General features: G+C 62.6%; 49 protein-coding genes and 2 pseudogenes (2 of these 51 running past the window's edge). 38 read left to right on the forward strand and 13 right to left on the reverse strand.

The window, feature by feature from the left end; genetic code table 11:
• The 10 genes from topA to AC6H4Z_RS07610 form a co-directional block, all read left to right on the forward strand.
• Positions 1-1,409, forward strand: partial view of a type I DNA topoisomerase gene (gene topA / locus AC6H4Z_RS07565; protein ID WP_497546142.1) — the 3' portion only. Its footprint begins 1,108 nt before the window's first position; 1,409 of the gene's 2,517 nt are visible here — the last part of the coding sequence; its start codon lies beyond the left edge, outside the window; it ends in the stop codon at positions 1,407-1,409.
• Positions 1,410-1,446: 37 nt separating this feature from the next.
• Positions 1,447-2,619, forward strand: coding sequence for an LIC_10091 family protein (locus AC6H4Z_RS07570; protein WP_497546143.1), 1,173 nt, complete (start codon positions 1,447-1,449; stop codon positions 2,617-2,619).
• An 18-nt stretch (positions 2,620-2,637) separates the two neighbouring features.
• Positions 2,638-3,990: a methylenetetrahydrofolate--tRNA-(uracil(54)-C(5))-methyltransferase (FADH(2)-oxidizing) TrmFO gene (trmFO, locus tag AC6H4Z_RS07575; RefSeq protein WP_497546144.1), complete on the forward strand. Its 1,353-nt coding sequence runs from the start codon at positions 2,638-2,640 to the stop codon at positions 3,988-3,990.
• Positions 3,983-4,930 (forward strand): tyrosine recombinase XerC, encoded by a 948-nt coding sequence (locus tag AC6H4Z_RS07580; protein WP_497546145.1) that lies wholly within the window; start codon positions 3,983-3,985, stop codon positions 4,928-4,930. Before trmFO ends, AC6H4Z_RS07580 begins: the two co-directional genes overlap by 8 nt.
• Before the next feature lie 52 nt (positions 4,931-4,982).
• The gene (locus AC6H4Z_RS07585) at positions 4,983-5,366 is read left to right on the forward strand and encodes a hypothetical protein (protein WP_497546146.1); all 384 of its coding nucleotides are present in this window, start codon (positions 4,983-4,985) and stop codon (positions 5,364-5,366) included.
• Positions 5,367-5,410: 44 nt separating this feature from the next.
• The gene (hslV, locus tag AC6H4Z_RS07590) at positions 5,411-5,959 is read left to right on the forward strand and encodes an ATP-dependent protease subunit HslV (RefSeq protein WP_497546147.1); all 549 of its coding nucleotides are present in this window, start codon (positions 5,411-5,413) and stop codon (positions 5,957-5,959) included.
• 69 nt (positions 5,960-6,028) lie between these two features.
• Complete coding sequence (gene hslU / locus AC6H4Z_RS07595; protein ID WP_497546148.1) at positions 6,029-7,504, forward strand: ATP-dependent protease ATPase subunit HslU; 1,476 nt, start codon at positions 6,029-6,031, stop codon at positions 7,502-7,504.
• Positions 7,505-7,538: 34 nt separating this feature from the next.
• Positions 7,539-8,447: an ornithine carbamoyltransferase gene (gene argF / locus AC6H4Z_RS07600; RefSeq protein ID WP_497546149.1), complete on the forward strand. Its 909-nt coding sequence runs from the start codon at positions 7,539-7,541 to the stop codon at positions 8,445-8,447.
• On the forward strand, positions 8,444-8,917 hold the full coding sequence (bcp, locus tag AC6H4Z_RS07605) for a thioredoxin-dependent thiol peroxidase (protein ID WP_497546150.1): 474 nt from the start codon (positions 8,444-8,446) through the stop codon (positions 8,915-8,917). The genes argF and bcp overlap by 4 nt, the downstream gene beginning before the upstream one ends.
• Positions 8,918-8,978: 61 nt before the next feature.
• Positions 8,979-9,536: a pyridoxamine 5'-phosphate oxidase family protein gene (locus AC6H4Z_RS07610; RefSeq protein ID WP_497546151.1), complete on the forward strand. Its 558-nt coding sequence runs from the start codon at positions 8,979-8,981 to the stop codon at positions 9,534-9,536.
• Between the two features lie 64 nt (positions 9,537-9,600).
• Here the strand turns inward: AC6H4Z_RS07610 and AC6H4Z_RS07615 are convergent, their stop codons facing one another.
• Both AC6H4Z_RS07615 and AC6H4Z_RS07620 read right to left on the reverse strand, forming a co-directional pair.
• Complete coding sequence (locus AC6H4Z_RS07615; protein WP_497546152.1) at positions 9,601-12,186, reverse strand: zinc-dependent metalloprotease; 2,586 nt, start codon at positions 12,184-12,186, stop codon at positions 9,601-9,603.
• Between the two features lie 73 nt (positions 12,187-12,259).
• A complete protein-coding gene (locus tag AC6H4Z_RS07620; protein ID WP_497546153.1) occupies positions 12,260-15,001 on the reverse strand; it encodes a DUF5916 domain-containing protein in 2,742 nt (913 codons plus the stop codon).
• 146 nt (positions 15,002-15,147) lie between these two features.
• On the opposite strand from AC6H4Z_RS07620, the gene gcvT reads away from it, so the two are divergent.
• From gcvT to AC6H4Z_RS07645, 5 genes are all read left to right on the forward strand, one after another.
• The gene (gcvT, locus tag AC6H4Z_RS07625; protein WP_497546154.1) at positions 15,148-16,251 is read left to right on the forward strand and encodes a glycine cleavage system aminomethyltransferase GcvT; all 1,104 of its coding nucleotides are present in this window, start codon (positions 15,148-15,150) and stop codon (positions 16,249-16,251) included.
• Positions 16,252-16,288: 37 nt separating this feature from the next.
• Entirely contained in the window at positions 16,289-16,783 is a 495-nt protein-coding gene (locus AC6H4Z_RS07630; protein ID WP_497546155.1) for a MogA/MoaB family molybdenum cofactor biosynthesis protein, read from the forward strand.
• Positions 16,780-18,336 carry a sigma 54-interacting transcriptional regulator gene (locus AC6H4Z_RS07635; RefSeq protein WP_497546156.1) on the forward strand — a complete coding sequence of 519 codons (1,557 nt, stop codon included), beginning with the start codon at positions 16,780-16,782 and terminating at the stop codon, positions 18,334-18,336. The genes AC6H4Z_RS07630 and AC6H4Z_RS07635 overlap by 4 nt, the downstream gene beginning before the upstream one ends.
• A gap of 139 nt (positions 18,337-18,475) precedes the next feature.
• Complete coding sequence (locus AC6H4Z_RS07640; RefSeq protein ID WP_497546157.1) at positions 18,476-19,288, forward strand: hypothetical protein; 813 nt, start codon at positions 18,476-18,478, stop codon at positions 19,286-19,288.
• 776 nt (positions 19,289-20,064) lie between these two features.
• The gene (locus AC6H4Z_RS07645) at positions 20,065-21,102 is read left to right on the forward strand and encodes an HD-GYP domain-containing protein (protein ID WP_497546158.1); all 1,038 of its coding nucleotides are present in this window, start codon (positions 20,065-20,067) and stop codon (positions 21,100-21,102) included.
• On the opposite strand, the gene AC6H4Z_RS07650 is transcribed toward AC6H4Z_RS07645, so the two are convergent.
• Together AC6H4Z_RS07650 and AC6H4Z_RS07655 are read right to left on the reverse strand one after the other, a co-directional pair.
• Complete coding sequence (locus AC6H4Z_RS07650) at positions 21,099-22,997, reverse strand: ATP-binding protein (RefSeq protein WP_497547091.1); 1,899 nt, start codon at positions 22,995-22,997, stop codon at positions 21,099-21,101. The two genes, AC6H4Z_RS07645 and AC6H4Z_RS07650, sit on opposite strands and share 4 nt — an antisense overlap.
• 12 nt (positions 22,998-23,009) lie before the next feature.
• Positions 23,010-24,236: pseudogene (locus AC6H4Z_RS07655) on the reverse strand (AAA family ATPase); the annotation flags it as partial.
• A gap of 268 nt (positions 24,237-24,504) precedes the next feature.
• Between AC6H4Z_RS07655 and AC6H4Z_RS07660 the strand changes: the two are divergent.
• From AC6H4Z_RS07660 to AC6H4Z_RS07670, 3 genes are all read left to right on the forward strand, one after another.
• A complete protein-coding gene (locus tag AC6H4Z_RS07660; protein WP_497546159.1) occupies positions 24,505-24,783 on the forward strand; it encodes a hypothetical protein in 279 nt (92 codons plus the stop codon).
• 74 nt (positions 24,784-24,857) lie between these two features.
• Positions 24,858-25,223, forward strand: a complete 366-nt coding sequence (locus AC6H4Z_RS07665; RefSeq protein WP_497546160.1) for a PadR family transcriptional regulator — start codon at positions 24,858-24,860, stop codon at positions 25,221-25,223.
• Complete coding sequence (locus AC6H4Z_RS07670) at positions 25,220-27,859, forward strand: ABC transporter permease (RefSeq protein WP_497546161.1); 2,640 nt, start codon at positions 25,220-25,222, stop codon at positions 27,857-27,859. Before AC6H4Z_RS07665 ends, AC6H4Z_RS07670 begins: the two co-directional genes overlap by 4 nt.
• A gap of 12 nt (positions 27,860-27,871) precedes the next feature.
• On the opposite strand, the gene AC6H4Z_RS07675 is transcribed toward AC6H4Z_RS07670, so the two are convergent.
• On the reverse strand, positions 27,872-28,426 hold the full coding sequence (locus tag AC6H4Z_RS07675) for a PadR family transcriptional regulator (protein ID WP_497546162.1): 555 nt from the start codon (positions 28,424-28,426) through the stop codon (positions 27,872-27,874).
• 72 nt (positions 28,427-28,498) lie between these two features.
• Here AC6H4Z_RS07675 and AC6H4Z_RS07680 point away from each other — a divergent pair, with 72 nt between their 5' ends.
• Positions 28,499-28,918: a VOC family protein gene (locus tag AC6H4Z_RS07680; protein ID WP_497546163.1), complete on the forward strand. Its 420-nt coding sequence runs from the start codon at positions 28,499-28,501 to the stop codon at positions 28,916-28,918.
• Positions 28,919-28,970: 52 nt separating this feature from the next.
• Here AC6H4Z_RS07680 and AC6H4Z_RS07685 read toward each other — a convergent pair whose 3' ends face one another.
• Both AC6H4Z_RS07685 and AC6H4Z_RS07690 read right to left on the reverse strand, forming a co-directional pair.
• Positions 28,971-29,975: an AAA family ATPase gene (locus AC6H4Z_RS07685; protein WP_497546164.1), complete on the reverse strand. Its 1,005-nt coding sequence runs from the start codon at positions 29,973-29,975 to the stop codon at positions 28,971-28,973.
• Positions 29,976-30,195: 220 nt separating this feature from the next.
• Positions 30,196-30,705: a BsuPI-related putative proteinase inhibitor gene (locus AC6H4Z_RS07690; RefSeq protein ID WP_497546165.1), complete on the reverse strand. Its 510-nt coding sequence runs from the start codon at positions 30,703-30,705 to the stop codon at positions 30,196-30,198.
• A 233-nt stretch (positions 30,706-30,938) separates the two neighbouring features.
• Here AC6H4Z_RS07690 and AC6H4Z_RS07695 point away from each other — a divergent pair, with 233 nt between their 5' ends.
• The 6 genes and pseudogenes from AC6H4Z_RS07695 to AC6H4Z_RS07720 all read left to right on the forward strand — a co-directional run bounded on the left by AC6H4Z_RS07695 (position 30,939) and on the right by AC6H4Z_RS07720 (position 34,223).
• On the forward strand, positions 30,939-31,202 hold the full coding sequence (locus tag AC6H4Z_RS07695; protein WP_497546166.1) for an AtpZ/AtpI family protein: 264 nt from the start codon (positions 30,939-30,941) through the stop codon (positions 31,200-31,202).
• Entirely contained in the window at positions 31,199-31,546 is a 348-nt protein-coding gene (locus tag AC6H4Z_RS07700; RefSeq protein WP_497546167.1) for a hypothetical protein, read from the forward strand. The genes AC6H4Z_RS07695 and AC6H4Z_RS07700 overlap by 4 nt, the downstream gene beginning before the upstream one ends.
• Before the next feature lie 296 nt (positions 31,547-31,842).
• Positions 31,843-32,478, forward strand: a pseudogene (atpB, locus tag AC6H4Z_RS07705) (F0F1 ATP synthase subunit A); the annotation flags it as partial.
• Between the two features lie 239 nt (positions 32,479-32,717).
• The gene (gene atpE, locus AC6H4Z_RS07710; protein ID WP_497546168.1) at positions 32,718-32,996 is read left to right on the forward strand and encodes an ATP synthase F0 subunit C; all 279 of its coding nucleotides are present in this window, start codon (positions 32,718-32,720) and stop codon (positions 32,994-32,996) included.
• 93 nt (positions 32,997-33,089) lie between these two features.
• Positions 33,090-33,680 (forward strand): F0F1 ATP synthase subunit B, encoded by a 591-nt coding sequence (gene atpF / locus AC6H4Z_RS07715; protein ID WP_497546169.1) that lies wholly within the window; start codon positions 33,090-33,092, stop codon positions 33,678-33,680.
• Positions 33,681-34,223 carry a F0F1 ATP synthase subunit delta gene (locus AC6H4Z_RS07720; protein ID WP_497546170.1) on the forward strand — a complete coding sequence of 181 codons (543 nt, stop codon included), beginning with the start codon at positions 33,681-33,683 and terminating at the stop codon, positions 34,221-34,223.
• Here AC6H4Z_RS07720 and AC6H4Z_RS07725 read toward each other — a convergent pair.
• Positions 34,170-34,571 carry a hypothetical protein gene (locus tag AC6H4Z_RS07725; protein WP_497546171.1) on the reverse strand — a complete coding sequence of 134 codons (402 nt, stop codon included), beginning with the start codon at positions 34,569-34,571 and terminating at the stop codon, positions 34,170-34,172. The two genes, AC6H4Z_RS07720 and AC6H4Z_RS07725, sit on opposite strands and share 54 nt — an antisense overlap.
• Positions 34,572-34,731: 160 nt before the next feature.
• Here AC6H4Z_RS07725 and AC6H4Z_RS07730 point away from each other — a divergent pair, with 160 nt between their 5' ends.
• A complete protein-coding gene (locus AC6H4Z_RS07730) occupies positions 34,732-37,434 on the forward strand; it encodes a S9 family peptidase (protein ID WP_497546172.1) in 2,703 nt (900 codons plus the stop codon).
• Between the two features lie 74 nt (positions 37,435-37,508).
• Positions 37,509-38,042 carry a hypothetical protein gene (locus AC6H4Z_RS07735; protein WP_497546173.1) on the forward strand — a complete coding sequence of 178 codons (534 nt, stop codon included), beginning with the start codon at positions 37,509-37,511 and terminating at the stop codon, positions 38,040-38,042.
• 8 nt (positions 38,043-38,050) lie between these two features.
• Here AC6H4Z_RS07735 and AC6H4Z_RS07740 read toward each other — a convergent pair whose 3' ends face one another.
• Positions 38,051-39,097 carry a hypothetical protein gene (locus tag AC6H4Z_RS07740; protein WP_497546174.1) on the reverse strand — a complete coding sequence of 349 codons (1,047 nt, stop codon included), beginning with the start codon at positions 39,095-39,097 and terminating at the stop codon, positions 38,051-38,053.
• A gap of 136 nt (positions 39,098-39,233) precedes the next feature.
• Between AC6H4Z_RS07740 and AC6H4Z_RS07745 the strand changes: the two genes are divergently transcribed.
• The 5 genes from AC6H4Z_RS07745 to AC6H4Z_RS07765 all read left to right on the forward strand — a co-directional run bounded on the left by AC6H4Z_RS07745 (position 39,234) and on the right by AC6H4Z_RS07765 (position 46,235).
• Positions 39,234-42,320: a M1 family metallopeptidase gene (locus AC6H4Z_RS07745; protein WP_497546175.1), complete on the forward strand. Its 3,087-nt coding sequence runs from the start codon at positions 39,234-39,236 to the stop codon at positions 42,318-42,320.
• 100 nt (positions 42,321-42,420) lie between these two features.
• Positions 42,421-42,792, forward strand: coding sequence for a cupin domain-containing protein (locus AC6H4Z_RS07750; protein ID WP_497546176.1), 372 nt, complete (start codon positions 42,421-42,423; stop codon positions 42,790-42,792).
• Positions 42,789-43,778: a sugar phosphate nucleotidyltransferase gene (locus AC6H4Z_RS07755; protein ID WP_497546177.1), complete on the forward strand. Its 990-nt coding sequence runs from the start codon at positions 42,789-42,791 to the stop codon at positions 43,776-43,778. Before AC6H4Z_RS07750 ends, AC6H4Z_RS07755 begins: the two co-directional genes overlap by 4 nt.
• Positions 43,779-43,809: 31 nt before the next feature.
• Positions 43,810-44,544, forward strand: coding sequence for an ABC transporter ATP-binding protein (locus AC6H4Z_RS07760; protein WP_497546178.1), 735 nt, complete (start codon positions 43,810-43,812; stop codon positions 44,542-44,544).
• Entirely contained in the window at positions 44,541-46,235 is a 1,695-nt protein-coding gene (locus AC6H4Z_RS07765) for a putative ABC exporter domain-containing protein (RefSeq protein ID WP_497546179.1), read from the forward strand. Before AC6H4Z_RS07760 ends, AC6H4Z_RS07765 begins: the two co-directional genes overlap by 4 nt.
• Positions 46,236-46,308: 73 nt before the next feature.
• Here the strand turns inward: AC6H4Z_RS07765 and AC6H4Z_RS07770 are convergent, their stop codons facing one another.
• On the reverse strand, positions 46,309-47,532 hold the full coding sequence (locus AC6H4Z_RS07770; protein WP_497546180.1) for a M20/M25/M40 family metallo-hydrolase: 1,224 nt from the start codon (positions 47,530-47,532) through the stop codon (positions 46,309-46,311).
• A gap of 57 nt (positions 47,533-47,589) precedes the next feature.
• On the opposite strand from AC6H4Z_RS07770, the gene AC6H4Z_RS07775 reads away from it, so the two are divergent.
• Complete coding sequence (locus tag AC6H4Z_RS07775; RefSeq protein WP_497546181.1) at positions 47,590-48,798, forward strand: MFS transporter; 1,209 nt, start codon at positions 47,590-47,592, stop codon at positions 48,796-48,798.
• 105 nt (positions 48,799-48,903) lie between these two features.
• Here the strand turns inward: AC6H4Z_RS07775 and AC6H4Z_RS07780 are convergent, their stop codons facing one another.
• Genes AC6H4Z_RS07780 through AC6H4Z_RS07790 form a run of 3 tightly spaced genes read right to left on the reverse strand, consistent with a single transcriptional unit; the run spans position 48,904 to position 53,661 of the window.
• Positions 48,904-49,113 (reverse strand): YbdD/YjiX family protein, encoded by a 210-nt coding sequence (locus AC6H4Z_RS07780; RefSeq protein ID WP_497546182.1) that lies wholly within the window; start codon positions 49,111-49,113, stop codon positions 48,904-48,906.
• Positions 49,110-51,575 carry a S9 family peptidase gene (locus AC6H4Z_RS07785; protein ID WP_497546183.1) on the reverse strand — a complete coding sequence of 822 codons (2,466 nt, stop codon included), beginning with the start codon at positions 51,573-51,575 and terminating at the stop codon, positions 49,110-49,112. The genes AC6H4Z_RS07780 and AC6H4Z_RS07785 overlap by 4 nt, the downstream gene beginning before the upstream one ends.
• Positions 51,576-51,594: 19 nt before the next feature.
• A complete protein-coding gene (locus AC6H4Z_RS07790; protein WP_497546184.1) occupies positions 51,595-53,661 on the reverse strand; it encodes a carbon starvation CstA family protein in 2,067 nt (688 codons plus the stop codon).
• 146 nt (positions 53,662-53,807) lie between these two features.
• Between AC6H4Z_RS07790 and AC6H4Z_RS07795 the strand changes: the two genes are divergently transcribed.
• From AC6H4Z_RS07795 to AC6H4Z_RS07815, 5 genes are all read left to right on the forward strand, one after another.
• Positions 53,808-54,452 carry a hypothetical protein gene (locus AC6H4Z_RS07795; RefSeq protein ID WP_497546185.1) on the forward strand — a complete coding sequence of 215 codons (645 nt, stop codon included), beginning with the start codon at positions 53,808-53,810 and terminating at the stop codon, positions 54,450-54,452.
• Between the two features lie 117 nt (positions 54,453-54,569).
• Positions 54,570-55,583, forward strand: a complete 1,014-nt coding sequence (locus tag AC6H4Z_RS07800; RefSeq protein ID WP_497546186.1) for an isocitrate/isopropylmalate dehydrogenase family protein — start codon at positions 54,570-54,572, stop codon at positions 55,581-55,583.
• Positions 55,580-56,407, forward strand: a complete 828-nt coding sequence (locus tag AC6H4Z_RS07805; protein WP_497546187.1) for a metallophosphoesterase family protein — start codon at positions 55,580-55,582, stop codon at positions 56,405-56,407. Before AC6H4Z_RS07800 ends, AC6H4Z_RS07805 begins: the two co-directional genes overlap by 4 nt.
• Positions 56,392-57,114, forward strand: a complete 723-nt coding sequence (locus AC6H4Z_RS07810; protein ID WP_497546188.1) for a SprT-like domain-containing protein — start codon at positions 56,392-56,394, stop codon at positions 57,112-57,114. The genes AC6H4Z_RS07805 and AC6H4Z_RS07810 overlap by 16 nt, the downstream gene beginning before the upstream one ends.
• A gap of 36 nt (positions 57,115-57,150) precedes the next feature.
• Positions 57,151-57,671, forward strand: partial view of an acyl-CoA dehydrogenase family protein gene (locus AC6H4Z_RS07815; protein ID WP_497546189.1) — the 5' end (the start) only. It continues 652 nt past the right edge of the window; 521 of the gene's 1,173 nt are visible here — the first part of the coding sequence; the start codon lies at positions 57,151-57,153; its stop codon lies off the right edge, out of view.

Raw genomic sequence — 57,671 nt, forward strand, 5'->3', positions numbered from 1 at the left:
CCACCCGCGTCGCTGAGAGCGCTGCAGCGCAAGCCCGCGACTATCTGCGTGTGCTGTTCGGTGAGGAGTTCGTCGCCAAAGCGCCGCAGCTCTACGGCGCCAGCGAGAAGAAATCAAAGAACGCTCAGGAAGCCCACGAAGCGATTCGTCCGACCGATCCGACGCGTCGTCCCGACGAGATGCGGAAGTATCTGAGCGCCGATCAGCTCAAGCTGTACACGCTCGTCTGGCAGCGCTTCATGGCGTCGCAGATGACGCCGGCCGTGTTCGACACCACCACCGTCGACTTCGACATTCCGTCGACGATGCAGCCGGACATCGGCCGTCGCAGCTATCTGTTCCGCGCCACCGGCTCGATCATCAAGTTCCAGGGCTTCCTCGTACTCTATCGCGAGTCCCGCGAAGAGGGCGAAAGCAAGGCGCTCGAGGACGAGCAGGCGCTGCCTGTCGTCGAAGTCGGCGAAAAGGTGCCGTGCAAGAGTGTCACGCCGAGTCAGCACTTCACCGAACCGCCGCCGCGCTTTTCGGAAGCGAGCCTCGTGAAGGAACTGGAACGGCTCGGCATCGGCCGACCGTCAACGTACGCGTCGATCATCTCGGTGCTGGCGGATCGTCGCTACGTCGAGCTGAATCAGCGCCGCTTCTTCCCGACTGAGCTTGGCGAGAGCGTCGAGAAGGTGATGGTCAAGCAGTTCCCCGACATCTTCAATGTCGACTTCACGTCGGCCATGGAAGGGGAGCTCGATAAGGTCGAGGAAGGCGATCTCGGTTGGCAGAAAGTTCTCAAGAACTTCTATTCGCCGTTCGCCAAGAGCCTCAGCAAGGTCGACGCGCCGTCGCTCATCGCCGAAGCGTACGATCTCTCCGCGGTTCCGGAGCTTCGTTGCCCCGATTGCGGTGGCAAGCTCGAAGCACGCGGGGGATTCTTCGGGCCGTTCCTCGCCTGCGAGAATCATCCAAAGACGTGCAAGTACACGCGACCGATCAAGGGCGAGAAGGCCAAGCCCGTGATGACGGAGCACATGTGCCACGTCTGCGGCGCGCCAATGGTCATTCGTCAGGGTCGCAGCGGCCAGTTCCTCGGCTGCAGTACGTTCCCGAAGTGCCGCGGCACTCGCTCTATGCCGACGGGCGTATTCTGCCCGAAGGATGGCGGTGAGCTCGTCGAGCGTCGCTCCAAGAAGCGTGGCACTGCGTTCTATGCGTGCTCGAACGAGGAGTGCGACTTCGTAGCGTGGAACAAGCCCGTGGCCGAGAAGTGTCCGGAGTGCGGTTATCTCGGCGCCGAGATGAAGTTCACCAAGGCGCGCGGAGATTTCCGTAAGTGCCTCAAGTGTGGCAACGAGTGGGATGTTCCCAAGCCGGATGATGCGGCTGAAGAAGTGGATGCCGAGGCGCTAGCCGGATAGCGCCGCGGCGTCGCGTTCCCGTAAAACGGAGAAGCACGTGACTGCTCGTTTGCGCCGGTTGGGTCTCACACGCGTGCTCGCGCTCGTCGCGAGCTACGCGCTCTCCTCGGGAAGCCTTCACGCCCAGGCTGCCAGCACCATCCCACAGCGCCTCTCCGACAAGGAGCTGTGGCAGCTCAACGCCGATTTCTCCGAGCCCGCCGGATACTTCCGGTCGGATAACCTGCTCTCGAACGAGACGGGCTTTCAGTTCGTCATTCCTGATCTCGTTCGGCTGATCAAGCCGGGCAGCGTGTATCTCGGCGTCGGGCCCGAGCAGAATTTCACGTACATCGCTGCGCTGAAGCCGAAGATGGCTATCATCTTCGACATCCGCCGCGGCAACATGATCGAGCACCTGATGTACAAGGCGCTCTTCGAGCTGTCGGCCGACCGCGCTGACTATCTGTCGCGACTCTTCTCGCGCCGCCGGCCGGCCGGACTCGATTCGTCGTCGACGGCGCAAAAGCTGTTCGACGAATTCGTTCAGGCCACGCGCGACTCAGCGCTGTACAAACAAAACCTCGCGGCGATTCGCGACCATTTGACGAAGGATCGTGGCTTCGTCATGGCGGATAGCGACGAGAAGTATCTCGAATACGTCTACTCGGCGTTCTTCACCGGTGGACCACAGATCAACTACAACTATCCGAACGCCGGCGGTGGTTTCGGACGCGGCAACATGCCGACGTATGCATCGCTGCAACTCGCGACCGATTCCGCTGGACGGAACTGGGCGTATCTCGCCACCGAAGCGAACTACCGTTGGCTCAAGGATTTCGAGACGAAGAATCTACTTGTCCCGATCGTCGGCGATTTTGCTGGTCCCAAAGCGATTCGCACTGTAGGGCAGTATCTCAAGGATCACCACGCCGTCGTGGGGGCGTTCTATACGTCGAACGTCGAGCAGTATCTCTTTCAGGGCGTCGATGAGTGGAAGCGGTATTACACCAACGTCGGAACGCTTCCGCTCGATTCTGCCAGCTCATTCATCCGATCCATCGGCGGTGGTTTTCGCGGCGGTGGCGGTGCTCCGCTGCGCGTCGCCGGCCAACAGATGCTCCTCGGCGGACGTTTGCCGTCGGTGACGTCATCGATGCTGGATCTGCTGAAGGCGTTCAACGAGGGAAGAATTCTCGGGTACGCCGACGTGATCAACATGTCGCGGTAATTACCTTTCGCGGCATCTATGTCTTCAGCGCCAATCCATATCGTCGGCGGCGGACTCGCCGGAAGTGAAGCCGCGTGGCAGCTTGCCGAACGCGGCCACGACGTCGTCATCCACGAGATGCGCGGCGTGCGCGGAACGCCAGCGCACAAGACTGACCGTCTCGCCGAACTGGTCTGCTCGAACACGTTCAAGAGCACCGAAACGACGAACGCCCACGGCCTGCTCAAAGCCGAAATGCGCGTGCTCGGCTCGGTCGTGCTCAACGCCGCAGACGACGCGCGCGTTCCCGGCGGCAGTGCGCTCACGGTTGACCGCGATGTGTTTTCGTCTGGCGTGCATGATCGCGTCACGTCGCACCCGCGAGTCACCGTGGTGCGCGAAGAAGTCGCGTCGCTGCCGAGTCCCGGATTGATCGCGACCGGGCCGCTGACATCTGATGCACTCGCCGAGGCGATCCGCGCGCGACTGGGTGTCGCGTCGCTCGCCTTCTACGACGCCATCGCGCCCATCGTCGCGCATGATTCGATCGACGAGTCGATTGTATTTCGCGCATCGCGCTATGGTAAGGAAACGATGGCCGAGGCGGGAGAGGAGGGCGCGTATCTCAACTGCCCGTTCACGCGCGATCAGTACGAGGCGTTCATCGACGCACTCACGGCGGCCGATCAGCACCACGGTCACGAGTTCGACGAGGTGCCGTACTTCGAGGGCTGCATGCCGGCCGAAGAAATGGCGCGCCGAGGTCGCGAAACGTTGCGCTTTGGTCCGATGAAGCCGGTTGGACTTCAGGATCCACGCACCGGACGCGACGCACATGCGATCGTGCAGCTGCGGATGGAAGATCGTGCCGGTCAGATGTGGAACATCGTTGGTTTCCAGACGCGACTACGCATTCCGGAGCAACAGAAAGTCTTCCGAATGATTCCGGGATTAGAAAACGCTGAATTCCTCCGCTACGGTTCGATTCACCGCAACTCGTACGTCAATTCGCCAGCGTCGCTCTCGCCGCATCTTTCGCTGCGCGACGACCCCATGACACTGTTTGCCGGACAGCTTACGGGCGTCGAGGGCTACACTGAAAGCACGGCGACGGGTCTGCTCGCGGGAATCAATCTGTCCCGCATGCTCGCTGGCGAGGCGCCCGTTATTCCGCCGCCAACGACGATGCTTGGCGCCCTGTATCGGTACCTGCGAGAGGCCGATCCAAAGCACTTTCAGCCGATGAACGCCAACTTCGGTCTGGTTGACGATCTGCCGACGCGCGTGAAGGACAAACGCGTCAAGCGCGAAAAGCTTGCGGAACGTGCGCTACGCGATATGGCCGAATTTGCGTCGACGGTACTGCACCGCGGGCCAGCGCAGCATGTCTGACGGCGGTGACACGCCCGGCGCCCTGCCGGATGCGATCACCGATTATTTGCACCACCTCGCCAAAGAGCGCGATGTCTCACCGAATACCGTTCGCGCATACGAACGAGATCTGCGCGAGTTCGTCGCATACCTGAGCCGGTACTATGCGGGTGCCGCGTGGAGCTGGCAGGGCGTCGACCGTCTGGCAATGCGTGGTTTCCTCGGCGCGCTCTCCAAGCGCGGGCTCGGCAAGCGCTCCATGGCGCGCACGCTGTCGGCGATCAGAAGCTTCTATCGATACTTGCACCGCAACGAGCTCGTCGACACCAATCCTGCGCGCGCCGTCGGTGCGCCGAAGCTCGACAAGTATCTACCGGGCTATCTCGATCGCACGCAGATCGACCTGCTCTTTCAAATGGCCGAGCTTCGAGCGTCCGAAGGCAATTTCGTCGACGTGCGCAATCTGGCGATTCTCGAGCTTTTCTACTCCACTGGAATGCGTCTGTCGGAGCTGCAGGGGTTGAGTCGCGGCGAGCTCGACATGATCAGCCAGCAGGCGAAGGTGCGCGGAAAGGGAAGGAAGGAGCGCATCGTTCCGATTGGCGATCACGCCATGCTCGCGCTCCGCAACTACGAGGCTAAACGCGACGATCTGATTCGAGGGATTGGCCAGGGCGCAGACCGAAACGCTGTGTTCATCGCGCGCACTGGGAAGCGCATTGGCGTGCGTGCGGTGCAAAAAGCCGTTACCGCTTTCCTCGAGATGATCGATGAAGACGCCGGGCTGAGCGTTCACTCGTTGCGTCATACCTTCGCGACACATCTGTTGGACGCTGGTGCCGACCTTCGTGCGGTCCAGGAGCTACTCGGCCATGCGTCGATCTCGACGACGCAGATCTACACCCATACCAGCGTCGAGCGACTCAAACAGGTGTACCAAAAAGCCCATCCGCGCGCGTAAGGGTCCAGAAACTGCTTCATGAGGCCGATGATGACCGATCTCGGCCTCGCGAATGCGGATTGAAATACTCCCACTCATTGTCGGACTCCTGATGGCCCTCGTCGGCTTCGGGCTCCTTTTCGACGCCTGGACGCCCGACGATCTACTGGTGAAGCGCGAGCGACGCCGTCGGCCGCGCGTGGAGCGCAACCGGGGCGGGGAAGCGTGCATCGGCCTCGGTGTCCTGGGAATGGCGGCGGCGTTCATTGGTCGCGACACGTGGCGGTATTCGGTCATCGCCGTGGTCGCCGGGACGGTGTTGCTGTTGTACGGAGTCATCCGCAACTGGCGTTTCCTGGGCGAACTGATCTCGAATCGTGGATCGCTTCGCCGTCGCCCCGAAACGCCGGGCGGCCCCACGCCGCCGGACGTCACCAAGGCTGAGCGACGCGCCTAGGTCAAGCCGTTGGGTCGGTTTGCGGCCTGCGCTATGTTCCGGTCATGTCGACAGTACTTCCCCGCATGCGGGCGACGACCATTCTCGCTGTGCGGCGTAACGGAAAGGTCGCGATCGGCGGCGATGGCCAGGTGACCGTTGGTGAGACGGTCATGAAGTCTCACGCGCAGAAAGTTCGGGTCCTTCGCGGCGGTAAGGTTGTCGCCGGCTTTGCCGGTGCCGCCGCCGACGCCATGACTCTGTTCGAAAAGTTCGAGGAAAAGCTCGAGCGATATCCCGGAAACATTGCGCGTGCGGCAGTCGAACTCGCAAAGGAATGGCGCAGCGATCGCGTGCTTCGCCGCCTCGAAGCGCTACTCATCGTGGCCGACAAGGATCACGGCTTCATCGTGTCGGGCACTGGCGAGTTGATCGAGCCGGACGATGGCGTGCTCGCGATCGGATCGGGCGGGTCGTATGCACTCGCTGCTGCGCGTGCTCTGAGCGACAACACGCAGCTCGATGCGCCGGAGATCGTGAAGCGCGCGATGCACATCGCCGGCGAGATCTGCATCTACACGAATACGAACATCACCGTTCTCGAAACAACCTGAGCGTCGCGCGCCGCGCGAGATACGTCCCGATGACGCGGGGCGCAATCGCTCGTCGTGTGCCGTGCATCTATGCCTTCGACTCGCACTCAGCAAGCGCTCGCCAAGCTCGCCGATCTGACGCCACGCCAGATCGCGGCGGAGCTGGATCGGTACATCGTTGGGCAGGCCGACGCGAAGAAGGCCGTCGCGATCGCGCTTCGCAATCGGTGGCGCCGCCAGCGCGCGCCGGAATCGATTCGCGAAGAGATCTCGCCGAACAACATCATTCTCATCGGCCCCACGGGCGTCGGTAAGACGGAGATCGCGCGCCGCCTGGCCAAGCTCGCCGGCGCGCCATTCATCAAGGTCGAGGCGTCGAAGTTCACCGAAGTCGGCTACGTCGGTCGCGACGTCGAGTCCATGGTGCGCGATCTCGTCGAGAGCGCCATCGACATGGTTCGCAGTGAGCGCGAGACGGAAGTCGAGGAGCTCGCACACGAGCGCGTGGACGAGCGGTTGCTCGACCTGCTGCTTCCGCCGCCTCCGCCGACACCGGCGCCCACAACGCCGACCGACGCCGCTGCGCACGATCCTAAGCGCGAAGAAGACGCGCTGGGTGTGTTTCTCGTGTCCGGCACCGGAGCGGTGACGAAGGAAGCCAACGATCCTGCACAGGATCGATACAAGCGCACCCGCGACAAGCTCAAACAACTGCTGCTCGACGGAAAGCTCGAAGAGCGCGAAGTCGAAGTCGAAGTGACGCCGCAAGCGTCGCCAATGTTCGACGTGCTCGCGTCACAGGGCGGCAACGAAGGCATGGACAACATCTCCGACATGCTCAAGGAGATGATGCCCAAGCGAAAGAAGAAGCGCACGGTGAAAGTGGCCGAGGCGCGCCGAATTCTGTTCGAGCAGGAGCTCGAGAAGTTGATCGACCTCGAAGACGTCACTGCCGACGCGCTCGATCGCGTCGAGAAGCTCGGCATCATCTTCCTCGACGAAATCGACAAGATCGCCGGCGAGCGCTCGCAGATGGGAGGCCCGGACGTGTCGCGCGAAGGCGTGCAGCGCGACCTACTGCCGATCGTCGAAGGCTCGAACGTCCAGACGAAGTACGGCATGGTGAAGACCGACCACGTTCTCTTCATCGCTGCCGGCGCGTTTCACGTATCCAAGCCGAGCGATTTGATTCCGGAGCTGCAGGGCCGCTTTCCGATTCGTGTTGAGCTCAAGCCGCTCACCGAACAGGATTTCGTCCGCATTATGACGGAGCCGGAGAACGCGCTTACCAAGCAGTACGTCGCGCTCGTCGAGGCGGAGGGAGCTAAGCTCGAATTCGCCCCCGATGGAATCGCCGAGATTGCGCGAATCGCTGCGCTGGTGAATCAGCGGATGGAGAACATCGGCGCGCGTCGATTGCATACCGTCATGACCACGCTGCTCGAGGACGTTCTGTTCGACCTTCCGGATCGCGGGACGGCCACGATCTCGGTGAATGCAGAAGTCGTCTTGGATCGATTGAAGGCCATTGTGGAAGACGAAGATCTGAGGAAATACATTCTCTAGCGTCTAGCGGGCCGCAACTAGCACCTACTCAACCATGACCTCCGACTTTCTAGCCATACCGGATTTCACGCGCCCGGAGCTCGAAGGCCTTTTTCTGTTGGCCGAACGGATGCGCGGCGGGAAGTACGACAAGAAGCCGCTCGCCGGAAAAACGCTCGCCATGATCTTCATGAAGTCGAGCACGCGAACACGCGTCTCGTTCGAGGCTGGCACCTACCAGCTCGGCGGGCACGCCATGTTCCTCTCGGCGCGCGACGTTCAGCTTGGCCGCGGCGAGCCGATCGCCGATACGGCGAAGGTGTTGTCGCGCTATGTGAACGGCATTCTGATTCGCACCTTCGCGCACCAGGACGTCGAAGAGCTCGCGAAGTACGCCGACGTGCCGGTGATCAACGGTCTGACGGATTTGTTGCATCCCTGTCAGATCCTCGCCGACCTTCTCACCGTTCGCCAACACCTCGGCGACATCAACGGAAAGAAGTACGCGTGGATTGGCGACGGCAACAACATGGCGAACTCGTGGATCAACGCCGCGTATCGCTTCGGCTTCGATCTCGATATCGCGTGTCCGGAAGGCTACGAGCCGGCCGACCATCTGCTCGCGCGTGCGCAGAAAGTCGCGAAGGTTCGCATCGTTCGTGATCCGATGGAGGCGGCGAAGGGCGCGCACGTCGTGAACACTGACGTGTGGGCGTCGATGGGGCAGGAGCAGGAGCAGAAGGAACGCGAGCGCGCGTTCCACGGTTTCTCCGTGACGCCTGAGCTGATGAAGCAGGCGGACAAGAACGCGATCTTCCTCCACTGTCTTCCGGCGCACCGTGGCGAGGAAGTGTCGGCCGAGGTGATCGACGGTCCGCAGAGTCGCGTGTGGGATGAGGCGGAGAATCGCCTTCACATTCAGAAGGCGATCATGGCCGTGCTCATGGGTGGAGAGACTCTATGATTCCGAAGGCTGGCACCCTCGCGCCGGACTTCACGGCGCCCACCGACACTGGTGAGTCGCTCACTCTGTCATCGCTTCGTGGGCGCCCAGTCGTGTTGTTCTTCTATCCGAAGGACGACACATCGGGTTGCACCACCGAAGCGTGCTCCTTCCGCGATCACCTGCCGCGTTTCGACGGCCTCGACGCAGTCGTGCTCGGCATCAGCCCCGACTCGGTAAAGTCGCACCAGAAGTTCAAGGAGAAGTTCAATCTGCCGTATCCCCTCGTTGCCGACGAAGACAAGAAGATCGTCAACGCATACGGCGTGTGGGGCGAGAAGTCGATGTACGGCAAGAAGTACATGGGCGTGGCGCGCACCACGTTCGTAATCGATCGCGACGGCAAGATTGCGCGCGTGTTCGAGAAGGTGAAGCCGGCGGATCATGCCGTTGAGGTCGCAGAAGCGGTCGCGGCACTGAAACTGCCGTGAATGGGCGGGCCGGCCGCGCGATTGCGCGCGCCCGCCCTCACCCCTTCACGCCAACTCCGCCATGGAAGTCTCGCTCGAAAAAAAGCTCGACGACCTGTACAAACTCATCGACGGCATCGAGACCGCGATGGTGACGACGCGACGGGCCGACGGCCATCTCATCTCGCGTCCCATGCAGACGCAGCGGCGAACGACCGGAACCGATCTCTGGTTCATGACGAACGCCGAAAGCGAGAAGTACGAAGAGCTCGTGCACGACGACCACGTCAATCTCTCGTACTACAAGGACCGCACGCGCGAGTGGGTGAGCGTCAGCGGACGCGCGATCCTGTCACGTGATCGCGATCTCATCGACGACCTCTACCATCCGAGCTGGCGCGCTTGGCTCGGTGATGTCGGCGATGGAAAGCGCGACGGTGGTCCGCACGACCCGCGCATCGCGTTGATTCTCGTCGAGGCGGATAGCGTCGCGTATTCAAAGACGGACAAGCCAATGCCGCTCGTCCTCTTCCACGTCGTGAAGTCGATGATCACCGGCGACAAGCCAGACGTCGCCGATCTTCGGCACCTCGGCCGCGACGAACTGGAAGCCCCGCGCGAGCGCCCAGACTTGCGCTGAGGTCGAGGTCCCTGATCTCTGGTCTCTGGGTTACCCCTGAGACCAGAGACCTCAGACCAGTGACCTATCTCTTCGGGTCCAGGATCTCGCCGATCCGGTGATCGGCTGCCTGCAGGTGCATCTTCGTCTCGCGATCGGCGGCCTTATCCGTGCCGCGACGAATCTCTGCACGAAGCGAGACCAGCTCGCCTCGAACCTGAGAGCGGGCATCCTCCGAGAGCGGCTCGATGCGAATGCCGAGTGCTGCGAGCTGCGCAATCTGTGCAGCAGCGGCCGGCGACGGATTCAACTTTCCGTTGACGACCGTCAGATAGTTGTTCTGCAGCAGCCGGCGATACGCGTCGATCTTTGGCGTGCCGGTATATAGCTCAGACCACACACCGTGCTGCAGCTCCTCGAGCATCTGTGCGAGCGAGTAGGCCGTCTTCGGATCGCTGGCCAGCGCCGGACCTTCGATCAATCGGTTGAGACGCTGATCCTGCATCACCTGCACGAGAATGCGATTCTGCGCGCCGCCGACGCGCGTCAGCATTCCACCCGCCTCGATGCGCGCGCCGATCTCAGGGCGAATCAGATACGTCGGCGTCTTGAACACGCTGTCGTTCAAGAAGTGCATTGCGCCCTGTTGCCGCGCCTTCGAGAGCGGCACGTACACCGGGCCGGCTTGCCCACCTGCCTTGTACTGCACCGTGCCGCCGCCGATCATCGTCGCCGGATGGCCTGCTTCCGTCGCCCACTGACCAACGGTGCGGTCGTACAGCGCCTGGAGCAGGTCGTTGTCCTCACCTTCGCGCGTCCCGGCTTGCACGACGTAACCCATCACGCGCGCGATGTTCTTGAATCCGAGCCCGGTCGCCTTCACAGGATCGGCATCGCCCACTGCCTCTGACTGCGTTCCGTATCCGCCGAATGGATTGTTGCCAGAATACCGATACCACGGAATGGTGTCCTGCATCCGAATCCAATGCTCGAGCGTCGATCGCTCTTCCTCCGGCGTCTTCGTGCCGGGAATCTCACGATAGCCATATGAGATCGTGTATTTGTCCCACGGCCCAACGCGCGGCAGAATGTCTTCGAGCGCGAGCTTGTCCTCCGGCTGCGCTACGTAGTTCATGCGCGAGTAATCCATGATGCTCGGCGCATGGCCCATGCGATGCGCCCACGACGCGCTGCGCAGCGAGTCGACGGGATACATCGAGCTTCCAATCTGATCGTGCGGTAGGCCGAGCGTGTGGCCAATCTCGTGCGCGACCCCAAACTCGATGAGGCGCCCCATCAGCGAATCGGGGAAGGGAATCTTCCGCGCGCGGACGTCGAACTGCGACGCCTGCGTGAAGTACCAGTACTGCATCAGCTCGATGAGATTGTGAAAAATCATCGACGAGCCGTTCAGTATCTCGCCCGTTCGCGGATCGTGCACGTGCGGTCCGACAGAGTTCTCCACGGTCGATGGCAGCCAACGCACCATCGTATGGCGGACGTCTTCCGGCGACCAATCTGGATCTTCCATCGGTACATCACCGGGGATGATCGCATCCTTGAAGCCTGCGGCCTCGAACGCCGGCTGCCAATCGAGAATCGCCTTGCGGATCCACGGCTTCCACTGATCCGGCGTGTCCGGATCGACGTAGTACACGATCGGCTTTTTCGGGAAGCAGAGATTGCCCTGTCTGCGCTCGGAGCACTCGAGGCGCCAGCGTGTGACGAACTGCTTCGTCAGCGCTACTTGCTCGCGCGTTCCGAAATCCACGGTGCTCACGGTGATGAAGCCAATGCGCTCATCCGCTCGACGCGGCCGCATGGGCTGCTCCGGGAGACGGACGATACTCCAGTGCGCCACGACGCTCTGCGCGGGCCGCGCGCCGCCGAGTCCGGGGAGTGTCGGACCAGTTGGCGTGGGGTTGCCGGTCTGCGTCGCTTCAATTTCGATGTTATCAGGAAACGCAATCGCGCGTTCGATATACGATCGCGTCGGATCGATCGCGCCGCGAATAGCCGCGAACTCCGGCATGTTTGTCGTGAACAGCCTTGTCACGTCGACGACGGCCGCGCTGTCGGGCCCGTAGGCTTCGACGTTCAGAACGGCGATGACGGAACCATAATTCGAATTCTGTACTGACCGAAACACCGATGTGCCGCTGTCGGCGGTGATGGCATATGAGACCGAACGAAGGATGACGCGGTTGCCGCTGCGCTCCCAGCGCAGCGTCCGTTCGCCAAACCGATCGCCCGCGTATTCACCGAAACCGTCCGCGGGGCCGGGCGTTTGATTCCCCGCCGCCGCGCGCGCGAGCCGGCCCACGACGAGTTCGTCCTTATTGAGTTCCTTTGATGGAATCTCGAACAACAGTCGTTCGCCGACGCGGTGTACGATCAGCATTCCGCGCCGAGTCTTTGCCTCGCCTGTGACGACGCGAGCGTACGGTCGCGGACCGCCCGGAGGCGGAAACAACGGACCGCCGCGCCCCTGAGTCGAATCTGGCGCTGTGGGCAGCGCTCCTCCAGGCGGAACGGTCGGTGCGCCGCCGCGACCGGAGGCATTCGCCGTTGTTGGCGCTGGGCTGGTTGGCTGTGGCGCCGAGGATGGTTGGCGTGGCGAACAAGCGGCCGCGGCCAGCACGGCCGCGCCGAAAACAATGCGACGTGTCATGTCGGAAGAAGCAGGGAAGAGGTCTCTTGGAAACTGCGGGCCGATCCTGCTCCCCGCAATCGCTACAGATGTCCTATCGCGGCAGCCACCAACTTGCCTTCACGAGAAAAACGTTGTCCGGACGCATCGCGAGTAGCGCCGTGCGATCTCGCTGGAATTCCAGATCGCCGAATTCCTGTGAGCCGGAACGCGATTGGGTCCATGCCACGTAGAGCACCGATCCTGGTCGGTATTCCCAACGGAATACTGCATTGCCGCGCAGCGACTGCTGGCTGAAATCCGGATTGTCGATCGAGAACGGCTGCGCCGCACCGTTTCCGTCCGGATCGATCGTGTACGACAGCGCGTGTCCCGACGCATCCTTGGTCGTGGACAGCGTCCCGCGATCGCGACCGTAGACGACCAGCCGCGAGCTGCGTGGCGCGGAGAACTCTTCGAAATTGGAGTACCGCCCGGCCGCGAAGAATGGCTGGACGTACAACTCGAGCGTCATTTTTGGCGTGAACGTCACGCTCACGCGCGTGTCCAGGCCGAGGGTACGCTGGTCCAGATCGGACATGACGTATCGCGACCCGTAGAACGACGTCGCGGTCGGATCAGAAAGGGCTTCGACATACTGCGGCGTGCCGTGCGACCGGCTCCACGACGGCCCGAACGACAACGTCAGGTTCGGTGCCGGCCGATAGTCGGCGCTGAGTGAGATGGACGGACTCGCTCCACCGCGAGTGTCCCAGTAGTACGAGAGGTTCGCGTTGCCGACCCACGCATGTCGCGAGTCAGTCGAGACGTTCGTCGAAGCGAAGTGACTGGCGGGCGTGCCAGCTACAGGGCCTCCACGCAACAAGCGATCGTCGATCGCTGCCGCGCGATAGATGTGGAACAAGGACAGATTCCAGAACGTGGGCGTCGTTTCCGCGAAGTACTGATGCAACTGAGTCCACGTTCGGTCACCCTCGTAGTTGTACTGCACCTGGCCGCCAGCGAGCGCGCTCAGCGATCGATACCACGACGTCGGCTTCGTCCACGTCCGCGCGATGTTTGCCAGACCAAACGTGTAGTCAGCGCGCTGCTGGAATGCGTAGTCGTTGGTCTCGTAGCCCGGCGTGCGTGTGCTGAACTGCACTTCGCCGAACACGTCGCCCGCGTCTTTCGCGAGTCTGGCGTACGCACCCATGCCTCGCAGCGATGTTGCCGTCGAGTCGTACCTGCTCGACAAGAATCCGTCGGAGCCGCCGGCGCGATCTGGGCGCTGGAAGTATCGCGCACTCGACTGCTGCCGCAGCAAAATCTCTCGCGCGTCGCCCGACACGTTCGTCAGCGCAACGTTGGCGCGAAACGAATACATGCGGTCGCCGAAGGTGTACAGCACGTCGCTTCCAACCATCTCGGCGTGCTTGGCTAGGCGCGGCGCAAACGTCGAATCGATGTTGCGCGCTACGCCGCTGAACATGCCGCCGACGACGAGGTTGCCCGCGTCGTAATCACGCTTCACTCGGCTGACGAGATAGTTCGCCAACGGCTCGACCTCCTGCGTCAGCCGCTGTCCCGCCGTGGTTTGCACCCGCGCGTTTGCCTGACCGGTGACGGCGTCGAGGAGGCCAACCGTGAATCCTCCGGCCGTGCGTCCGGTGATTTTTCCGGCGCCGAGTATTGTCGTCGCGTCTGGAACGTCGGCCCAGGCGTAGTTGTCGGTCGCGAGACCGGCGCCCGTTGGCGACCGTCCGATGCGTCGAGAGTAGAATCCACTCATTCCCTCGACGTTGCTGCAGAAGTTGCAGTTGACTCCGCCGAAGTCGAACACCTGCGATCCCTCGACGAAGAACGGCCGCTTCTCCGGGAAGAACGTTTCAAACGCCGAGAGGTTGAGCACCGCTGGATCCACTTCGACCTGCCCGAAGTCCGGATTGATCGTCGCGTCGAGCGTGAGGTTGGTCGTCAGCCGATCTTTGAGATCGAGCCCGACGCGCATCGTCGGCCGCCCTTGTGTGTTGAACGGATCGTTTGGCGCTGTAGCGATCGACGAGGATTTACTCACCGCATAGGGCAGCAGTTCGAGCTTCGACCGCGATGCGCCAATGCGCAGTCCTTCGAGATGGCCAAAGCGCGCCGGTCCGCCGCCTGATTCGGTTTTGCCCCACCACGACCACTGATCCTGCTCGTCGCGCCGCTTGATGAAGCGGCGTACCTGCAATCCCCACGTTTGCACCGAATCGCGGGAAAAGCGCAGCTGACTGTACGGAATCCGAATTTCCGCAGTCCAGCCATCTTCGTCCACGTGCGTTGCCGCTTCCCAGATCGGGTCCCACGACTGGTCGCAGCAGGACGTCCCGATGCCGATGTAGTCGCCCTTCGATCCCGACGGGTTCACGTCGAAGAACGCGCGACTCAAATGGTCGTGATATCCATCGATGACCACTTCGAAGTAGTCCGAATCGAACGAAGCGTCGCGCCGCACGAGCCGGGTGATGACGCCGCGGCCGCCTTCGGTGTCGTACATTTTCGCGCCGATGTACAGCGCCTCGTCATCGAACAGGAATCGAACCTCTGTCCGCTGCGATGCCGGCTTTCCCTCTTCCGGGTCGATCTGGCGAAATTCCGTAATCGGCGGCGCTGCCTGCCACGCCGGCTCGTCGAGTCGCGCGTCGAGCACGACTGCGCCGACTCGGCGAACGGCCTTCGCACTCGGGACAGCCACCGAGTGACCGGCCGCGATCACGGTGGCTGAGGTTGCCGGCGTCGCGGGGACTTGCGACGCGAGTGCCGCCGGTGTGAAGAGGGCGAGCAGGATGAGTGGGCGCATAAACGACGTAGGCATAGGTGGTTCGACACTAACGGCGTGCACATGGTTGGAGTGTCGAACTCCGCGAATTCGAACAGCAACTTTACGCGGGCTTACATGGCGTTGACTCGGGCTCGTCAGGCCGCTAGCACGTACGGCCCAGAGCCAAGCATATTCCTTCGATGACTACTGACACGCTTCTCAAGCGCACCCCCCTCTACGAAAAACACGCTGCGCTCGGCGCCAAGATCGTCCCGTTCGCCGGGTACGAGATGCCGGTCCAGTACGCCCAGGGCATCACGGTCGAGCACAAAGCCGTTCGCGAGCATTGCGGCCTGTTCGACGTGTCGCACATGGGCGAGTTCATGATTCGTGGCGCCCGTGCCGTCGATTTCGTGAACTTCGTAACGACGAACGACGTGGCGGCGCTGGCGATTGGCCAGGTCCACTATTCGACGATTCTCAACGATCGCGGCACGATCGAAGACGACTGCCTTGTCTATCGCTTTCCCGACCATGTCATGATGGTCGTGAATGCGTCGAACATCGCGAAGGATTTTGCCCACATCGCGCGTCACGCGGACCGTTTCGGCGTGACGATCGAAGACGTCAGCGACGATATGGGATTGCTCGCGCTTCAGGGCCCCGAAGCGGCGAAGATTCTCCAGCCGCTGACCAAGACCGATCTCTCGGCGATCAAGTATTACCACTTCGCCGAAGGTGAGGTTGCCGGGATGCCGATGATCATTTCGCGCACGGGATATACGGGCGAGGACGGGTTCGAGCTCTATCACGACGTGAAGTACTCGACCAAGCTCTGGGACGCGTTGATGGCTGCCGGAAGTGTAGCGCCCGCCGGCCTCGGCGCGCGCGATACGCTGCGCCTGGAAATGGGAATGGCGCTCTACGGCAACGACATCGACGATACTGTCACGCCGCTCGAGGCCAACCTTGCGTGGCTGGTGAAGCTCAAGAAGGGAGAATTCGTCGGCAGTCCCGTACTCAATGAGCAAAAGGCGAACGGCGTGTCGAAGAAGCTCGTCGGCTTCACGCTCGGCGATCGCAACATTGCGCGTCACGGCTATCCGGTCTACGTCGCCGGCGAACAGAGCGGCGTGGTGTGCAGCGGTACCATGAGTCCGACGCTCGGCACTCCGATCGGCACGTGCTATGTGCCAACCGCATTGGCCAAAGAGGGAAGCACGTTCGACGTCGAGATTCGTGGCAAGCGAGTTCCAGCCACCGTCGCCAAGACACCGTTTTACAAAGACGCTTCTCATCTGTGAGCCGCGGAGCACCACGGCACGCCAAGCGGGTTGCTGAATGCGAATCGCGATTCTGACTGTCTCCGACGCCGGCGTGCGTGGCGAGCGCGCCGACACGTCGGGCGACGCGATCGAAGCGTGGGCCCGCGGCCGAGGGTACGAGATCGCGGCGCGTGAAATCGTGGCGGATGACACGGCGCAGATCGTCGCACGCCTCACGGTGTGGTCGGATACCGACGCCGTGGAGCTCGCGCTGACCACGGGTGGCACCGGTCTCGGTCCGCGCGACATTACGCCCGAGGCCACGCGAGCAATCTTGCATCGCGAAGCGCCGGGCATCGCTGAGCGAATTCGGCTACTGTCGCTCGGCACCTTTCCACGCGCGGCCCTTTCACGCGGGCTGGCTGGCACGCGCAATCGGACGTTGATCGTGAATCTTCCCGGCTCGCCTGGTGGCGTCAAAGACGGATTGGCCGCGCTCGATCCCATCATAGATCACGCGGTCGCCGTTCTGCGCGCGGATCATCTCGACCACGACGCCGCGCCGCAATGAAGATTCTCTTAACGCTCCAGGACGTCGAACCTGCTGTTCGCCTCAACGCACTCCTCGAGCAGGAGGGTGTGGACACTGCGCTCGTGTCGCCGCTCGACGACATTCGCGCAGCGCTCAAACGCGAGAAGCCGGACATCATCGTCTTCACCGGTGATCTTGCCGATCCGTCGACCGTCGCCGTGGTGAAGGAACAGCTCTGGGACGGGGCCGCGGTGGTTGGCCTGTCTGACCATCCCGACGCGGCGAACGTGGAGCGCTTACGCGGACTCGGCTACGTCGACGTTTTCCCCAAGCCCGTCAATCTCGACGAAGTCCTCGGCGGGCTTCATCGCCTGTTGGAGCGACGCCGTCTGCAGCAGATCACTGGATTGATCGGCGAAAGCGACGCGATGCGCGAAGTGATGGTGAGCGTCGAGCAGATGGCGCCCGTGTCGAGCACCGTGTTGATCGAGGGCGAGAGCGGAACGGGGAAGGAACTCGTCGCGCGCGCCATTTCCATGCTCAGCCCGCGCAAGAACAAGCCGTTCATTGGCGTGAACGTCGGCGCATTGCCCGAATCGCTGCTCGAGAGCGAACTGTTTGGCCACGAGAAGGGCGCGTTCACCGGTGCGGCCGAGCGGCGTCTTGGCCGTTTCGAGTTGGCCGATACGGGCACGCTCTTTCTCGACGAGATCGGCGAAATTCCGCCGCACACGCAGGTCAAGTTGCTCCGCGTGTTGGAGGAACGCGAGTTCATGCGCGTTGGCGGTGCGCAGCCGATTTCGGTGAACGTGCGCGTCGTGGCCGCGACGAATCAGCCGCTTCGTGAACTCGTCGACGAAGGGCGCTTCCGCGCCGATCTGTTCTATCGGTTGAACGTGCTGCGCATCTATTTGCCGCCGTTGCGAGAGCGACCGGACGACATTCCGCGGCTCGTGCGCCGGTTCATTCAAGAATACTCAAAGCAGCATGATCGGCGTTTCCACGGGATCTCGTCGGAAGCGATGCAATTCCTGATCGACTATCCGTGGCCGGGGAACGTCCGTGAGCTTCGGAACCTCATCGAGAGCATGGTCGTGCTTTCGCCAGGGCACGAGATACAGCCCGACGATCTGCCGCGGCAGATTCGCGATCAGGGAGGAGCGCGATTGCTGCCGGTCCACGTCGGCCCGATCGTGCGCGGCCAGGAGCACGCGACCGGTCGAGAGCTCGAGTTCATCGTGCGCAGCTTGCTCGAGCTCAAGCTTCAGGTCGAGGAGCTGCGGCGGAGGATGGATGACGACCGTCCGCCGGTTCGCGACGGGTGGATAGGTGACGTGCAGCCAGCGACCATCGCGGGCTCAGGGTCGGTCCAGGCGATCGAGCCGCGCGATCAGGCGCCACCGCCGAACGTCGTCACGATCCAGCCGGGGACAAAGATGGCCGACATCGAGCGGTCGGCTATCGAGGCGGCGCTCAAGGAGACGCGCGGGAACCGAAGAAAGGCCGCAGAGATGCTTGGTATCGGCGAGCGGACGCTGTATCGGAAGATCAAAGAGTACAGAATGCCCGAACATTTGTACCAGGACGGCTAAGACGTCGGTCAGGTTTGCCAAACCGGGCTGAACTGGACATATTGGCCGAGCGTTCTACTCCAGTCGACGCCGACTGTGACGGTTCCCACGCGGCATCGTCATCCTCCCGGACAAATTGCCTTTCCTCGCTGGAGTCGCTGTGCCGTTGCCAGCCAACAATCCGGGACCATCCGCGGAGCAATCGCTCATCGCGGGTAGCGTCCTTCCGATTCAACGCGCCGAAGAACTCCTGGCCACGCTGCCTGGGGTGATTTCGGCGCGCATTGTAGCGAGCGTCAGTGGGGCTGTTGAGGAGATTCACATCCTCACGACCACGGATGTAACCCCCAAGCAGACCGTTCGGAACGTCGAAAGCGCGTTGATCGCGCACCTCGGCATGCACGTGAGCCACAAGAAGATCTCGGTGGCGACGTCGGACGACGGTCAGCGTGGCCCGCGCAACGCCGGCGCGTCGTATACGTTGCCGACCCCCGGTTCGCAGCCGGTGGTGAGCAGCAGCCGGGGCCAGGCCCATGGTAACGGGCAGGGGCAGGGACCTGAGAGTGCAGCGCCCGTACTGGCGAAGGCCGTGCGTCGCCGCCTGTATTTCGAGGATGTCGAGGTTCGTCGCTCGCGGACGCGGGGCATTGCGTGCAGCGTGACGCTGCGGAAGGGCGATCAGACTTTTATTGGTGAAGCCGAGGGGCTCGAGAACGAGCGTCTGCGGATCGAGCTGGCCGCCCGTGCGGCGCTGGCGGCGATCCGTCAGGCCGAGGGTGAGGATCGAGTCGTCGGTTTCGAGGGGTGCAAGATCATCGAGGCGTTCGAGCGCGAATTCGTGTTCGCGGGTGTGATCGTTCGAGCGGGTCGGGAGACGTCGGTGATTACCGGGAGCGCCGAAATCCGCGAAAGCGCGGAGACCTCAAGCGTTCTCGCGGTTCTGGATGCGACGAATCGCTGGCTGGATCGTTAGTAGTACGGCGACTGTGATGTAGGTCGCAACAAAACGATACAGTTCTGGCAGCCGAAAACCATCTAAACGGCTGCTTGTCGATACTGACTCATGTGGAAAGTGTGTTCGCCAGGCGCCGGGCGAGGTTTTGTCCGGTGGCAAGTCCCTTCGATGCCCGCGAGGACGCGGTGGCGTGAGGGCTGGTGGGCGGAACGATGTCAGGGCACTCCCACTTACGAACACTATTTAGAAAACTAAAATAACGGCCCCCTCCCTCGCCGAAGCGAAGACGAGCGGAGGACAATTCGGTCCAGTGTAGTTGAGCGGAGCTCACTTTGGAGCACACGGAGACGTGTGACTGATGTACCAAGGGGGTGACGCACATGGAATTCCTGATCGCGCTATTCGCGCTACTGACAGGTAGTGTCAGCTGGAATTAGTGAGCTGGAGGGGGTCGCCTTCCTATGCGTTGGAAGATTCGTACGTACGTCGGGGCTACTGCCGTAGCCGCTCTCATTTGGGCATTAGCTATGTATCGCGGGGCGTCCAGCGTGGCGCCTTCGATGCTGAGCGACGTGCTACTGCTTGGCGGCCTCGCCGTTACCGCAGAGTTTCTGCGGTACATGTTGCCGAGGTCTGCTGACGGAACCGTCGCCTTCATCCCGTATTTCGCGGCGGCGATCATCGTTCCGTATTGGGAGAGTGTCCTCACCGTTGTTGTCGTCAAGATCGCGGCCGAACTGTGGATTCGCCGTTCGACCATAAAGGCCGTGCTGAATATCTCGGCGCACGCCCACATGGAATTGGTCGCGATTTCCGTTTATACGCTTCTCGGCGGAGTAGGGTTACGGTCCATCGGGAATTTGCTCGACCTCGCGCACGTCACGCGCGTCGCAGGTGTTCCGGCGCTGATCGCTTTTTGCCTCGCGCTGATTTGGAACAACCTCTTGGTTCACACGGCAATCGCACTCGACAGCGGTCGATCTGTTCGGAGCGTCCTGCAGGAGAATCAGCGCGCTACGGCCGGGTTGACACTACTCGCAACGCCCCTGGTCTTCGTCTTTGCGTGGGTCTACGCCGCCTTTGGTGCCATCGCTGCCGCGGCTCTCTGGGTGCCAATTCTCGGTCTCCGGCAGTTTCAGCAAGCGAACGTCGAACTTGCCCAGACAAACGAAGAACTGTTGGAGTTGATGGTCAAGTCTATTGAGGCGCGCGACCCTTATACATCAGGACACTCTCGTCGCGTTCAGCAATTCTCAACCGTCATTGCCAAGGCGATCGGCCGCTCCGGTCGAGACATCGAGCAAATCGGCCGGGCAGCGCTCCTGCACGATGTTGGGAAAATCTATGAGAAGTACGCGGGCGTTCTCTCGAAGCAGGATAAGCTGACGGCCGAAGAGTGGGCGATCATTCAGGAACATCCTGAGGATGGTGCCAACCTGGTCGCAACGATGACTCGTTTGCGAGACCTGGTTCCTGCCGTACGCCATCACCATGAAAATTGGGATGGTACAGGGTATCCAGATCGCATCGCTGGCGATGCCATCCCCTTGGCCGCGCGGATCATCAGGTTTGCAGACACCATCGATGCGATGACTACGGATCGTCCCTATCGACGCCCCCTTACGGAGGCACAGGTCCGCGCGGAGGTCTTGCGATGTCGAGGGACGCAGTTCGATCCAGAAATCGCGGATAGGTTGCTAGCAAGCCCCCTCTGGCACACCCTTTTCGCCCCTGCGAGCAACGATCGAAGCATCGCTCCACTCGCGGTTGTGACTACAACACCACCCGCCTCGCATCGTCAAAGTCTCTCGAGGGCATTGCGCGGGGCCTAATTCGGCGCCGCCGTCGCGAATTGGCCGTGGCCAGGCGATTCTAGAGTTTTGTTTGGCCGAGTCCACCCAACGACGCTGATTGCGTGAGCCAGGCATCTGGCGTACGGCGCGAGACTACGACGAATCTCGTCGTTGTGCCGTTGCATCAATGCTCGAGCACGCGCTGCCTCTCCGTTGTCGTGGAGAAGGAGCATCGCGAAAGCAGTCTCAAGATCAGCCGCGTCACCGAGCTCGCCGCCTCGCTTCTGAAATTGCAAAAGCGATTCGACGGCTCGTTCGACGTCAGCGGGTTTTCCCCGCTCAAGATGCTGGATTCTTGTTCCTAGCGCGGCGCGAAATCTTGCCAGCCTTGACGCGGGATTGGTTGGCGTCTTGCTCGCCGTCGTAGCTAGCAGGCGCTTCGCCTCGGCGAGCTCGTCTCTCGCCAAAGCGTCTTCGGCCAGAGACGTCGCTGCGAGCAAGTCGAAAGGCCAGTCAGGGTTTTCAGCTGCGAGGTCCTCGAGTCGCTTCCAATGAGTTGCGGCTTCATCATCAAGGTTTAGGCACCGAAGCCAATCGACCAGCGCGATCCCAATGCGAATCTCAAGTCGCGAGAGTCTCGCGACGCGAGCGCTGGCGGATGCGCGTCTCATGATCACCAACGCTAGTTCGGCGTCTCCGGCGACCCAGAGTGAATTCGCACTTTTCCGCTGAATGTCTGCGGCGTTTGCGGGAGCCGCTGCATCGGCTATGTCAACAAGGCGTAAGGCGACACGTCGAGCCTCCGCGAGACTTCCGAATCTCGAGTGATATATCAATTGAAAAGTTAGGATAGTCGATTCATCCGCAGACTCGCGCTCTACTCTTAAATCACCGAACGCGAGCCAGACGCGTTCGGCAAGCGGCCAGTCGTCGCTTTGCTCCGCCACAAGGAGGAGAGCAAGCGCCGTCTTTATTCGATGGGCAAGCGGCATGTGAGGAGCGAGCCCGCGTCTTAGACGCGCCTCAGCATTGTCGATCTGTTCCCACTCACCGATCCTTGCATACATCTCGCTGAGTTCTACCTCATCGGCGTCCTCCATGGCGCCGGAACTCCTGGCGAGTTCCGCCGCTCGGATCACGAGGTCATGATCACTCGCCGCCTCGGCAATTCGAATGGCCGCTCTGGACAAGTCGCCTCGTTCAGCGCCAGCTACCATCTGCGCAGCCCGGATTAGCACCTCTGCCGCCTCACGCGGTCGCCCGATCTTGCGTGAGTGCTCCGCGCACTCTCGAAGAATCCGCGAGGCCCGGTCATTGTCACCGGCCAAAGTCCAGTGTTCCGCGCAATCCCACAGCGTTGTTACCGTTCCTCCGTTCGCCTCAGTCTCGAGCGCCAACGCCGCGCGGCGATGAAGGAACTGAAGCGCAATCGGGGAGATGAGGCGATTCGCGGATTCGGCCACCAGCCAGTGCGCCGCCTCGATTGTCCCACTTGCCCGTCGAATCACATGCGCCGCCTCGAGCTCGGAGACGGCATCGTGCAGTTGTATATGCGGCAACTCAAGCGCCGCAACAATACGGTCCGGCGTTGCGTTTCTCCCAAGGCAAACGCAGATCCCGAGGACCGCCTTCGCGTTCTTCGTCAGGCCTCCGAGCTGTTGGTCGAGTACAGCTGCGATTGTTGGCGGGACGACGAATCTCTCTCTTGTCGCCTGGAAATGTGAGAGCAAGCATCGCAGGAAGAACGGATTTCCTCGCGCCGATTCCAGAAACCATTCCCGAAGGACAGAGTCTACGGGTCCGGTTTCGCTTTCCAGCGCCTTGTCCACGATGGCTGCGACCGAAGACCCCGAAAGAGGCGCGACCGAAACGCTAGTTGCTTTGCCGGGGCAGTTTGCAAAGGATTGAATGGTCGTGCGATCGCGGCTCGTCACGACGAAGAGGACTTTGCGGTGCCTGCGAGCTGACACGATTGACGCAATTGTCGATCGAGAGAGATCGTCACCCCAGTGCATGTCATCGACAAGCACGACGAGCAACCCCTCATTCGCTATAGCGTCGATCAGGTCGGAGATAGCTCGCGTGACGGGCCAAGAGGATTCTTCGCCGATAGCGGTGGCTCGGGCCGTTTCATCGTTCGTGGGCTCCCGTTGCGTCAATCGGGTCAACGCTGCCATCGACTCGGGGGCGCAACCTAGTGCCCCCGGAAGGCGAAGCAGCTCCGGAACAAGATCAACGAAGATCCCGAGGGGGCGATGCGCGTCGTGAGGCTGCGTGGAAACGCGCCGGACAAGGGCGCCTGACAGGCCGGCGTATTTGCAGAATTCCTCGCCGAGTCGAGTCTTTCCAATACCCGCGTCTCCGAAGAGAACAACGCAACGGGCGTCGCCGGCCCTCGCGGCGTCAAGCTGCTCGCGAAGAAGCCGGATTTCTGGATCGCGACCGAGAAACGGAAGATCTGTTGGCGCGACGTACTTGTCGCCCATCCGCTCGCTGATTCTTCGTCGTACTAACAACGCTGGCAGTCGCAGTTCATGCGATTGCTTTCCCACATCGCTAGCATAGCGGTCAAGCAGCTCAATTGCCTGAGCCTTTGCGCCGCGCATTGCGAGCGTCTCAGCGAGAGACAGCGTGGCCTCTTCATTGACCGAGTCCAGTGCGAGGCACGCTCGGGCAGCTACCTCAATTCGCTCCCACTCTCCGGCTTTGCGACTATCCGTCATTTGCCGCACGAGCGTTCCGCACAGGCTCAGCGTTGCTCGCGCCCGATAGACTTCGAACCATTCACCAAAACTCTCGGAATCGTGTGGGGTGTATCCAGGGAGAAACCCCTGACCCATAGTTTGAAGTCGCTCAAGGGACAGGGGAGCACCGTCGGCGATGTCGTCGAGATCGAACGCGGCGAAATCGCTCGACAGGCTAACGGCGCGAGGGGTCGATTCGACGCTGACGCCGAGTCGCCGCATTTGATAAACAAGCTCCCGCAGCGAATGCCGCCCGTTCTTCTCCGTCTGATCCGGAAAGATCAGATCCTGGAGCGTCGACCGTAGCACAGGGCGCCCCCTCTCCGCCGCCAAATACAGCAACAGCGCAAACTTCCGAGGCGCCGTCGGCAGAATCCGCGTCTCACCGATCTGGATCTCCGCCGTGCCCAACGTGCGAACGACGATCATATGCCTGACTCCGAACTGCCCTGGGTGGGGGCAACAACGTCGCGGCACCGCGTCATGCCAGCGTCAAGCAGATGATGATGCCAATCCTCTGAAGCGGCTAGGGCCTATATGAGCCTTTGCTAAACTCGCACGCCCGCCGACCCCAAAGCCGAGCCGCCCCTTCACCTTACGCCACCCGAGCTCCGGCCGGCCCGGGCCAGCGCACTCGGAACCTTCACCCCATCCCGCCCGTATATTCCTCCCGAACCCTCGCCCCTCGGGACACCGCATGGCCGAAGACATGTTGGTCGACATCCTCGTATTCCTCGGCCTCATGGCCGCCCTCGGGACGTTCGCCAAACTCTCCCTCACGCTCCTCAACCGCCGACGCCAACCCTCCGAGCTCGGCTCCGGGCCTACCGTCGAGCAGCTCTCCGCCCAGATCGCCGCCCTCCAGAACTCCGTCGACGCCGCCGCCATCGAGATCGAACGACTCGGCGAGGGCCAGCGCTTCACCACAAAACTCCTCTCCGAACGCCCCGCAACGCCCCAGAATCCGCCGCGCTGAACTTTTTTCGCCCTAGTCCGAACCTTTTTCGCGATCCCGACGTCTTACCTTCAGATCATCTGAAGGAGACGTCCATGCCGGCCACCGCGCCAACCTCCGATCGCGCCGAGCTGCTCCAGGGAACCCTGGAAATGCTCGTCCTCAAAACTCTCGCCCTCGAGCCGCTCCACGGCTGGGGCATCGCCCATCGCATCCAGTCGATGTCGAAGGACGTCTTCCTCGTCACCCAGGGCTCGCTCTATCCAGCGCTCGTTCGCATGAAACGACGCGGATGGGTCAAGACGAGCTGGCAGGTCACCGAGAACAATCGGCGCGCCCGCTACTACGAGCTCACCACCGCCGGCCAGCGACAGCTCGACGCCGAGCATTCCACATGGCAGCGCGCATCGAGCGCCATCAACATCATCATGAGCGCCACGCTCGTACCGAGCGGCGCATGAGCATTTTCTCAGATTTCTTGGAGCGCGTTCGCGGCGTGTTGTTCCGCCGGTCCGAGGAACGCGAGTTGGCCGAGGAGCTTCGCTTTCACGTCGAGATGGAGACGGAGCACATGAAACGAGAAGGCGTGAGCGACGACGATGCCCGACGGCACAGCCTCATCGCACTCGGCGGCGTCGAGCGCGTGAAGGAAGATGTACGCGACGCGCGCGGCACGCGGTTCTTTGACGACAGCAGGGCAGACATCTCGTTCGCCGCGCGCACGTTGCGCCGCAATCCAGGCTTTGCGTTGGTCGCAATCGCCACGCTGGCGATCGGCATCGGCGGTACGACGGCGGTTTTCAGCGTTGTGAACGCCGTGCTGCTGCAGCCGTTGCCCTATTCGCAGCCAGGGCAGCTCGTCCGTCTATATCAGAACTACACCGCGGGTGCCGACGAGCGCGGATTCGTCACGCCGGTGCACTATCTCGACTATCGCGCGCAAATGTCTTCGTTCGAAGCGACGGCCGCGCTGCAAACCTATGACGAGGTGGGCGCGGACATCGGCTCGGGCGACGGCGTACGGCGAATTCGCCTGCTCCCTGTGACGCCGGAATACTTCGACGTCGTGCGCGTGCGCCCACAACTCGGCCGAGGCCTGCAGGCGCAGGACGAGAACGTGGCAGTCGTCGTGCTCAGCCAATCCCTGTGGCGCGACCAGCTTCGCGGAGATCCGTCGGCGATCGGGAAAACACTGACGATGAATGGCCGCGCGTACGTGATTGCCGGCGTGATGCCCGATGGGTTTCGCGATCCCGTCGTGGGCGCGGTCGATGCCTGGGTTCCTGTCGATCTCTCGCCTGGCCGCGACGCGAGCAACGCCAACAATCATTACTTCACGGTGGTCGCGCGGCTTCGCGGCGCCACATCGATCGCACGCAGCCAAGCCGAGCTCGATGCGCTCAGTCTCACGTTGGCGAAGCAATATCCGGCCGCGAAGCAGTTGCGCGCGCACCTGTACCCGTTGAAGGAAGACATCGTTGGATCCTCGAGTCGTGCGCTCACGATCCTTCTCGGCGCGGTCGGATTGGTGCTGTTGCTCGTCTGCGTCAATATTGCCAACCTGATGCTCGTGCGCGGTTCGGAGCGCGCGCGAGAGTTCGCCGTGCGTGCGGCGATCGGTGCCGGCCGCGAGCGGCTCGTTCGACAAATGCTCATCGAGAGTCTGACGCTCGCGTTGGCCGGCGACGTCGCAGGGCTCGCGCTCGCTCGTGTCGCGATGTCGGGTATCGTCCGACTGGCCGGCGGGGCAGTGCCTCGCCTCGAATCGCTCTCGCTCGACCCACGGCTGCTCGGGTTCTCCATTGTCATCGCGACGGCGTGCGCCCTGATCTTCGGACTGGCGCCGGCCCTGCGGATCGCCAAGACCCAGCCTGGCGATGTGCTGCGGGGCCAGAGCCGTTCATCGACCGGCGGTGCGGCACAGATGCGATTGCGCGAATGGCTGGTCGTGTCGCAGGTCGCGCTCGCATTCGTGCTCCTCGTCGGGGCGGGCCTGCTGCTCTCGAGCTTCCAGCGTATTCGCGATGTCCCCTTGGGCGTCGCGCCCGCAAACGCATTGACCTTCGAGGTTCATCTCCCGGCGGCGCGATACGACTCCACGAAACGGTTCGCGTTTTACGACGACCTCGACGCCGACCTGATGAAGATTCCAGGCGTACGCGCGGCCGGAGGGATCTCTCGATTGCCGGCGACGGGAGCGTACCACGTGTGGGGCACGCAGGCGTTGACGGGCTCGCTCGCGCGAACTCCGCGCGGCGACATTGGTGCGCAACAACGCGTCATTTCGGGAGACTACTTCCGCGCCGCCGGGATTCCGTTGGTCGAAGGTCGTTTATTCGACGCGCACGACGTGTCAGGCACACCTGGTCGCGCGGTCGTCAGCCAAAATCTGGCGCGTCGGCTTTTTCCCGGCGCGAGTGCGATTGGACAACGCATCGAAGCCGGCGGACGCCAGAGCGAGATCGTCGGAGTCGTCGGCGATGTGGCGCTCGATAACGAGGGCGGCGAGGCCGCGTACGTCTACTACTCGCACCGCCAGTGGGCGGGGGACCGTCTGTGGTCGTTGACGCAGGTTCTGTCGCTGTCGGCCTCGCGCGATCAGGTGGACAAACCGATTGCACGCGCGATCGCGTCGATCGATCCGCAACTCGTGATGTTCAAGCCGGCGATGCTGGAAGACGTCATCGGTCGAGGCGCCGCGCAACGCGTCTTGATGCTTCGCATTTTGGTGCTGTTCGCCGGAGTCGCAATTCTGCTCGCCGCGCTGGGCCTGTTTGGAGTTCTCTCATTCGGTGTTCGCCTGCGCGCTCGCGAGTTCGGAATTCGAATGGCGCTCGGCGCGGATAGCGGCGTGGTTCGCCGTATGGTGTTGCGAAAGGGCTTTGCCGTCACGGCGGTTGGACTCGTGTTCGGCATCGCGGGTGCGGCGCTCTCGTCGAAATTGATCGCGTCGGTCCTCTTTCATGTCAGTCCGCTCGATCCGCGCGTGATGGTCGGGTCTGTCGTATTGATGGGCGTCATCGCCGGTTTGGCGGCGTACCTGCCTGCTCGGCGCGCAACGCAGTCCGATCCGTTGAGCGTTCTTGGATCGGAATAATCATCCGAGATTTCAGCCCGGACGTTGTCGTCGCTGAACATCGTCGAGCCACGCCAGCTCGGTTTCGAACTGGCGAATGCCGAGTCGCACGATCATCGCGGCGTCGGAGCTCGGCGACGTTTCGGCGATGACGGCGTCGAGTGCGGCGCGATCTTCGTCGAGTTGTTCGAGTAGAAAGCGGCGGCGGCGTTCGATCTGCGCAATGAAATCGCGGGGGCGCGCCTGCCACGACAGCACCATCCACGTGAGGAAGGGCGACGGCGGGCGTTGGGTTGCCCACTCGGCGCGGCCGAGCGCGTCGGAGAGTGCGCGTCGCCCCGAAGGGGTGGGTGCGAGCGTGCGCCGTTCGGGGCCGAGCGTCGCGTCCACGTCGCCGACCGGTTCGACGTGACCGGCGTTCTCGAGCTTATTTAGAGAATAATAAACTTGCGGCCGAGAGATAGCGGCCCACTTGTGTACCTGACGCCGCGTGAGCTCCGTCCACAGCTCATGGCCGTGCGTCGGCCGCTCGGCGAGCAGGCTGAGCACGACGAGGTCGGGCAGCGATAGAGTCGAGCCGCGGGCCATACGCGAAGATTCCCTCTTGACGACGCTTGAAGTCTAATTTAGACTAGCTGCGTCGTCAACCACGAGAATACCATGAGCTCCACATCGCCGTCGTTTGGTGTCCGCACCCTTGCTCCCGTTCTGATTGTCGACGCAGTGGAGCCAGGCATTGCGTTCTGGGCCGACAACCTCGGCTTCGAGAAGGAGAATCAAGTTCCGGGACCGGATGGAAAGTTGATCTTTGCCAGCGTGAAGAAGGATGGCGTCGAAATCATGTATCAGACACGTGCGAGCGTCATGGCCGACAGCCCTTCGACAGCGTCGGACCTGAACGGGCACAGCGTGGCTCTGTTCATCACAGTTCCGTCAATCGCTGATCTCGACGCAATCGAAGCGCGGATCAAGGGCGCGCCGGTGGTGAAGCCGAGGCACGAGACGTTCTACGGCGCGACGGAGTTCTACGTGAAGGAACCTGGTGGGAACGTCGTTGGATTCGCGGCGTTCAAGAGCTAGACAGAAAAAGGCCCCGAGCAGTGGACGCTCGGGGCCTTTGCTCTTTCGTGTCTTACGGGCGATCTGGAACGGTGACGAGCTTTTGCGGCGACATTCCTTCTGCTTCCGCTTGGAAGTTCACAACCACGCGGTGACTGAGCACCGGCACGGCCATGGCGTTCACGTCTTCGAGATCTGGAACGGAGCGTCCGTCCATCGCCGCACGAGCCTTGGCGCCGAGGATGAGGTACTGTGACGCGCGCGGACCTGCGCCCCAGCTGACGTATTTCTTCACGAGCGACGTGGCCTCGTCGGTTCCCGGACGCGTCGACCGCGCGAGCTTGACGGCATAGCTCACGACGGTTGGCGGCGCGGGAATCCGGCGCACGAGATGCTGCAGCGCCGAAAGCTGCTCGGCGTTGAGCACCGGCTTAATGTCCACTTCGAGATCGCTCGTCGTCGCGGCGACGATACGCTCCTCTTCCTCGCGCGTGGGATAGCCGATCGTCAACTGCATCATGAAGCGATCGAGCTGTGCTTCCGGCAGCGGATACGTGCCTTCCTGCTCAATCGGATTCTGCGTGGCGAGCACGAAGAACGGCTCGGGGAGCCGGTGCGTCTGTCCGGCGGCCGTGACCGCGTGTTCCTGCATGGCCTGCAACAGCGCCGCCTGCGTTTTCGGTGGGGCGCGGTTGATTTCGTCGGCGAGTACGACGTTGCCGAAGATTGGGCCTTTCGCAAACTTGAAAAACCGTTTGCCGGTGGCGTGATCTTCCTCGAGCAGCTCGGTGCCGGTGATGTCGCTCGGCATGAGGTCCGGCGTGAACTGCACGCGGGAGAACTCGAGGTCGAGCGCTTGGGCGACGGTCTGCACGAGCAGCGTCTTGGCGAGGCCCGGTACGCCGACGAGGAGGACGTGGCCACCGGCGAGCAGGGCGGCGACGAGGTCGTCGACGATTTTGTGTTGGCCGATGATGCGGCGGCCAATCTGCTCGGTCAGCGCGGTGCGCGCGCGGGCCAGCTGCTCGAGCAGCTCCACATCGCGTGAGTCGTCGATCGGCTTCTGTCGCGTTGCCACTCGCGGTGCTCCCTATGGTGGTGAGTTCAGGAAGCTAACGCCGCCTGGCGGGCGGGGGAAAGGCAGCCGGGTTGAGCCGACCGGCGGCCCGCGACGAGGCCGTGCTCGGCTGTCGCACTCCTAGGGGCGGACCCCGAGCTGCGGACGGGGAACCAGGGGCGCAAAAAAGCGCGGCGCCGATGCCGGCTGCCGCGCTTCGAGAAGTATTAGCGAGTTGTAATTACGGAATTACAAACTCTACACGTTGCTCGACGGGGAAGTTCGAGCTGTTCAGCGTGGCGATGGCGGTGTACCGGCCCGACTGCGTCGGCGCCTTCCACGATTCATCGACCTGCATGGTGTCGCCGGTGCCGAGTTGTTTGTTCTGTACGCCTTGCGTGAACATGTGGCCGTTCGACCAGTGCCACACTTCGCGTCCAACGGAGTCGACGACGACGAAGTCGTAGGACTTTCCGCTGGGGAAGCTGAGCTCGACGTGTTTGGCGCCAACGTTCGTGACGTTGAGTGCGAAGCGGATTTCTTTCTTGGCGACCTCGACCTGAAGCTTCGAATTGATTTTCGGTTCGAGCTTTGAGGCGGCGTCGCGGCGCTTCGGGTGTTCCGCGCTTTTGCTGGTTAGGTGAACCGGCAGCGCGCTGGCCAGGGACTTGGGTTCCGAGCGCGATCGCGGTCCGCACGCAAATGCGAGCGCACCAGCACAGAGCAGTGAAATGATCAAGCGTGTGTTCATGAATCCCGGCGGCACGATCCGGTGGCGACGAATTTGTAAGCGCGCGGCCGCTCACAAATCATTGCGAATGGCAACTTATCAACCGACAGACGAATAGTCAACGTGAGCAGTCACGGCCGAAGTTTCGGCACATCAGTGACTTAAATGAAGTGCCAGCTTCTTCGGCGTACCTTCGGTTTCGGGCTGCCGATTTGCTTGCGAAAAATTTCACAAGCTCCTAGATTCCGCCCCGAATGAACGAGGGACGTGGGACCCGTGGTCCAGGGCGCGGTAACCCAGTTTCCGGTGTCGAATTCGCCGGAATCGGGATCCAGTTCGCCGCCACCATCCTGGTTTTCACGTTTGCCGGGGTTTGGGTGGATCGGCGGTTTGGAACGTCCCCCTGGTTTGTCCTACTCGGAGTCCTCGTTGGAGCTGGCGGCGGTTTCTACTCGATGTATCGGTTAGTGACGCGCCACACGGCGCGAAAGACGAACGACTCGGAGCCACGGACGTGACGAAGGGGTTCGGACTGTTCGCCCTGGCGACGATTGGGATAATCGGAGTAGTTGGCGGTTTGCTGGCGCTGGTGTTTCACGGCCCGGGCGACGTCGCGGCGATCGGAATCAGCGGCGTGCTCGCGCTGGTGGTTCAGCTCCTGGGCTTCGTTCTCGGACGGGCCGCTGGAGCAAATAACCTGATGGCGCGCATGGGCATCGGTGCGCTCTTGCGGCTGTTGACGCTCGTCGTCTACGCGATTCTGGCCGCGAAAGTCCTCATGCTTCCACTCGTGGCCGCGCTGGTAAGCCTGGCCGCGTTTTTCTTTTTGTCGACGTTGATCGAACCACTGTTGATCAAATGATGAAACTGCGTTTTGGAGTATCGGCACTGGCCCTGTTCGCGGCGATGGCGCTCGCGCCCTCGGTACGGGCGCAGGAGCCCACGGAACCGGCGGCGCAGATCCACAAGCAGCTCGGCCCTGCGGACATCATCATGCCGCACATCACGGACTCGAAGAGTCTCGACTATCCGTGCTTCAAGAGCCTGCAAGAGTGGAGCTGCGAGATCGAGTTGCCGAGCTGGCCGGTTACGATTGGCGGCAAGACTTACGATCTCGGCCTGACGAAGCATGTCTTTTTCCTCATGCTGTCGGGCGTCCTGTGCATGGTCCTGCTTATCGGCGTCGCTCGATCGCACGCGCGTTCGTCGACCCAGGTCGGCCGCCCCAAGGGCTTCGCGGCCGGCTTCGAAGCGATCGTCCTCTACCTGCGCAACGAGATCTATCTCCCTGTGCTCGGCGGACATGGCGGCTCGCGGTACGTGCCGTTCTGCCTCACGCTCTTTTTCTTCATTCTGTTCTGTAATCTGTTCGGCCTGCTACCGTGGGGCTCGACGCCGACCGGAAACGTCGCTGTGACCGCCACGCTCGCGATCATCACGTTCTTTGTCGTGGAGATTGCCGGGATGAAAGCGCTCGGAGCGGGTTACATCGGAACGATCATCTACTGGCCGCACGACATGCCGCTGGCGCTCAAGCTGCCGCTGACGCTGATCATGACGCCGGTCGAGCTCGTCGGAAAGTTCACCAAGCCGTTCGCGCTCACGATCCGTCTGTTCGCGAACATGATCTCCGGCCACGTCATCATCCTGGCGCTCATCGGCCTGATCTTCATGTTCGGATTCTTCATCGCCTTCGCGTCGATCCCGATGGCGCTGTTCATCATGGGCATCGAGATTCTCGTCGCGTTCATTCAGGCGTTCATCTTCTCTCTGCTCGCCGCGGTGTTCATCGGGCAGATTCGCTCGGCGCACCACTAACGGAGAGGTCGCTGGTCCTGGTCAGTGGTCTCAGAACTACAAACGTAGGTTGCAGTGCCGGTGTGTCATCGCTCCACACACATCGGAGTCGTAGCCAGGCGAACGCCTGGTGACATCCGTTGAGCCCCGGGGCTCGGTGACGGACAGCGCCCTTGCCGCACGATCGGCGCGGAGTATTTGAAGTTCAACGATTTTGATTGTTTGGAGAAATCTCAATGGTAATTTTCCCCCTCCTGCAGGCCGCCACCACGTTCACCAAGGAGTACATGGGTGCGTGGGCGATGCAGGGCGCCGGTATCGGCGCCGGCCTCGCGGCGATTGGCGCGGGCCTCGGCATCGGTCGTATCGGTCAGGGCGCGACGGAAGGCATGGCGCGTCAGCCCGAAATGGCCGGCACGATCCAGACGGGTGCGCTGATTCTCTCGGCGTTCATCGAAGGCGTCGCGCTGTTCGCGGTCGTCGTCTGCTTGCTGATCCAGCTGAAGTTTTCGTGATTTCGATCGCGTGGAGGCGCCCCGGGGTGCCTCCACGCTTTCACCTCGCTCGTTGCTCAGGGCGACGGACCTCTTCTTAATCTGAGATTTCCAATGCGCACGCTTTCGGTTTCGACCGTGTTGCTTCTCGCCAACGCCGCAGGCGCGGCCGCCCAGGAACACGGCGGCGCGAGTGGTGGTGGTGGTTTGATGAGCCTCCAGGTCAACTTGATGTTCTGGACGCTGATCATCTTCGTCATCCTGTATTTCGTTCTATCGAAGTTCGCGTTCGGCCCCATCACTGCCGCTGTCGAAGCGCGTGAAAAGGCGCTCGAAGAGGCGATCGAGGGCGCGAAGCGAGATCGTGAGGCCGCCGCAACGCTTTTGGCCGAGCACCGCGCCAAGATCGAAGCCGCTCGCGACGAAGCGCAGAAGCTGATTGCCGACGGTCGCTCGGTCGCCGACAAGATGCGCGCCGACATGCTCGATCAGACACGCAGGGAGCAGCAGGAAATGCTCGAGCGTGCCCGACGCGACATCGACGCCGAGCGTGAGAAGGCGATCGTTCAGCTCCGCAAGGAAGCCGTCGATCTCGCACTCGCCGGCGCCAGCAAGGTCATCGAGCAGAACCTCGAGTCGCAGAAGAACCGCCAACTGATCGAGAGCTACCTCTCGTCGATCGGAACGCTCAAGGTCACGCAGTAAATGCGCGAGCCAACGATCGCTCGGAACTACGCCGAGGCGCTGCTCGAACTGGCCACTCGCGATGGCGATCTGACCGGTTGGGGCAAGATGATCGACCAGATCGCCGGTGCGATGCAGTCGGACCGCCGGTTTCGGGTGTTTCTCGAATCGCCACGCGTTAGCGCGCAGCGAAAGAACGAGATTTTCCAGTCGGCACTTGGCGCGCAGTTGCCGCGCAACTTCGTGCGCTTTCTACGCGCGTTGGTGAGTAACCGCCGTCAGATGCTCATTCCGGCGATCGCCGAGGAATTCCACAACCTCGTGGATCGTGTGGAAGGTCGTGTGCACGCGTCGGTAACGGTTGCCCGTGAGACCGATGAGGCCGAACGCGCGATGATCGCCGAGCGGCTGTCGAAGACGCTGAACAAGAACGTGGTGCCGCACTTCCAGGTGAACGAGTCGATCCTGGGTGGCGTGATCGTTCGCTTTGGCGATACGGTGATGGACGGTTCAGTTCGCCGTCGTTTGGCCACGCTCCGCGGCAAGATGCTCGGAGGCAGGTAGCTCGACTCGTCGCTCACCGTCGCGTGGTTCGACGGTGAGCGAGATGACGAACTTCATCCCGCCGCAAACGTCGGCGGAGGCGTCGTGGCTGGAGCTCGGCCGACGCGCACGTGCGGCTGCGATCAGACAGTCGACGTCGGTGATGGCGATTGAATCCCATCGCAGTACGCCACCCATTGGGTCGCGAACTTCCAACAGATTGCCCGCTCCAGGGCGAGTGATTTCCGGGAGAGCCGCCAGCCCAGCGACCGTGGGATGGAAGGCTCCCGTGAGCCTTCGCGGCGATGGCCGCAGTTCCAACCTGGTCTCGCCAAGCCGAGTGCCGTTCGCCCACACCGAGTAGGTCATCGTTTCCGCCACGTGGTTGTGGGCGGAGAATGGCGACGGATGGGAGGCGATGTGCCATCCATTCGCCGCAGTGCGGATCCTGACAACGTCCTCGCCGCGAATATCGTATACGTAGGTTGGAGCCCTCCTGCCCGAAGCCCCTCTTTTCGTGGAGTCCGCAATGGTCCGCTTTTCCCCGTCGTGGCGCGCGATCGTAGTCGCCGGGGTCGCCGCCGCCGCCCTGCCACTCGGCGCGCAGAACGTCGCCCAGCAAGGCTGGAATCCGAAGGAAGTCCTTGCCAAGGAGACGTACGTCAAACCGCCCGAGATCGTCGAGCGAATCGTCACGGCCCCACGGAACAACGTGGCTTTCACGAACCCCAGCCCTGACAAGAAGTTTTTCCTCAAGACTGAGAGTGAAGGTCTTCCGTCGATCGACGCGTTCGGCAAGCCGCACTATCGGCTCGGCGGCCTAGAGATCGACTACAAAGCCAACCGCGTTCGTGCGTTGACGACGCGTGGCAGCATTGGCCTCACGCTCATCGATCCGACCAACGGCTCGACGCGCACGATCGAGACGCCCAAGGGCGCGCTCGTCAGCGGCGCGACGTGGTCGCCCGACGGCAAGAGCATCGGTTACCTCGCCAACTCCGATGCAGCGACGCACGTGTTCGTCGCCGACGTTGCCACGGGCAAGTCGGTGCAGATCACGAAGACGCCGTTGCTCGCGGTTCGCGTGTCGACCTTCGATTGGACGGCCGACGGCAAGAGCATCATCGTCGTACTGCTGCCGGATAATCGCCCCGCCGAGCCGAAGCGTCCGGCCATCGAGACCGGACCGCTCGTTCGCACGAGCGACGCCGGCAAGATTCTGCAGAACCGCAACTATGCGAGCTTGCTGCGCGATCCGTACGAGAAGGATCTGCTCGACTACTACACGATGGGTCAGCTCGCGCTGATCGACGTGAAGACGAAGGCCGTGAAGAAGATTGGTCAGCCGTCGTTGATCACGAACGTCGATGCGTCGCCAGACGGTCAGTACTTCCGCGTGACGCTGCAGGTCAGACCGTATTCGTACCTCGTGCCGGTCGCGAATTTCGGCACGGTCGAACAGCTGTGGGATGGAAACGGCAAGTCGCTCGCCGAGATCGCGAAGACGGTCATGCGCGAAGGCACGGGCGGCGCCAATGATACGTCGGCATTCGCTGGTGGCCCTGGGTTTGGCGGCCGTGGTGCTGCCGGATCGGATACCGGCAAGCGCAATCTCCAGTGGAGCCCAGTCGGTCCGGGCCTCGTGTACATGCAGGCCGAGGCGGCTCCGGCAGGCGCTGGCACCCAGCGTGGTGCCGCGGGCGGTGCTGGACGCGCCGGTCGCGGTGGTGCGGGCGCCGCGGGCGCAGCCGGTCCGGCGCGCAAGGATCGCCTCTACTCGTGGATGCCGCCGTTCGCGGCGAGCGACGAGAAGGTGCTGTTCGAGGCCAATAGCCGCATGACGACCGCGGAATTCAGCCCGGACGGCAAGACGCTGTTCGTGAACGAGGGCAACGATCTGTACGCGGTTCGCCTCGCTGATCCGAGCAAGCATTATGAGATTGCTAAGGGCGCGACGATCTCCGCCGGTGGTCGTGGCGGACGTGGCGGCGCTGGTGGTGGTGCCGGTGGTCGCGGCGGCGCCGGCAGCGACTCGGCGTTCTACAACGCGCCTGGCGCGCTGCAGAGCAAGCGCGGTCCGAATGGGCAGCCGGTGGTGCTCGTCGGTTCCGACAACAAGACCGTCTTCCTCGAAGGCACGAAGTACTTCCCGGATTGGGCCAAGCAGGCGCCGCACAACTTCGTCGACAAGGTCGACTTCGAGACGGGTCAGAAGTCGCGCGTCTTCGAGGGCAGCGGTGCTGTGGCCGAAGACGTCGTCGCGCCTCTCGATGACGATTACACGAAGGTCGTCGTTGCTCGTCAGTCGCCGACGGCGGTACCTGACTCATACTTGCGCGACACAAAGTCGGGGAACGAAACGAAGCTGACGAAGAACGCCGACTTTGCGCCCGAAGTGTCGCAGGCGATTCGTAAGCGCCTGCTCGTCGAGCGTCCGCGCGACAATTACAAGTTCTATATCGACATCACGCTGCCGAAGGATTATCGCGAAGGCACGCGTCTGCCGGGCATCATCTGGTTCTACCCGACGGAGTTCTCGACGCAGGCGGAATACGATCAGCGTCGTCGTACGACCAACATCAATCAGTTCGCCAACGTCGCCGCGCGCAGCCCGGAGATCTGGGTCACGCAGGGCTACGTCGTCATCCAGCCGGTCGACATTCCGATCGTTGGACCGACGGGTCGTATGAACGATCACTACATCGACGAACTGCGTGAGGATCTCGATCTCACGATCGACGCTGTCGAGAAGGCCGGTTACCTCGATCGCGATCGACTCGGCATTGGCGGTCACAGCTACGGCGCGTTCAGCACCGTGAACGCGATGACGCACACGCCGTACTTCAAGGCGGGCATTGCCGGCGACGGCATGTACAACCGCACGCTGACGCCGTTCGCGTTCCAGAACGAGCGTCGTCCGATCTGGGAAGCGAAGGACACGTACTTCGACATGTCGCCGTTCCTCGTTGCCGATCGCTTGAGTGGCGCGCTGCTCATGTACCACTCGCTCGAAGATCAGAACGTCGGCACCGATCCGATCAGCTCGATTCGCATGATGCAGGCGCTGCAGGGCTTGGGTAAGCAGGCCTCGCTGTTCATGTATCCGTACGAAGATCACGGTCCGGCAACCCGTGAGTCGGATCTCGATCAGTGGGCTCGCTGGATTGCCTGGTTCGACATCTATGTGAAGAACCCGCAGAAGAAGGAGAAGCCGGCCGCGGTCGTTCCGTAACGGTTTCGAAAGCAGCATGAAAGAACGTCCGCCGGCGACTCGCGCTGGCGGACGTTTTTTCGTAGCATCTCTCAATGGCTGAACGCGATTACGGACACTGGTCGCCCAAGCGTCCACGAACGATGGTCGTTGCGTGCTCGGATGGTCGTTTGCAAAGCGCGACGGACGCGTTCTTGAACGCCGAGCTTGGGCTCGCGGCGTTCGATCGACTATATGTGCCCGGCGGCGGTGGAGCGCTGTCGGCGAGCGATCGAGACGTGTTTCGCGCGCAGCAGCTGCGTGGCGAGTGTAAGTATCTCGTCGAGCTTCATCAGGTAAAGCAGGTGGTGTTGCTCTTTCACGGCCCGGGAGTGAACGGGCCGGAAGAATCGGTATGCGCGGACTATCGTCGAAAGCTTCCGTGGGCGTCTCCCGACGTGCTTCGACAGCGCCAAGCGCGCGACGCGCACGAACTCCTACAGATTCGCGCGGAGTGGGCGGCCGAGGCCGATGTCGCGGTGTATCGCTGCGAGGTCGGTGCGGGGAAGGAAATCACCTTCCGCACGCTCGATCCGGCACGTGAGCTCGATGGGACCGCGTGGGGCGAGACGTTCGTTCGGCGCCGCTAGCCGGACTTCTACTCGTACAACTTGGGCGGCGTGAGCTCGTCGTCGGAGATGGCAGCGATCTGCTCGGCGTCACGCCACGCGGCCTCGAGTACCGCGAGTTCGCCTTCCATGGCGCGGCGCTCCGTTTCTTCGTGCACCGACATCTCGAGGGCGAGTCGCTCCGTAGCCGAGAGTCGCATGGCACCGAGTTGCCGGTAGTCGTTGAGAAGCGACGTCAGGCGACCGCCGCGCCAACCGTTGCGCGTCGACGCTTCGAACAGAAAGCCGCTCGCGTCGCCCGCATTCTCGATTTGCCGAACGGCGTCGCGCACACGCGCTGAGTCCGCACCGAATCGGTTCGCGCCAGCGATCAGTACTCCCGTAGCGTGAATGGCCGCCGTTCCGTCGAACTCGCTCCAGCCATGATCGTGTGGAACGGCGAGGGTCGTAGGGCCGTCGTGGCCACGGACGGTGAACTCGATGTCGTCGAGGTGCTTCGCGCGGACCGTCAGGACATGTCGGTCGTTCGGGAGTCTGGCGACGATGCGATCATGGCGGATGTAGTCGCGCGCCGCGAGCATACCGATGACCGGCACGGCGCCGGCGACGGTCGTGAGTCCAGGGATGGCGACGATCGAGATCGTTCCCAGGGACAGCAGTGGTCCGATCGTTGCCCCCAGGGCAACGGCGGCAATCGCGGCGGCCGCGATGCCGGCGCCGGCGACGTACTGCGTTTGCCGACGCCGGATGCCAAAATTCCGTCCGTACCGCCACGCCGCGAATTCGGGGCGAAGCGGCGCGCCGACTCGAATGAGCTCGAGACCTTCACCAAGTCGCGCGAGTCCGACATTGCCGGTCGAGACGCGAACGTTCGTGCCTCGAAAGCTGCGCTCGCACTCCTCGATCGCTTCCCAGCGTTCCTCGAGGGGCGTGAGGTTCCAGCGGCTACAGAGGTGGCAAACGACCCAGAGTCGTCCTTTGGCGGCATCGAAGGCAAGCCGACGCCCGACCGGAAAGTGCTCGATCGAGTCGTTCGTGCCGAGCGCTCCGTTGCAGAACAGGCAGGTCGAATACATACGCCCCCTTTATATGCCGTGGGCGGTGTGCGGCGCAAGTCGCGAACCGCCCAACCGGCGTAGCGAACCGAACTGCTAGAACGACTTCGGCAGAACTGGCTGTGAAGATAAGCCCGGTCCTTGGTACAATTCAGCCATGATCTTGATCCTTGGGATGGCTGCGCTGCTCCAGCAGGGCGCGTTTACGGGTGCATCGTCACCGCCGTCGGGCGACACCGTCGGGTACTGGCAGCAACGAGTCCGCTACACGATCGTCGCGACGCTGGACGAGGCGCAGACGAAGATGCGAGGCCGCGGAACACTCGTGTACGTCAACAACTCGCCGGACACGCTGCGCGAGATGTTCGTACACCAGTACCTCAATGCGTTTCGTCCCGGCTCCAAGTGGAGCGCGGTGGACGAGCGGGAGAATAGAGACCGCTTTCAGAATCTGCAGGAGCCGGACTACGGGTACGAGCGTTTCACGACGCCGCCCGTCGTCGATGGCACGCCGGTGTTTGTTGACTACCCCGGTCAACCTGACAGCACTGTGGCGCACTTCAAGCTGCCGGCACCATTGGCTCCGCGCGACTCGGTCCGCATCGTCTTCGAGTGGGATGCGCGTCCGTCCACGGTGACGCGGCGCCAAGGGCGTCGCGGGCGCACATATGACTTTGCTCAATGGTACCCGAAGGTCGCCGTGTACGACCGCGGCGGATGGCAACCGAATCCGCTCGTTCCTGCAGGCGAGCTATACGGGGAGTACGGCACGTATGACGTGACGATGGTCGTGAAAGACGATCAAGTGCTCGTGTCGACGGGCGTTCCTGTGAGCGGCGACCCCGGCTGGGCGCGCGTCTCTCGAACGGGTCCGCCACGACTCGCATCTGAAGCGTACGGCAATTTGCCGGCGCCGCCGGCTGCGACGGTGCCTGATGGATTTCGCGCGGTGCGGTTCTTTGCGGAGAACGTGCACCATTTCGCATGGAGTGCGTCGCCGGACTACCGGTATGAGGGTGGCGTCGTCGTGCGCTCCGTGCCGAAGCAGCATTTTCAAACGTGGGACACAATCTCCGTACACGTGTTGTACAAGGCGGGCGACGACTCGACATGGGGTGGAGGAAAGGCGCTCGAGCGCACGATCTTCGCGGCGAACTGGTTGGAGTCGATCTGGGGACCGTATGCGTATCCTCAGATTTCGAACGTGCACAGACTCGATCCGGGCGGCACCGAATTCCCAATGATGATCATGGACGGATCTGCCTCGCAGGGGTTGATCCTCCACGAGTTCGGCCACGTCTTCACGTACGGAATCCTCGGCAACAACGAATGGCGATCGGGCTGGCTCGACGAGGGCCTCACCGACTACCAGACGGATTGGGCGCAGAACCTTACGCGGCAAGAGTTGGCGGCTCGTCCACCGATTCCGCCGCGGCTTCCAGAGGGATATCGCGTCAACGCGCTGACGATTCCGCCGTACGACAGCATCCAGATGGCACTCTGGCGGGGCGAACTGCTCTGGCAGTCGCAGCCGATCGGAACGCCGGCGTATGAGTTTCGTGATTTCGGCGTGTACAACGAAATGATCTATGACCGCGCCAAGCTGATGTACTCACAGCTGCGCGACGTGCTGGGTGATAGCGCCTTCAAGGCGTTCATGCACGATTACTACAGCCGCTGGGCGCTCAAGCACGTCGACGAGCGGGCGATGCGTGGATCGGCCGAACGCGTGTCGTACAAGAACCTGGGCTGGTTCTTCGATCAGTGGGTGCGCGGAACGGGATTGATGGACTACGCGATCGGCGCGGTGAGTGTGAATACCGACGGCGCGAAGTACGAAACCATCGCGCGTGTTGTGCGCCGCGGCGAGCTGCGACATCCGATGCCGGTGGGTGTGCATACGGCGTCAGGTTGGACGTATGCACGCGCAGAGCCGCTGGCCGACGAGCAGGACGTTCGCATCGTGACGACGGAGAAGCCGGACAGTGTGAAGCTCGATCCCAACCACGTCACGTGGGACTGGGATTGGCGCAACAACATGCAGAACGGTTCGTTCCTGTTCGTCCAGGCGCCGCGCGTGACATACAACTGGCCGTACCTCGACCAGTCGGATCGTGCGCACACGACGGTCGCGGTGTCGCCCATGGCCTGGTACAGCAATCCGCAGGGGCTGGTCGGCGGCGTGCGTGCGCGCTCGAACTATCTGTCGATGGTCGATCTGTACGACGCGGGAATTGGCGTCGCGACGAGAAATCCGCGCAATGCGAGCGGCGAAGGTCCGGCATTTCCGACGCAGCTCCAAGTGTTCGCGCGCGCCGAGAATGTGTATTGGCGCGGAATGTCGCGTCCCATGATGGGTGCGGGCGGTGGAGTGAACTACCTGGACGGTCTGTTCAAGGCAGACCTGTTCCAGGATTGGGACTTCAGTCCGTTCGCGATGGTGCTCGGTCCAACGATCAAGGCGAGAACGTACATCACGGTCGCGTTGCCGACGTCGTCGTTGCTGCTGCCCGAGCAGTGGACCAAGACAAACGTTGGAGAGCTTGGCGCAAACGGTTCATACAAAACGGTCGTCGACGCCGACGGTTCGTACACGATCGCGCGCGCATCGGCCGGCGTTGGCTTCTCGTCGAGCAGCGCGAACGAAACTCCGATTCCCTCGCGCGGCTACTTCCGGGGAACCGCATCGATCGGCATGGTGCGGTCGATCGTCAGCTCGACGACACAGGTTCACCTGCGCGTATTTGGTGGTGTGGCGCGGGGAGCGCCGGCGCAGCGGTCTATCTTCGCGTCGTCGCAGGATCCGTTCGAGACGTTCAACAACGATCTGTTCCGCGCGCGTGGCGCGTTGCTGAAGCAGAGCGGCGTGAACTATCTCCCGCTGGGCGGAGCAGGATTGCGCGGGTTCAAATACAATCTGCCTCTCGACGGTGTGGCCGCGGTGAACGCGGAGTTCGTGCAGCACCTGCTCAACGCGAAGGGGGAGTGGGGAAGCGCGAGCTTCTCTCTCAGCCTTTTTGGCGACGCCGGGGTTGGCTCGTCGCAGATCGTCAATCTGAACAACGACTCGATGAGCGACGCGGGAGCGGGAATCATCACCCGGGCGCGGCTGTATGACCGCGACATCTACCTGCGTCTGGACGCGCCGATCTTCGTCAATCAGGCCGGGCTTGCCGGCTGGCGCGGGCTCGGAAACGGGTCGGTCGCCCCCCGGTGGACCGTGACGATCGGAGACCTGTGGTGATCGGGCCCCGGCGTGCGGTTCGGGCGCGCCGGAGCCGATACTTATCTGGAATATCGCCGAGCGTTGGCGTCACTCACTCTCTCTTTACGCGAACCAAGCAATGACCGGACCTTCGACAGTCAAAACTGTCCCGAAGCCATGGGGGCACGAAACCATCTGGGCGCATACCGACACGTACGTCGGTAAGATCCTGCACATCACCGCGGGACAGGCGCTGTCGGTTCAGTATCACAACATCAAAGACGAAACCGTCTACCTGCTGTCGGGCAATCTGATCTATCGCGTGTGGGATGGTGATACGCCGCGGAACATCGGTCTCAAGATCGGCGAAGCGTATCGCATCACGCCGGGCACCGTGCACCAGATGGAAGCGGTCACCGACTGCGACATTCTCGAAGTATCGACGCCGCACCTGGACGACGTCGTCCGACTCCAAGACCGCTACGGGCGGGAAGGAACGAGCGCACCATGAAAGTGATCATTCCGTTGGCGGGAAAGGGCACGCGCCTTCGTCCCCACACCCACATCACGCCCAAGCCAATGCTCAAGATCGCCGGGAAACCGGTGATCGACTACGTGATGGACGATCTGCAGAAGCTCGGCAACGTCGAGCAGGTCGTGTACATCACCGGGCATTTGAAGGACAAGGTCGAGCAGTACGCGCGCGCGAACTATTCCTTTCCGGCAGTCTTCATCGAGCAGAAGGTGCAGGACGGCACCGCGGGCGCGGTGGCGTTGGCAAAGGAGTATGTCGACCAGCCGGTGTTCATCATCTTCGTCGACACGATCTTCGACGCCGACTTGTCGGTGGTGAATCGTACCGACGCCGATGGCATCATCTGGGTGAAGACAGTCGAAGACTATCAGCGCTTTGGCGTTGTGGTGACCGACGACGCGGGCCACATGACGAAGATCGTCGAGAAGCCGTCGACGCCGATCTCGAAGCGCGCGAACATCGGTTTGTACTACATCAAGAACTGGAAGTTGCTGTACGAAGGCATTGAGCACGTTCTAAGGCAGCCGAAGAACAAGGGTGAGTACTATCTCACCGACGCGTTCCAGTACATGATCGACCACGGCGCCAAGATCAAAGTGATCGACGTCGAAGGTTGGTACGATGCCGGCGAGCAGGGAACGCTGCTCGAGACGAATCGCACGATGCTCGACAAGGGCCATGCGCGAGTGCCAAAGTCGATTCCCGCCGGTGTGCGCGTCATCGAGCCGGTGTACATCGAAGACGACGTGACGTTGATCGCATCGACCATCGGGCCGAACGTGTCGATTGGCGCGGGTAGCCGAGTGGAGAACTCGCAGTTGCACGATACGATCATTGGTACGGGCGCTGTGGTCACTGGATCGACGCTCGCATCGTCGATGATTGGTGATGGCGCCGTCGTTGACGGTGCGAAGGGTCACGTAAACGTGAGCGATCACTCCGTCGTGAAGATCGAGAAGTGATCGCCCCACGGCGGACGACGCGCGGCGGTCGATGATCTCCGTCCGCGGGCTGACGAAGCTCTACGGCGATTTCACGGCCGTCCGTTCGATTTCGTTCGACGTTGGCGTTGGTGAAGTGCTCGGCCTCGTGGGGCCGAACGGTGCTGGGAAGACGACGACGCTGCGCAGCCTTGCGGGAATCATTGCGCCGTCGCAGGGCACGGTGACGATCGCCGGGCACGACATTCAGCGTGACTCGATCGAGGCCAAGCGCGCGCTGGCCTTCATTCCCGACGAGCCGCATCTCTTCGACTATCTCACCGTCGAAGAGCATCTTCGTTTCATTGCCCGGCTCTATGGCGTGGTCGATGTCGAAGAGCGCATTCCGGTGCTGTTGGCCGAGCTCGAGCTGACGGAGAAGCGCCGATCGATGCCGGGGGAATTGTCGCGTGGTATGCGCCAGAAGTTGGCGATTGCCTGTGGGCTATTGCACTCGCCATCGGTGCTGATTCTCGACGAGCCGTTGACCGGGTTGGATCCGGGCGGCATGCGACGAATGCGTGAGACGATCGCCGCGCGGGCCACGGCCGGCGCAGCGGTGATTCTCAGCTCACACCTTCTTAATCTCGTCGAAGAGCTCTGTACCAAGCTGCTCGTTGTCCGTCGCGGTGAATGCGTCGCGTACGGCACGGTCGACGAAATCATCGCGACGCACCCTGAGCTGGCCGGCCATTCGCTCGAAGACATGTTTCTCGCGCTTACCGGCGATCGCAGCTCGTCGGAATGAGCGCGTTCTTCTACCTCATCTGGTCGAGCGGGCGGAATCGCTTTCTCTCCAGTGTGCGTCGTGCGCGCAGTCCGAGGTACGCCGCCGCACTGATCGTCGGCCTGCTCTATCTGTGGGGTTTCCTGCTGCGGCCGACGACGAGCGGCGCAGTCACGTCGATCTTTCTCAATCACCCCACGGAGATGGTCGTCACGCTGCTGCTGGTCGTGACGCTGATGGGTTCGTGGGTATTCGGATCGGACACGACGGCGCTGGCGTTCACGCAGGCAGAACTGTCGTTCCTGTTTCCTGCGCCGCTATCGCGGCGCGCTCTGATCCGATACAAGCTGTTTCGCGCGCAGATCATCGTGTTGATCAATGCGCTGATCTGGGTGTTCGTGCTGCGGCGCGGTGGCGGGCCGCTGCCGTCGATCCTTCGTGCAATCAGTCTCTGGGCGCTCTTCTCCACGTTGAACTTGCATCGGCTTGGAGCGGCGCTGGTCCGGTCGTCGTGGCGAGAGCACGGGGCGTCAGGCGCTCGGCGTCATCGCTGGTCGATCGCGGCGTTCGTGGCCATTGGAGCAGCTGTCGCGACGAACTTGATTCGACATCGCGCGGCGATCGGAAACGCATCGGGCGTTGGCGACTTCTTCACGACGCTGGCGAGTGCACTCGCGTCGGCGCCCGCCCTCTGGGCGCTGTTCCCGTTTCACGCCGTCATTGCGCCGACATTCGCCGCCTCGATTCCGGAGTGGGCGCGCGAGATGGTGCCCGCGGTGCTGGTGCTGGCGATCCACGCTGCGTGGGTGCTGCGCACGGACGCCGCGTTCGAAGACGCAGCGATCGACGCGTCTGCCGAGCGTGCACGACGTCTCGAGGCGATGCGTTCTCGCCGCACGATGGCCGCAACGGCGGCGCCTCGCGCGGTCAGGTCGCCGGCCGCGTTGGCGGTTTCGGGGCCTCCAGCATTCGCGATTTTCTGGAAGAACATTCTCTGTCTGCGTCGCACGGCGCAGGCGCGACTGCTCATTGGGCCGTTGTTGATGTCGATCGCGTTCGGTGCCGCCCTGTCGACCGATGGCGCGGAACCAGCGGCGATCGTCACGCGAAGCGCGGTCGTGCTATCGGGACTCCTCGTGGTATTCGGCGGGCGATTGATTCGAAACGATCTTCGGCAGGACATGCAGAATCTCCCGCTGCTCAAGTGTCTGCCGATCGCGCCGGGCGACCTGATGCTGGCCGAGGTTGCGTCGGCGGCGCTACCGATGGCCGCACTACAAATGGTGCTGATGATCGTCGCGTACGTCGCGTCGCTACTGTGGGTCGATGTGCCACTCACCGGCAGCATGCGGCTGGGAATTCTGCTCGCGTCTCCATTCGCGATTCTCGCGATCAACGGAGCACTGTTGACGATTCAGAATGGAATCGCGGTGCTCTTTCCTGCGTGGATCCGACTTGGTCCAGCGGTGACGACTGGCGTGGAAGCGCTCGGACAGAACGTCCTGGCGACGATCGCGAATCTCTTTTCGCTCGGAGTCGCGCTGATCATTCCGGTCCTGGTTGCCGTCACCGCAGTGAGCTCGATGGACGCGCCCGGAGTTACTTCGCTCGCGTTGGCGATCGTGGTCGCGGCGGGAATCCTCGCCGCCGAGACGTACGGGGCACTGCGATTGTTGGGTCGAGCGTTTGCGAAGGCGGAGCCGAACAACTAGGCGCTAGGCACTAGGCACTAGGCGCTAGGCACTGGGCGCTAGAAATTCGGATTTGAGTTTCGTTTGGTAACTGCTAACCGCGTACCGGCGCGGTGGAGAGGTCCAGGTTCGCCGCGCTCATGACGATGGTGAGCGCCCGCGCAACGCCGACGGTTCCATGAGCATTGTCGAACCATTCGCCGTGCGTGTGCGCATCGCCACCGCGTCCGCCCGCACCAATGGCGATGGCCGGAATCCCCTGGCTGATCGGCACGTTGGCGTCGGTCGAAGCGAGCGCGAGATCCGGACGGCGGCCAACGAGGCGCGTCGCCGCGATCGCGGATTGAACGAGCGCGTGATCGGCGGAGGTTTCGCCGCACGGGCGTGAGCCAATCGATTCGACCGAGACGCTGAGGGCGCGCGTGCCAAAGGCGCGCTTGCCATTCTCGTCATCGGCTGCAGCTTGGGCCACTCGACGAACAGCGCGCTCGAACGCGTCGAGCTGTGCGGCCGCAGTCGATCGAACGTCGATCTCGAGCCACGCCGAGTCGGGGATCGAGTTCACCGAAAGTCCGCCTCCGATGCGACCCACCGAGAGCGTGGTGCGCGGCGAGACAGGGAGTGGCAGTGCCGCGAGTCGCGCTGCAGCATCCGCCGCGGCGTGCACTGCGTTGGCCACACCGAACGCCGCCCACGAGTGGCCACCGGGGCCAGCGAACGAAATCCGGAAGCGACGCGAACCGAGCGCGCGGTGGATGATGCGTTCGTCGCCGGCGCCATCGATGGCGATGGACGCGTGGGCGTCACGGCCGCGGCCGGCGAAGTAGTGCTTGGCGCCGCGGAGATCGCCGATCCCTTCCTCGCCCGTAGTGGCGACGAATTCGACCGGATGTTGTGGCCGGAGACGAACACCATCGATCTCGCCAGCGAGAGCGAGCATGACAGCAAGACCGCGACCGTTGTCGTTGATGCCTGGTCCCACGAGACGATCACCCTGACGCCGAATCGAGAGATCGGTGTCGCGGGGAAAGACCGTATCGAGGTGCGCGCAGATGACGACGGGCGGAAGATCGCTCGAACCGTCGCGTCGCCCGATCACATTGCCTGCGGCGTCGGTGTGAATGTCCGACAGGCCGGAATCACGGAAGCGACGGGCAATCCAACCGCCGCGCTCGTGCTCCTCTCCGGTGGGGGCGGCGATCTGTGCGACGGTGATTTGCGAGCGGACGATTGCATCATCGTGCGCCGCGAGACGCGCATGCGCAGGCGCGAGCCAGCGGTGCGTGAGGGCGGTATCGTCCAGAGTTGGTACGCGCAACGTCATCCTTCATTTGGCGCGATTGAGCGTCTGGACGCAAGTGGTAGATTGGCGGAAATGGATTCTGGGACGAAGGTCGACGAGCCGTCCCCGACCCCGGCTGCTGGAACGCGAGCCGGGTTGGGACGCAATGTGTACGCACTCGGCGCGGTGAGCTTTTTCACCGACGTGTCGAGCGAGATGATCTATCCGCTGCTGCCGGTCTTTTTGACCACGGTACTCGGCGCGAGTGCTGGCTTCATTGGCGCGATCGAGGGGGCCGCCGAATCGACCGCCGCGCTGTTGAAGTTGGCGAGCGGCTGGTGGTCCGATCGGGTGCAGCGACGGAAGCCGCTCGTCGTGGCGGGATACGCGCTGGCGTCGATCGTTCGTCCATTGGTCGCGATCGCACAATCAGCGACGCAGGTCCTGCTCGTTCGCGTTTCCGATCGCGTCGGCAAAGGGCTGCGAAACTCGCCGCGCGACGCGCTGATCGCCGACTCGGTCGACCCGAGCGTACGAGGGCGCGCATTCGGCTTTCGCAGTGCAGCCGACAACGCGGGCGCACTGTTGGGTCCGCTCATCGCGTTCGCGCTCCTCAAGCTCTTCGGACTCTCGTTACGTACGGTCTTCTGGCTGTCGGCGATCCCCGGCGCGATCGCGATTCTCGTTGCCGTGGTCGGCGTGCGTGAAGTCGAGCGCAAAACGGTCGGCAAAAAGGCGGAGCTAGGCGGAGGACTGGGTAAGAGGTTCTGGGCGTTTCTCGTAGTGATCTTCGTCTTCACGCTGGGCAACTCGACCGATGCGTTTCTGTTGTTGCGCGCGCAGCAGCTTGGCGTGCCGATCGCGCTGGCGCCGATTCTCTGGGCGCTGCTGAATGGCGTGAAGAGTGTGTCGAACACTCCAGGTGGCGCGTTGTCGGATCGTATCGGGCGACGACCGACGCTCATCGCCGGTTGGATCGTGTACGCGCTGATCTACTTTCTCTTCGCGCGCGCCACGCAGGCGTGGCATGCATGGGCGTTGTTCGCTGCGTACGGTGTGTACTTCGGCCTGACCGAGGGAACGGAGCTCGCGCTGGTGGCGGACGTTGCGCCGAGTGTGCGTCGAGGTGCGGCGTACGGATGGTACTACTTGGCGATTGGGATTGGTGCGCTGCCTGCGTCGATCGGTTTCGGCATTCTGTGGGATCGATTCGGATCGCCAACTGCGTTCGCGGTTGGCGCCACGTTGGCACTCGTTGCGGCGGCTGGGCTATTGATGATTCCGCGTCATGCAGCCGAGTAGGCCGAGGCGATCGCTGCTCGGCCACTCCACGAAAAAACGCAGGACTCTTCAATTCGAAGAGTCCTGCGTATTCATGCAATCGTTCTCAGCTCCCGATTTCCGACTCTAGCAACACCGCGACCCAGGGCGACTGTAACGATCGACCAATCGTTGACGCTCGAATTCTTGGGCCGTCAGCGGCGTCTCGTCCGGATGATGTGCGCGCGTGTGTGCCAGATAGCGGTCGTAATCAGGCACGCCGATCACGCGGCGCACGATGCACGCCGCGCGTTCAATCGACTCGCGCGCAGACTGAACCGCTTCGCGCGCGGTCACGGAAGATTTCCCCCGATGGCCGCTGCGCTTTGTGACGCCGACTTGCCGCGTCGGATCGTCGTCTCGAACAGGTTGAAGATTCGAGAATACTCATCGGTCCACGAGTCGGGGCGCGTGAATCCGTGGTCCTCGACCGGATACGGAACGAGCCACCAGCCTTTCTTGCCGAGCTCGATGAGGCGCTGTGTCAGACGAACCGAATCCTCGAAGTGCACGTTCGTGTCGACCATACCGTGGAGAATGAGGAGCGGATCCTCGAGACCTTCGGCGAAAAAGATCGGCGACGACTTACGGTAGGCGAGCGTGTCCTTCTCCGGAAAGTTCAGAATGCGCGCCGTGTACCCGTGGTTGTAGTGCGCCCAGTCCGTGACGGGACGCAGGGCGGCGCCGGCGCCGAAGTACTTCGGCTCGGTGAACAGCGCCATGAGCGTCATGAAGCCGCCGTAGCTGCCGCCATACATACCGATCCGCTCGTAGTCGATGCCGAATTCTTTCTTGAGATACTTCGAGCCATCGACCTCGTCAGCCAGGTCGCGTCCGCCCATCCAGCGGTAGATCGCCGTGCGCCAATCGCGACCGTAGCCCGCTGAACCGCGATAATCCATGTCGAGGACGATGTAGCCCTTCGACGCGAGGTACTGATTGAACATGTACTCGCGCGAATACGTCGACCAATAGTTGTGAACGTTGTGCAGGTACCCGGCGCCGTGAACAAAGAGCACCGCGGCGCCGTTCCCGGACGCCTTCATGTCTTTCGGACGATAGATACGCGCCGGAACCTTGATGCCGTCCGATGCCGGAACCATCACGATCTCCGGCACGATCCAATTGAACGCCAGCCATTCCTTGCTCGGCGACGTGGTGAGCTGTGCCGACTCTGCGCCAGCGCGCGCCGACTGCACGAACAGCTCGGGAGGCCGATTCGACGTCGAGAAGACGTCGGCGACCATCGTCTCGTCGGGTGACAGGACGCCGGTGTGCCCGCCGACACGTGCGGTCAATTTCTCGCGATTGCCTCCGTCGACCGACATGCGGTAGAGGTGCTGCTCGAACGGCGACTGCTCGCTCGTAGTGAGATAGAAGTTCTTGCTGTCGCGTGAGAGCGAGACGGCGTTGACCTCCCACTGTCCCTTCGTCAACTGCTTTTTGTCGCCGCCGTCGGCAGCCATCGTGTAGAGATGCGCGTAGCCGTCGGCTTCGGAGACGTAATAGAAGCGACGTCCACCGTCGTACCAACCTCCGCAGCCGAAGCACGGGCCCGCGACCCACGCGCTGTCGTGCAGGGTGTCGACAAGTTTGAGCGTGCCGGAGTCACCCGAGACGGTGTGAATCCAGCGATCCTTGAAGTCGGTGCTGGTCGAGAAGAGCAACGCCTTCGAACCGTCGTCGTTCCAGCCAACGACCTGCGCCGCCGACGTTGACGCATCGTTGCCGATGCGAAGGAAGCGCACCGTACCAGACGGCAGCGACATGAACGCGACGCGACCGCTGTTCTGGTAGTCGCCCACTTTCGTGCGGCCGTTGATGTCTTCGGTGTAGCCGCTCTCGGTGACGTAGTTGGGCACGCGTGTGGCAAGCGCGCGGTCGTTCGGAATCGACGTCGTGATGAGGACCGAGCGACCCGTCGGCGACACTGAGAGATTGCTAATGCGCTCGCCCGCCATGAGCGTCAGCGGACGAATGCGCAGTGCTGCGCGCGCCGCCTGCTCCGCGCGGTTTACACTGTCGGTCTGCAAGCGATCGCGGATGACGCCGAACAGCTCGCGCTGTTGACGCTCGAGCGATCCGCGCTGGCCAGTGTCGGCCTGCGCGGCAGCACCGCCTCCGGCACGACCACCGGCAGCTCCGCCGCGACCGCCACCACCGCCGCCGCCGCGCCCGCCGCGTCCGCCGGCGTCGGCAACAACTGGCCCCGTGGCGCCCGACGCCCGAATGTCAGTGAGCTGACGGATCATGCCGCCATCGAGCGTCAGCGCATATGCGTTGTCTTCGCGAACGAAGAAGATCTCCCGCCCGTCCTGACTGAAGGTCGGATTCGTTTCTCCAGCGATCGTCTGCGTGAGACGGCGAACGCGTCCACCGCCAACATCCACGAGATAGAGGTCGCCGCCGCTGCTGACGACGCGCGTTTTGCCGTCAGGCGACGGACGTCCGCCGTCGAGCAATGGAGCGACGGAATCGGCCTGCGCCTCGGTGACGCGTTCGGGCTTTGAGCCGGCGACGGCGCGCACACGGAACTGCTTCGAGGGGAGACGCCAATCGGATCCGGCTTCGAGCCAGTTGAAGTAGATCCATTTGCCGTCGGCGCTCCAGCGGACGCCCTGCGGTTCGCGGCCGTAGAGTTCCGGGCCACGCATCATGTTCTTGATGCTGAAGTCGAACTGGGCGACCTGCTGTGCACCGGCGCTTGCGGCTCCGGCGAGCAGCGCCGCGGAAATGGCGGTAGTGATTCGGTTAATCATGAAAGCAGAATGAGTGTTTTCAATCGCCCGCGGCCGGCAGGGCCGTGAACGGAACTTCCGATGACGTGACTTGCTTTCGGCCCATGATGACGACCGTCCATTCGCGAAGGCTGTCAGCGATGATGACGACGACCGAGATCATGAAGAACGCGGCGACCGCAGCGTCGAGATAGTCGTTGAAGACCATGCGGCGCGCGTCAGCGATGGTTTTGACCACCGCGGGCAGCGTGGACGTCGCGATCTGGTTTTCGACCAGGTGAGCATGAGCGAGGAAGCCAAGCTTCGGATCGGGCGAGAAGAGCTTCGCCCAACCGGCGGTCATCGTCACGATCGCCAACCACGTCATGGGCAGCAGCGTGACCCACGCAAAACGCGCCTTGCCCATCTTGATGATGATCGTCGTGCCGACGCATAGCGCGACGGTGGCCAACAACTGATTAGAGATTCCGAACAACGGCCACAGTGAGTTGATGCCGCCGAGCGGATCGATGACGCCCTGGTAGAGGAAGTGTCCCCACATGGCGACGATCACACCGCTCGAGATCACGATGGCTGGGTACCACGACGTTCTGCCAATCGGCGCCCAGATGTGCCGTCCGAGATCTTGCAGCATGAACCGGCCAACGCGCGTGCCGGCGTCGAGCGTCGTGAGAATGAAGAGCGCCTCGAACATGATCGCGAAGTGGTACCAGATCGCCAGCGCGGTGCCGCCGCCGATGATGTTCGAGAACAACTGCGCCATGCCCACGGCAAGACTCGGCGCGCCACCTGTGCGCGACAGCAGCGAGGACTCACCCACTTGCTTGGCGAGCTGCTCCATCTCTGCCGGATTGAGCGTGAAGCCCCAATGACGAACCGCTTCGGCGGCGCTGGCTGCCGTGGTGCCAATGGCGCTCGCCGGCGAGTTGATCGCGAAGTAGACGCCCGGGGTGAGCGCGCAGGCTGCAATCAACGCCATGATCGCGACGAGCGACTCCATGATCATGCTGCCGTAGCCGACCATCCGTGCGTCGTCTTCTCGCGCGAGCAGCTTTGGAGTAGTGCCAGATGACACGAGCGCGTGAAATCCTGATATCGCGCCGCAGGCGATCGTGATGAATGCGAAGGGAAAGACCTTACCGGCGAAGACAGGTCCCGATCCGTCGACGAACTGCGTCAGCGCCGGCATGTGCAGCGGCGGCAGCGAGACGAGAATACCGACGGCGAGAGCGATGACGACACCGATCTTCACGAACGCAGATAGGTAGTCACGCGGAGCGAGCAGCAGCCACACCGGCGCTACCGACGCGGCGAAGCTGTAGACCATGATCGCCAGCGCAATCGTTGGCCCGCTGAAGGTGAACGTCGCTGCGAGCGACGGGTGTTCGCCAACCCAGCGGCCGGCGTAGAGCGCGACGCCAAGCAGCACGAGGCCCATCGCCGTTGCCTCGAGAACGCGGCCCGGGCGAATCCAGCGGAGGTACACACCCATGAGGATCGCGATCGGGACGGTGAGTCCAATCGTCACGGTGCCCCAGGGACTCGACTTGAGCGCGTTGACCACGACCAGCGCCAACACCGCGAGCAGCACCACCATGATGCCTAGGACCGCGACGAGCGCCGTGACGCCGGCAACCGGCCCAATCTCCTCGCGGGCCATCTGACCGAGCGATTTGCCGTCTCGGCGTACAGAGGAGGCAAGGATGACGAAGTCCTGTACCGCGCCGCCCAGGGCGACGCCGACGATGATCCAGATGACGCCGGGGAGGTATCCGAATTGTGCGGCGAGCGTAGGCCCAACGAGCGGGCCAGGGCCGGCGATCGCGGCAAAATGGTGTCCGAAAACCACCCACCGGTTGGTCGGAACGAAGTCCCGTCCATCGTCGAGCCTGACCGCCGGTGTCGTGCGTTTGGCGTCGAGCGCGAAGATCTTGGACGCAATGAACTTGCTGTAGAACCGATACGCGACGGCATAGCTGCAGACAGCTGCCGTAAGGATCCAGGCCGCGTTGATCGTTTCGCCACGCGTGAGCGCAACGTGTGCGAGCGCCGTTGATCCGGCGATCGCGATCAAAAGCCAGATACTCGCGCGGAAGACCTTCGTCATGAGGTGGGAGCTCCGGTGAAGTCGGGGCAAATTGTTGCGCGGGCCGACCGCTAACAAGGGTCGGGGACGCAAACGACGGCAACCCTTGGTACGCGCGGGGCCAAGTTTCGTTGATACACCTGCGATCCACCAGCTAGGTTCTTGTCATGTCGAGACTTCGTTCAATGCTCGTGAGTCTGTGCGCCATCACACTTTCCTGTGGTGGAGGACCGCCGAAAACGGCGCCAGAGCCGCCAGCCCACGCCCTCTCTGGGCTTGCCGCTCAACACGTCGCCGTGCTGCCCACCTATATGGTGCGCCTGGCGCCAGGGCTGGCCTGGTCCGCGGCCATGGGCCGACCGGCCGACGTCAGAACGACTCTGGACGCCGACATCCAGGCGGCGCTCGAGGAGCATGGCATTCGCAAGGCGTGGCTCCTCCCAGCCGACCTCGCGCTGAGCTACAAGCGAAACACGACGTACGCGGCCGATCCATACGGCCTGGCCGAGGAACCGCTACGATCTCCATCGCTGGCGATCGAGTCTCGGCTCGCCGAGCCACTGGCGTCGCAGGTTCGGACGTTGGTCGCCCTGCATGACGACGTTCGCTTCGTGCTCGCGCCGGTGGAGATGCGCATCGAACCCACGGGTACGGCGATGGGCCAAGGGGTGCTCCGTGTCGTGCTGCTCGATGCGCGCATGTCGAACGTGAAGTGGATTGGCGAAATCACGAGCGAGCCGGTGTCCGCATTCGGTCCCGCGATCATGGCGAGCATCGCGTCCAAACTGGCTGACGTCATCTCGGCGCAATGACTCCGCCAGGGTGCGGAAACGCACAAGGCGGAACGAACTGACGTCGCTAGATTTCGCGGCACGTCGCGAGCCGGAACGACAGGTTCGCGTGCTCTTACAACTACGTATTCGGATCCTGTGGCTACACCAGTAACGCTCATTCCTGGCGACGGCATTGGCCCGTCGATTAGTGCGGCGACCGTCAGAATTCTCGACGCGGCCGGTGCCGATATCGAGTGGGATACGCAGCTCGCCGGCATGGCCGGTGTGGCGCGCTTTGGCGACCCGATTCCCGACGCGACGCTCGATTCGATCAAGCGAACCAAGTTGGCCCTCAAGGGCCCGCTCGAGACGCCCGTCGGCGAAGGCTATCGCTCGATCAACGTTGCCCTTCGCAAGACGTTCGATCTCTACGCCAACGTTCGGCCGGCGTATTCGATCATCCCTGGCGGACGGTATCAGGATCTCGACCTCGTGCTGATTCGCGAGAACACCGAGGGCCTGTACGTCGGCATCGAGCACTACATTCGCGTCGGCGACGACGCACGTGCAGCCGCCGAGTCGATCGCGATCATCACGCGCGGTGGATCGGAGCGCATCGTACGTTACGCCTTCGACTACGCGGTGAAGCACAACCGCAAGAAGGTGACGCTCGTCCACAAGGCGAACATTCTCAAGTTCTCACAGGGACTGTTTCTCGACACCGGACGAATGGTGGCGCGCGACTACGCCGGGCAGATCGAGTTCGAGGAGCGCATCGTCGACGCAATGGCGATGAACCTCGTCCTGCACCCGGAGCGCTTCGACGTCATCGTGACGACGAATCTCTTCGGCGATATTCTCTCCGATCAGATCTCGGGGCTCGTGGGCGGACTTGGTCTCGCGCCGGGCGCGAACATCGGCGTGAACGGCGCAATTTTCGAAGCCGTGCATGGGACAGCTCCGGACATTGCGGGCAAGGGCATCGCGAATCCGGGTGCTGTGATCCTCGCCGCGTGCATGCTGCTCGATCACATCGGTCAGACTGATCGCGCGCGAAGAATTCGCACGGCGCTCGAGACGACGGTGCGTGAAGGCAAAACGGTAACGCAAGATCTCGGCGGCACCGCGACGACCGATCAGTTCACCGACGCCATCATCGCGAAGCTGTGACAGTCACGACCCTCTTCCACTGCTCCGATCTCCATTTCGGGCATCCGGCGGTTCCGGCGCAGTACGAGGCGATCGAAGCAATCATTCAGGATCGGAAGTATGACGTCGTCGCAATTTCGGGCGACGTCTCGCAGCGCGCGCGTGCCGGCGAATTCCAGCGCGCGCGCGAGTTCCTGAAAAAGGCCGAACGAGTCAGCCACACCATCGTCGTGCCAGGGAACCATGACGTGGCGTGGTGGCGCTCGCCGCTCGGTCTTGGCGACGAAGCGCGGATGTACGAGAAGTACCGGCAGTACATCAGCCCGGACCTCGAGCCGGTGATGCGCATTGCCGGCGCCACGATCGTCGGGCTGAACACGTCGCAAGGCGTGATTTTGCGAACGCTGACGTGGAACATGCGCGACCTGTCGATCATCGGGCATCTGTCCCGCGGCCAGATTGAACGTGCGCGGTCGGAGTTCGAGCGTTCGCGGTCGGGCGACGCGCGCATCATCGTGATGCACCACAATCCAGTGAAGGGCGAGCTGTCGCAGCGCCACGGCCTCAAGAACACTCAGCGAGTTCTGGGCGCATTCGCTGAGATGGACGTCGAGCTGGTGTTGTGCGGCCACGACCATCAGGAGGCCGTTCACTACATCGAGCACACGAAGCGCGGCACGATCATTTCCACGTCGGGGACGATCAGTAACCGGTCGCGCGGCGGTCGTCCGAGCTCCGTGAACAGCATCAGCATTACGGATTCCGAGATCGAGGTGTCGACCCTCCTCTGGTCGGACGAACGGAAGGATTTCGTCGCCGGACCCGTGAAATGCTTCAAGCGCTAAAGTCGGTTTTTCGACGGCGACGCGACACATCGCAGCTCACGCTGGAGCTGGACGGCGCGCCGCGCGACGCCGCTGAACTGCTTGCACGACTCCGCGCTCTCGGACTTCGGCGAATCGGCGACTGTCGCCTGACGCGCAATCGGAACGTGATGGTGAGCTATCGCGGCAACGAGCTTCGCGTGCACGAGGGCTACCTATCGGCGCCCAGCGAAATTCACCAGGCGATAGTCCAGTTCATCGAAGGGCGGTCGCGCGCCGAGCGGAAAGCGGCGCAACGGCAGATCGTGTCGTTTTCGGTCGAAACGCCTCCGCGAGGTCCCTCGCGCCGTGAACGAACCCGCCCCGAAGACGAGCCGGTAGCCGCGAAGCTGACGCTGTGGCATGAGCGGTACAACGCCGACCACTTCGCGGGCACGCTCAAGCCGGTTCCGGTGCGAGTCTCCCGTCGGATGAAAAGCCGCCTCGGCCACTATTCCGCGGCGAGGCGGGGCGAGGAGGGTGAGATCGCGATCAGCTGGCGGCACATCCGCCGCCATGGCTGGGAAGAGGCGCTCCACACGCTGCTACACGAGATGGTGCATCAGTGGCAGGACGAAACTGGCCGCACCATCGATCACGGCTCCGCGTTCCGCGCCAAGGCCCGCGAGGTGGGTATCGAACCGGCGGCGCGTCGCGCACCCGGTGTGGCCGCGCACTCCAACCACTAGGCGGCGCAAACAGCCATTCGGCTGTAGCTTCCATGCATGCTTGATTTCTTCAATATCGACAGCCTCCTCTCCGAGGAAGAGCGTGCTGTGCGAGACAGCGTCCGTCGTTTCGTCGACGAGCGCGTTTTGCCAATCATCGGCACCTGCTATGTAGAAGGGCGCTTCCCGCGCGAACTCATTCCGGAAATGGCCCAGCTCGGTGTGCTCGGCGCCAACCTGCCTGAGGAATACGGGTGCGCGGGGCTCAATAACGTCGCGTACGGCCTGATCAATCAGGAACTAGAGCGCGGTGATTCGGGCCTGCGATCGTTCGCTTCCGTGCAGGGTTCTCTGGCGATGTACCCGATCTACGCGTTTGGCAGCGAAGAGCAGAAGAAGACTCATCTGCCCAAAATGGCCGCCGGCGAAACGATCGGCTGCTTCGGCCTGACCGAGCCTGACTACGGATCGAATCCGTCGGGCATGATTACGATGGCGAAGGAGCAGAAGGACGGTACGTGGCTGCTCAACGGCGGAAAGATGTGGATCACGAACGGATCCACCGCGCAGATCGCCGT

The organism is Leucogemmata humicola (assembly GCF_055379415.1).

Bases quoted from the DNA above. Each gene is read 5' to 3' on its own strand.
- trmFO (WP_497546144.1), top strand. From the start codon at position 2,638: ATGTCTTCAGCGCCAATCCATATCGTCGGCGGCGGACTCGCCGGAAGT.
- AC6H4Z_RS07580 (WP_497546145.1), top strand. From the start codon at position 3,983: ATGTCTGACGGCGGTGACACGCCCGGCGCCCTGCCGGATGCGATCACC.
- AC6H4Z_RS07585 (WP_497546146.1), top strand. From the start codon at position 4,983: ATGCGGATTGAAATACTCCCACTCATTGTCGGACTCCTGATGGCCCTC.
- hslV (WP_497546147.1), top strand. From the start codon at position 5,411: ATGTCGACAGTACTTCCCCGCATGCGGGCGACGACCATTCTCGCTGTG.
- hslU (WP_497546148.1), top strand. From the start codon at position 6,029: ATGCCTTCGACTCGCACTCAGCAAGCGCTCGCCAAGCTCGCCGATCTG.
- argF (WP_497546149.1), top strand. From the start codon at position 7,539: ATGACCTCCGACTTTCTAGCCATACCGGATTTCACGCGCCCGGAGCTC.
- bcp (WP_497546150.1), top strand. From the start codon at position 8,444: ATGATTCCGAAGGCTGGCACCCTCGCGCCGGACTTCACGGCGCCCACC.
- AC6H4Z_RS07610 (WP_497546151.1), top strand. From the start codon at position 8,979: ATGGAAGTCTCGCTCGAAAAAAAGCTCGACGACCTGTACAAACTCATC.
- AC6H4Z_RS07615 (WP_497546152.1), bottom strand. From the start codon at position 12,186: ATGACACGTCGCATTGTTTTCGGCGCGGCCGTGCTGGCCGCGGCCGCT.
- AC6H4Z_RS07620 (WP_497546153.1), bottom strand. From the start codon at position 15,001: ATGCCTACGTCGTTTATGCGCCCACTCATCCTGCTCGCCCTCTTCACA.
- gcvT (WP_497546154.1), top strand. From the start codon at position 15,148: ATGACTACTGACACGCTTCTCAAGCGCACCCCCCTCTACGAAAAACAC.
- AC6H4Z_RS07630 (WP_497546155.1), top strand. From the start codon at position 16,289: ATGCGAATCGCGATTCTGACTGTCTCCGACGCCGGCGTGCGTGGCGAG.
- AC6H4Z_RS07635 (WP_497546156.1), top strand. From the start codon at position 16,780: ATGAAGATTCTCTTAACGCTCCAGGACGTCGAACCTGCTGTTCGCCTC.
- AC6H4Z_RS07645 (WP_497546158.1), top strand. From the start codon at position 20,065: ATGGAATTGGTCGCGATTTCCGTTTATACGCTTCTCGGCGGAGTAGGG.
- AC6H4Z_RS07660 (WP_497546159.1), top strand. From the start codon at position 24,505: ATGGCCGAAGACATGTTGGTCGACATCCTCGTATTCCTCGGCCTCATG.
- AC6H4Z_RS07665 (WP_497546160.1), top strand. From the start codon at position 24,858: ATGCCGGCCACCGCGCCAACCTCCGATCGCGCCGAGCTGCTCCAGGGA.
- AC6H4Z_RS07670 (WP_497546161.1), top strand. From the start codon at position 25,220: ATGAGCATTTTCTCAGATTTCTTGGAGCGCGTTCGCGGCGTGTTGTTC.
- AC6H4Z_RS07675 (WP_497546162.1), bottom strand. From the start codon at position 28,426: ATGGCCCGCGGCTCGACTCTATCGCTGCCCGACCTCGTCGTGCTCAGC.
- AC6H4Z_RS07680 (WP_497546163.1), top strand. From the start codon at position 28,499: ATGAGCTCCACATCGCCGTCGTTTGGTGTCCGCACCCTTGCTCCCGTT.
- AC6H4Z_RS07690 (WP_497546165.1), bottom strand. From the start codon at position 30,705: ATGAACACACGCTTGATCATTTCACTGCTCTGTGCTGGTGCGCTCGCA.
- AC6H4Z_RS07695 (WP_497546166.1), top strand. From the start codon at position 30,939: ATGAACGAGGGACGTGGGACCCGTGGTCCAGGGCGCGGTAACCCAGTT.
- atpE (WP_497546168.1), top strand. From the start codon at position 32,718: ATGGTAATTTTCCCCCTCCTGCAGGCCGCCACCACGTTCACCAAGGAG.
- atpF (WP_497546169.1), top strand. From the start codon at position 33,090: ATGCGCACGCTTTCGGTTTCGACCGTGTTGCTTCTCGCCAACGCCGCA.
- AC6H4Z_RS07720 (WP_497546170.1), top strand. From the start codon at position 33,681: ATGCGCGAGCCAACGATCGCTCGGAACTACGCCGAGGCGCTGCTCGAA.
- AC6H4Z_RS07725 (WP_497546171.1), bottom strand. From the start codon at position 34,571: ATGACCTACTCGGTGTGGGCGAACGGCACTCGGCTTGGCGAGACCAGG.
- AC6H4Z_RS07730 (WP_497546172.1), top strand. From the start codon at position 34,732: ATGGTCCGCTTTTCCCCGTCGTGGCGCGCGATCGTAGTCGCCGGGGTC.
- AC6H4Z_RS07735 (WP_497546173.1), top strand. From the start codon at position 37,509: ATGGCTGAACGCGATTACGGACACTGGTCGCCCAAGCGTCCACGAACG.
- AC6H4Z_RS07740 (WP_497546174.1), bottom strand. From the start codon at position 39,097: ATGTATTCGACCTGCCTGTTCTGCAACGGAGCGCTCGGCACGAACGAC.
- AC6H4Z_RS07745 (WP_497546175.1), top strand. From the start codon at position 39,234: ATGATCTTGATCCTTGGGATGGCTGCGCTGCTCCAGCAGGGCGCGTTT.
- AC6H4Z_RS07750 (WP_497546176.1), top strand. From the start codon at position 42,421: ATGACCGGACCTTCGACAGTCAAAACTGTCCCGAAGCCATGGGGGCAC.
- AC6H4Z_RS07755 (WP_497546177.1), top strand. From the start codon at position 42,789: ATGAAAGTGATCATTCCGTTGGCGGGAAAGGGCACGCGCCTTCGTCCC.
- AC6H4Z_RS07760 (WP_497546178.1), top strand. From the start codon at position 43,810: ATGATCTCCGTCCGCGGGCTGACGAAGCTCTACGGCGATTTCACGGCC.
- AC6H4Z_RS07765 (WP_497546179.1), top strand. From the start codon at position 44,541: ATGAGCGCGTTCTTCTACCTCATCTGGTCGAGCGGGCGGAATCGCTTT.
- AC6H4Z_RS07775 (WP_497546181.1), top strand. From the start codon at position 47,590: ATGGATTCTGGGACGAAGGTCGACGAGCCGTCCCCGACCCCGGCTGCT.
- AC6H4Z_RS07785 (WP_497546183.1), bottom strand. From the start codon at position 51,575: ATGATTAACCGAATCACTACCGCCATTTCCGCGGCGCTGCTCGCCGGA.
- AC6H4Z_RS07790 (WP_497546184.1), bottom strand. From the start codon at position 53,661: ATGACGAAGGTCTTCCGCGCGAGTATCTGGCTTTTGATCGCGATCGCC.
- AC6H4Z_RS07795 (WP_497546185.1), top strand. From the start codon at position 53,808: ATGTCGAGACTTCGTTCAATGCTCGTGAGTCTGTGCGCCATCACACTT.
- AC6H4Z_RS07810 (WP_497546188.1), top strand. From the start codon at position 56,392: ATGCTTCAAGCGCTAAAGTCGGTTTTTCGACGGCGACGCGACACATCG.